General features: G+C 33.6%; 50 protein-coding genes and 1 tRNA gene (1 of these 51 running past the window's edge). 9 read left to right on the top strand and 42 right to left on the bottom strand.

Annotated elements, in window-relative coordinates:
- Positions 1 to 417 carry the 3' portion of a thiamine diphosphokinase gene (locus tag T537_RS0102165; protein ID WP_031556039.1) on the top strand. 243 nt of this gene lie to the left of the window's left edge, so the window shows 417 of its 660 coding nt (coding positions 244-660); the start codon falls outside the window, past its left edge; it ends in the stop codon at positions 415 to 417.
- A 157-nt stretch (positions 418 to 574) separates the two neighbouring features.
- Here T537_RS0102165 and gltA read toward each other — a convergent pair whose 3' ends face one another.
- The 7 genes from gltA to T537_RS0102200 all read right to left on the bottom strand — a co-directional run bounded on the left by gltA (position 575) and on the right by T537_RS0102200 (position 6,407).
- The gene (gene gltA / locus T537_RS0102170; protein WP_027438214.1) at positions 575 to 1,960 is read right to left on the bottom strand and encodes an NADPH-dependent glutamate synthase; all 1,386 of its coding nucleotides are present in this window, start codon (positions 1,958 to 1,960) and stop codon (positions 575 to 577) included.
- A 35-nt stretch (positions 1,961 to 1,995) separates the two neighbouring features.
- The gene (locus T537_RS0102175; protein ID WP_027438215.1) at positions 1,996 to 2,883 is read right to left on the bottom strand and encodes a sulfide/dihydroorotate dehydrogenase-like FAD/NAD-binding protein; all 888 of its coding nucleotides are present in this window, start codon (positions 2,881 to 2,883) and stop codon (positions 1,996 to 1,998) included.
- A gap of 348 nt (positions 2,884 to 3,231) precedes the next feature.
- Positions 3,232 to 3,606, bottom strand: coding sequence for a hypothetical protein (locus T537_RS0102180; protein ID WP_027438216.1), 375 nt, complete (start codon positions 3,604 to 3,606; stop codon positions 3,232 to 3,234).
- A gap of 117 nt (positions 3,607 to 3,723) precedes the next feature.
- On the bottom strand, positions 3,724 to 4,293 hold the full coding sequence (locus T537_RS0102185) for an HD domain-containing protein (protein ID WP_027438217.1): 570 nt from the start codon (positions 4,291 to 4,293) through the stop codon (positions 3,724 to 3,726).
- A gap of 12 nt (positions 4,294 to 4,305) precedes the next feature.
- Positions 4,306 to 5,022, bottom strand: a complete 717-nt coding sequence (locus tag T537_RS0102190) for a DUF4097 family beta strand repeat-containing protein (RefSeq protein WP_027438218.1) — start codon at positions 5,020 to 5,022, stop codon at positions 4,306 to 4,308.
- 3 nt (positions 5,023 to 5,025) lie between these two features.
- Positions 5,026 to 5,991: a permease prefix domain 1-containing protein gene (locus T537_RS0102195; RefSeq protein WP_027438219.1), complete on the bottom strand. Its 966-nt coding sequence runs from the start codon at positions 5,989 to 5,991 to the stop codon at positions 5,026 to 5,028.
- 74 nt (positions 5,992 to 6,065) lie between these two features.
- Positions 6,066 to 6,407, bottom strand: coding sequence for a PadR family transcriptional regulator (locus tag T537_RS0102200; protein ID WP_027438220.1), 342 nt, complete (start codon positions 6,405 to 6,407; stop codon positions 6,066 to 6,068).
- A 217-nt stretch (positions 6,408 to 6,624) separates the two neighbouring features.
- Here T537_RS0102200 and T537_RS12295 point away from each other — a divergent pair, with 217 nt between their 5' ends.
- Positions 6,625 to 7,602, top strand: a complete 978-nt coding sequence (locus tag T537_RS12295) for a glycosyltransferase family 2 protein (RefSeq protein WP_051554983.1) — start codon at positions 6,625 to 6,627, stop codon at positions 7,600 to 7,602.
- Positions 7,603 to 7,643: 41 nt separating this feature from the next.
- Here T537_RS12295 and T537_RS0102210 read toward each other — a convergent pair whose 3' ends face one another.
- From T537_RS0102210 to T537_RS0102230, 5 genes are all read right to left on the bottom strand, one after another.
- Complete coding sequence (locus tag T537_RS0102210; protein WP_027438221.1) at positions 7,644 to 7,895, bottom strand: hypothetical protein; 252 nt, start codon at positions 7,893 to 7,895, stop codon at positions 7,644 to 7,646.
- A complete protein-coding gene (locus T537_RS0102215; RefSeq protein WP_242839149.1) occupies positions 7,896 to 8,300 on the bottom strand; it encodes a winged helix-turn-helix transcriptional regulator in 405 nt (134 codons plus the stop codon).
- Between the two features lie 88 nt (positions 8,301 to 8,388).
- On the bottom strand, positions 8,389 to 8,856 hold the full coding sequence (locus T537_RS0102220; protein ID WP_027438223.1) for a GNAT family N-acetyltransferase: 468 nt from the start codon (positions 8,854 to 8,856) through the stop codon (positions 8,389 to 8,391).
- A 13-nt stretch (positions 8,857 to 8,869) separates the two neighbouring features.
- Positions 8,870 to 10,342, bottom strand: a complete 1,473-nt coding sequence (locus tag T537_RS0102225) for an amino acid adenylation domain-containing protein (protein WP_027438224.1) — start codon at positions 10,340 to 10,342, stop codon at positions 8,870 to 8,872.
- Between the two features lie 163 nt (positions 10,343 to 10,505).
- Positions 10,506 to 12,236: a DUF438 domain-containing protein gene (locus T537_RS0102230; RefSeq protein WP_027438225.1), complete on the bottom strand. Its 1,731-nt coding sequence runs from the start codon at positions 12,234 to 12,236 to the stop codon at positions 10,506 to 10,508.
- A gap of 147 nt (positions 12,237 to 12,383) precedes the next feature.
- Between T537_RS0102230 and T537_RS0102235 the strand changes: the two genes are divergently transcribed.
- Positions 12,384 to 13,058: a Crp/Fnr family transcriptional regulator gene (locus tag T537_RS0102235; protein WP_027438226.1), complete on the top strand. Its 675-nt coding sequence runs from the start codon at positions 12,384 to 12,386 to the stop codon at positions 13,056 to 13,058.
- A 148-nt stretch (positions 13,059 to 13,206) separates the two neighbouring features.
- Here the strand turns inward: T537_RS0102235 and T537_RS0102240 are convergent, their stop codons facing one another.
- The 14 genes from T537_RS0102240 to T537_RS0102310 all read right to left on the bottom strand — a co-directional run bounded on the left by T537_RS0102240 (position 13,207) and on the right by T537_RS0102310 (position 30,935).
- On the bottom strand, positions 13,207 to 13,968 hold the full coding sequence (locus T537_RS0102240; protein ID WP_027438227.1) for a formate/nitrite transporter family protein: 762 nt from the start codon (positions 13,966 to 13,968) through the stop codon (positions 13,207 to 13,209).
- Positions 13,969 to 14,041: 73 nt separating this feature from the next.
- Positions 14,042 to 15,034 carry a sulfite reductase subunit C gene (gene asrC / locus T537_RS0102245; protein ID WP_027438228.1) on the bottom strand — a complete coding sequence of 331 codons (993 nt, stop codon included), beginning with the start codon at positions 15,032 to 15,034 and terminating at the stop codon, positions 14,042 to 14,044.
- 10 nt (positions 15,035 to 15,044) lie between these two features.
- A complete protein-coding gene (asrB, locus tag T537_RS0102250; RefSeq protein ID WP_027438229.1) occupies positions 15,045 to 15,836 on the bottom strand; it encodes an anaerobic sulfite reductase subunit AsrB in 792 nt (263 codons plus the stop codon).
- A gap of 1 nt (position 15,837) precedes the next feature.
- Positions 15,838 to 16,830: an anaerobic sulfite reductase subunit AsrA gene (asrA, locus tag T537_RS0102255; RefSeq protein ID WP_027438230.1), complete on the bottom strand. Its 993-nt coding sequence runs from the start codon at positions 16,828 to 16,830 to the stop codon at positions 15,838 to 15,840.
- A 237-nt stretch (positions 16,831 to 17,067) separates the two neighbouring features.
- Positions 17,068 to 17,739 (bottom strand): Crp/Fnr family transcriptional regulator, encoded by a 672-nt coding sequence (locus T537_RS0102260; protein WP_031556046.1) that lies wholly within the window; start codon positions 17,737 to 17,739, stop codon positions 17,068 to 17,070.
- A gap of 59 nt (positions 17,740 to 17,798) precedes the next feature.
- Positions 17,799 to 18,557 carry an ABC transporter ATP-binding protein gene (locus tag T537_RS0102265; RefSeq protein WP_031556048.1) on the bottom strand — a complete coding sequence of 253 codons (759 nt, stop codon included), beginning with the start codon at positions 18,555 to 18,557 and terminating at the stop codon, positions 17,799 to 17,801.
- On the bottom strand, positions 18,550 to 19,554 hold the full coding sequence (locus T537_RS0102270; protein ID WP_031556052.1) for a FecCD family ABC transporter permease: 1,005 nt from the start codon (positions 19,552 to 19,554) through the stop codon (positions 18,550 to 18,552). Before T537_RS0102270 ends, T537_RS0102265 begins: the two co-directional genes overlap by 8 nt.
- Positions 19,551 to 20,123: a precorrin-2 dehydrogenase/sirohydrochlorin ferrochelatase family protein gene (locus T537_RS0102275; protein WP_051554984.1), complete on the bottom strand. Its 573-nt coding sequence runs from the start codon at positions 20,121 to 20,123 to the stop codon at positions 19,551 to 19,553. Before T537_RS0102275 ends, T537_RS0102270 begins: the two co-directional genes overlap by 4 nt.
- A gap of 18 nt (positions 20,124 to 20,141) precedes the next feature.
- Complete coding sequence (locus tag T537_RS0102280; RefSeq protein WP_031556058.1) at positions 20,142 to 21,095, bottom strand: ABC transporter substrate-binding protein; 954 nt, start codon at positions 21,093 to 21,095, stop codon at positions 20,142 to 20,144.
- 290 nt (positions 21,096 to 21,385) lie between these two features.
- Positions 21,386 to 22,987 (bottom strand): chitobiase/beta-hexosaminidase C-terminal domain-containing protein, encoded by a 1,602-nt coding sequence (locus tag T537_RS11915; RefSeq protein ID WP_027438235.1) that lies wholly within the window; start codon positions 22,985 to 22,987, stop codon positions 21,386 to 21,388.
- A 999-nt stretch (positions 22,988 to 23,986) separates the two neighbouring features.
- Positions 23,987 to 27,877 (bottom strand): Ig-like domain-containing protein, encoded by a 3,891-nt coding sequence (locus T537_RS12300; RefSeq protein ID WP_051637134.1) that lies wholly within the window; start codon positions 27,875 to 27,877, stop codon positions 23,987 to 23,989.
- Positions 27,878 to 28,407: 530 nt separating this feature from the next.
- On the bottom strand, positions 28,408 to 28,836 hold the full coding sequence (locus tag T537_RS0102295) for a hypothetical protein (RefSeq protein WP_031556063.1): 429 nt from the start codon (positions 28,834 to 28,836) through the stop codon (positions 28,408 to 28,410).
- A 12-nt stretch (positions 28,837 to 28,848) separates the two neighbouring features.
- Entirely contained in the window at positions 28,849 to 29,436 is a 588-nt protein-coding gene (locus tag T537_RS0102300; RefSeq protein WP_031556066.1) for a hypothetical protein, read from the bottom strand.
- Between the two features lie 401 nt (positions 29,437 to 29,837).
- On the bottom strand, positions 29,838 to 30,935 hold the full coding sequence (locus T537_RS0102310) for a sugar kinase (protein ID WP_027431800.1): 1,098 nt from the start codon (positions 30,933 to 30,935) through the stop codon (positions 29,838 to 29,840).
- 237 nt (positions 30,936 to 31,172) lie between these two features.
- Between T537_RS0102310 and T537_RS0102315 the strand changes: the two genes are divergently transcribed.
- Positions 31,173 to 32,132 (top strand): bifunctional 4-hydroxy-2-oxoglutarate aldolase/2-dehydro-3-deoxy-phosphogluconate aldolase, encoded by a 960-nt coding sequence (locus T537_RS0102315; RefSeq protein ID WP_027438236.1) that lies wholly within the window; start codon positions 31,173 to 31,175, stop codon positions 32,130 to 32,132.
- 212 nt (positions 32,133 to 32,344) lie between these two features.
- Here the strand turns inward: T537_RS0102315 and T537_RS0102320 are convergent, their stop codons facing one another.
- From T537_RS0102320 to T537_RS0102360, 9 genes are all read right to left on the bottom strand, one after another.
- Positions 32,345 to 34,060: a carbon starvation CstA family protein gene (locus T537_RS0102320; protein ID WP_031556072.1), complete on the bottom strand. Its 1,716-nt coding sequence runs from the start codon at positions 34,058 to 34,060 to the stop codon at positions 32,345 to 32,347.
- 324 nt (positions 34,061 to 34,384) lie between these two features.
- Positions 34,385 to 34,873 carry an acetolactate synthase small subunit gene (gene ilvN, locus T537_RS0102325; protein WP_027438132.1) on the bottom strand — a complete coding sequence of 163 codons (489 nt, stop codon included), beginning with the start codon at positions 34,871 to 34,873 and terminating at the stop codon, positions 34,385 to 34,387.
- 63 nt (positions 34,874 to 34,936) lie between these two features.
- Positions 34,937 to 36,775, bottom strand: a complete 1,839-nt coding sequence (locus T537_RS0102330; protein WP_031556075.1) for a GGDEF domain-containing protein — start codon at positions 36,773 to 36,775, stop codon at positions 34,937 to 34,939.
- A 72-nt stretch (positions 36,776 to 36,847) separates the two neighbouring features.
- The gene (locus tag T537_RS0102335) at positions 36,848 to 37,738 is read right to left on the bottom strand and encodes a hemolysin family protein (protein WP_034210471.1); all 891 of its coding nucleotides are present in this window, start codon (positions 37,736 to 37,738) and stop codon (positions 36,848 to 36,850) included.
- Between the two features lie 89 nt (positions 37,739 to 37,827).
- A complete protein-coding gene (locus tag T537_RS0102340; RefSeq protein ID WP_051637135.1) occupies positions 37,828 to 39,432 on the bottom strand; it encodes a bifunctional ADP-dependent NAD(P)H-hydrate dehydratase/NAD(P)H-hydrate epimerase in 1,605 nt (534 codons plus the stop codon).
- Positions 39,425 to 40,057: a hypothetical protein gene (locus T537_RS0102345; RefSeq protein ID WP_051637136.1), complete on the bottom strand. Its 633-nt coding sequence runs from the start codon at positions 40,055 to 40,057 to the stop codon at positions 39,425 to 39,427. The genes T537_RS0102340 and T537_RS0102345 overlap by 8 nt, the downstream gene beginning before the upstream one ends.
- 115 nt (positions 40,058 to 40,172) lie before the next feature.
- Positions 40,173 to 40,814: a redox-sensing transcriptional repressor Rex gene (locus tag T537_RS0102350; RefSeq protein ID WP_027438135.1), complete on the bottom strand. Its 642-nt coding sequence runs from the start codon at positions 40,812 to 40,814 to the stop codon at positions 40,173 to 40,175.
- Positions 40,815 to 40,955: 141 nt separating this feature from the next.
- The gene (locus T537_RS0102355) at positions 40,956 to 43,406 is read right to left on the bottom strand and encodes a homocysteine S-methyltransferase family protein (RefSeq protein WP_031556087.1); all 2,451 of its coding nucleotides are present in this window, start codon (positions 43,404 to 43,406) and stop codon (positions 40,956 to 40,958) included.
- A 45-nt stretch (positions 43,407 to 43,451) separates the two neighbouring features.
- Positions 43,452 to 44,129, bottom strand: a complete 678-nt coding sequence (locus T537_RS0102360) for a hypothetical protein (RefSeq protein WP_027438137.1) — start codon at positions 44,127 to 44,129, stop codon at positions 43,452 to 43,454.
- A gap of 181 nt (positions 44,130 to 44,310) precedes the next feature.
- Between T537_RS0102360 and T537_RS0102365 the strand changes: the two genes are divergently transcribed.
- From T537_RS0102365 to recJ, 5 genes are all read left to right on the top strand, one after another.
- Positions 44,311 to 46,272 (top strand): ABC-F family ATP-binding cassette domain-containing protein, encoded by a 1,962-nt coding sequence (locus T537_RS0102365; protein ID WP_031556090.1) that lies wholly within the window; start codon positions 44,311 to 44,313, stop codon positions 46,270 to 46,272.
- Positions 46,273 to 46,395: 123 nt separating this feature from the next.
- Positions 46,396 to 46,686: an HU family DNA-binding protein gene (locus T537_RS0102370; protein WP_027431204.1), complete on the top strand. Its 291-nt coding sequence runs from the start codon at positions 46,396 to 46,398 to the stop codon at positions 46,684 to 46,686.
- A gap of 670 nt (positions 46,687 to 47,356) precedes the next feature.
- Positions 47,357 to 47,851 carry a CYTH domain-containing protein gene (locus T537_RS0102375; RefSeq protein WP_027438139.1) on the top strand — a complete coding sequence of 165 codons (495 nt, stop codon included), beginning with the start codon at positions 47,357 to 47,359 and terminating at the stop codon, positions 47,849 to 47,851.
- Positions 47,852 to 47,880: 29 nt separating this feature from the next.
- A complete protein-coding gene (locus tag T537_RS0102380; protein WP_031556098.1) occupies positions 47,881 to 49,149 on the top strand; it encodes a chloride channel protein in 1,269 nt (422 codons plus the stop codon).
- A gap of 12 nt (positions 49,150 to 49,161) precedes the next feature.
- Positions 49,162 to 50,895 carry a single-stranded-DNA-specific exonuclease RecJ gene (gene recJ, locus T537_RS0102385; RefSeq protein ID WP_031556101.1) on the top strand — a complete coding sequence of 578 codons (1,734 nt, stop codon included), beginning with the start codon at positions 49,162 to 49,164 and terminating at the stop codon, positions 50,893 to 50,895.
- Between the two features lie 125 nt (positions 50,896 to 51,020).
- Here recJ and secD read toward each other — a convergent pair whose 3' ends face one another.
- The 7 genes from secD to T537_RS0102425 form a co-directional block, all read right to left on the bottom strand.
- Positions 51,021 to 53,273 (bottom strand): protein translocase subunit SecD, encoded by a 2,253-nt coding sequence (gene secD, locus T537_RS0102390; RefSeq protein WP_031556104.1) that lies wholly within the window; start codon positions 53,271 to 53,273, stop codon positions 51,021 to 51,023.
- Positions 53,274 to 53,375: 102 nt separating this feature from the next.
- Positions 53,376 to 54,737 (bottom strand): thioether cross-link-forming SCIFF peptide maturase, encoded by a 1,362-nt coding sequence (gene scfB / locus T537_RS0102395; RefSeq protein WP_027438143.1) that lies wholly within the window; start codon positions 54,735 to 54,737, stop codon positions 53,376 to 53,378.
- A gap of 201 nt (positions 54,738 to 54,938) precedes the next feature.
- The gene (gene scfA, locus T537_RS11940; protein WP_034210474.1) at positions 54,939 to 55,085 is read right to left on the bottom strand and encodes a six-cysteine ranthipeptide SCIFF; all 147 of its coding nucleotides are present in this window, start codon (positions 55,083 to 55,085) and stop codon (positions 54,939 to 54,941) included.
- A 106-nt stretch (positions 55,086 to 55,191) separates the two neighbouring features.
- On the bottom strand, positions 55,192 to 55,710 hold the full coding sequence (locus T537_RS0102405) for a shikimate kinase (RefSeq protein WP_027438144.1): 519 nt from the start codon (positions 55,708 to 55,710) through the stop codon (positions 55,192 to 55,194).
- A 44-nt stretch (positions 55,711 to 55,754) separates the two neighbouring features.
- Positions 55,755 to 56,513, bottom strand: coding sequence for a C39 family peptidase (locus T537_RS0102410; protein WP_027438145.1), 759 nt, complete (start codon positions 56,511 to 56,513; stop codon positions 55,755 to 55,757).
- A 140-nt stretch (positions 56,514 to 56,653) separates the two neighbouring features.
- Positions 56,654 to 56,938 (bottom strand): hypothetical protein, encoded by a 285-nt coding sequence (locus T537_RS0102415; protein ID WP_027438146.1) that lies wholly within the window; start codon positions 56,936 to 56,938, stop codon positions 56,654 to 56,656.
- A gap of 514 nt (positions 56,939 to 57,452) precedes the next feature.
- Positions 57,453 to 57,533 (bottom strand) — tRNA-Leu (locus tag T537_RS0102425).
- Positions 57,534 to 57,671 lie beyond the last annotated feature (138 nt).

Here is a 57,671-nt window from a genome sequence, read left to right on the forward strand (position 1 = left end):
GACTATACCGATACCCATCTTGCAATTATTACTGCTATTAAGCTTATGCCTAGAAAAATAACTATTCTTGGTGGAACCGGCACTAGACTTGACCATACATTAACTTCTATTGGTAATCTTGTTTCCTTACTTGATCTTGATATTGAAGGTGAAATAGTTGATCCACACAACAAAATCTATCTTCTAGGGGAAGGCATGACTAAGATTATAAAAAAGGAAGAACAATACGGAGATTATGTCTCTTTTATTCCATTAGAAAAAAGCTTTACCATAAGCCTTAAGGGTTTTTATTATCCACTAGATAATTACCTTGTAAACTCTGGTCTTAGCTTAACTCAAAGTAATGAAATTGTTGATGATGAGGCAGTAATTACTGTTCATGATGGTATTGCAATTGTTATTGAGGCTAGGGATTAAATCAGAACTTTCTCGAAAGTTTATATTTTTGTAGAAAAAATTTTATAGCAAAAAATTTGTGACAAAAAGCAACCAAAAGCTTTAAAAAAATGCGGTAATTTAGGAATTCCTAGATTAACCGCATCTTTTTATAAGCTTATATATCTTAATTTAGTTTTTAGTTATTTGATAGGAATTCGTGAATTCCCTTTGCACCTGCCTTACCAGCGCCCATTGCAAGAATTACTGTAGCTGCACCTGTTACTGCATCACCACCTGCATATACTGCCATCTTTGATGTCTTTCCTGTCTCTTCTTCAGCTACAATACATTTTCTCTTATTGATTTCAAGTCCCTTAGTTGTTGAAGAAATAAGTGGGTTTGGTGATGTACCAAGTGACATAATTACTGCGTCTACATCCATTTCATATTCTGAACCTGGGATTTCTACTGGTCTTCTTCTACCTGATTCATCTGGTTCACCAAGTTCCATCTTAATTACCTTAATTCCTGTTACATTACCCTTGTCATCTGTAAGGATTTCTGTTGGATTTTGTAATAAGTCAAAGATAATTCCTTCTTCCTTAGCATGATGTACTTCTTCTGCTCTTGCTGGAAGTTCTTCCATAGAACGTCTATAAATAACATGTACTTCTGCGCCAAGTCTTAGGGCTGTTCTTGCAGCATCCATAGCAACGTTACCGCCACCTACAACTGCAACCTTCTTAAATTTAGCAATTGGTGTATCATATTCATCATCAAAAGCCTTCATTAAGTTACTTCTTGTAAGATATTCGTTAGCTGAAAATACTTCATTAGCATTCTCTCCTGGGATTCCCATAAATCTTGGAAGACCTGCACCAGAACCAATATATACTGCATCAAAGCCTTCTTCGTTTAATAACTGATCAATTGTCATTGAACGACCAATTACTACATTAGTTTCGATCTTTACGCCAAGTTTCTTAACATTCTCAACTTCTGCTGCCACTACAGTCTTCTTTGGAAGACGGAATTCAGGAATACCATATACTAATACACCGCCTGCCTCATGTAATGCTTCAAAAATTGTTACTTCATAGCCTAATTTTGCTAAATCTCCTGCACATGTAAGACCTGAAGGACCAGAACCAATAACTGCTACTTTCTTACCATTTAACTTATCAGCACCCTTAGGTGTAATGCCATTTTCTCTTGCATAATCTGCTACAAATCTCTCTAACTTACCAATTGAAATTGATTCGCCCTTAATTCCTCTAATACAAACACCTTCACACTGTGATTCCTGAGGACAAACTCTACCACATACTGCTGGAAGTGCTGATGATTCGCTAATTACTTCATAAGCTTTTTCAATGTTACCTTCCTTAACTTCTGCGATAAATTTTGGTATGTTAATTGATACAGGACAACCCTGAATACATCTTGCATTCTTACAATTTAAACATCTACTTGCTTCTGCCTTAGCTTCTTCTAAATTATATCCAAGACATACTTCATCAAAATTTTTATTTCTAACGTTAGGATCTTGTTCTCTAACAGGAACTTTTTTCATTACGTCCATATTTAACCTCCATATTTGTTTCTAAGAATTTATGATTAATCGTTACAGTTTCCACATCCGCCGTGATGTGTATCACCTTCCTGTAACTTAAGCATTGCTCTTCCTTCTTCTGTCTTATATGTCTGCTGTCTCTTCATTGCCTGATCAAAATCTACCAAATGGCCATCAAATTCTGGTCCATCTACACAAGCAAATTTAATCTCATCGCCTACCTGAAGACGACATGCGCCACACATTCCAGTTCCATCAACCATAATTGGATTCATTGAAACAATTGTTGGAATATTTAATTCTTTAGTCAATAAGCATACAAACTTCATCATAATTAGTGGTCCAATAGCTATACATCTATCGTATTTCTTTCCCTGATTATTAACTAAATCCTTTAATACATCTGTACCCATGCCTTTTCTAACATAGCTACCATCATCTGTTGTAATATATAAATTGTCCCCTGCAATTTTTCTTAATTCGTCCTCTAAGATAATTAAGTCCTTATTCTTAGCACCAACGATTACATCGCACTCTATACCATGTTCATATAACCACTTTACCTGAGGATAAACTGGAGCAGTACCTACACCACCTGCTACAAATACAATTTTCTTCTTCTTTAATTCCTCAATATCTTCCTCAACCATTTCTGATGGACATCCAAGAGGGCCTACAAAATCCATAAATGCATCTCCAGCCTTTAATTTAGCCATCTTCTCTGTTGAAGCACCAACAGTTTGGAAAACTATTGTAATTGTTCCCTTCTCTCTATCATAATCACAAATTGTAAGAGGTATTCTCTCACCCTTTTCATCCATTTTGACAATTACGAACTGGCCAGGTTCACAATGAGCTGCAACTCTAGGAGCTTTAACATCCATAAGATAAATCTTATCTGCTATATTTTCAGCCTTAAGAATTTCGTACATACTTTGTACCCCTTTCTTTTATTTTTCTCATAATAAGCTTGGTAAAAGTTGATAAAACTTCTCATTTACTACCAACTTTAATTTTACAAAATTGTTAAGTTTATGTCAATTAAGAAACGATGATTCGCCATTCTTTTCGTTTATTTTTTCTACTTTTATTTACTATTAAAAGCAATTAAATGTCTTAGCATTTTATATTTAACTATTTCTATTCTATTAAAAATATATTATAACGTTAGTATTAGTTTTTTCGTAAAAAATTTAATAAAAGGAGCTAGGCCTCTAAGATAAAGAGTAATCTTTTCTTATTAGCCTAGCTTTTTTATTCTTTATTTCATCTACTAGAAACTATGTTTCTTTTGTTTTAGTTTCCTCTGCTGTTGTCTTTAATTCTGTAGCCTCGCTAGCATTCATATATTCTTCCTTTACCACTTCCTGCACTTCTTTCTTAATGTCTGCATTATCGATAATGGATTCTTCGGCTCCTGCAAATCGCTTCGCTAGAGCATAAGACAAACTAAATGCTGTATTAAAGATTAATGCAAATATTACGAAGGTATTAATCTGCGCAAATATTGGATTAATCTTAGCTACGATAGCTAACATTGGGATTTCTGAATTAGCAATAGTGTCTACATTTGCATATAAAACCGAATAAGCTGCTAAAACGATAACACCAACGTAGGCCAGTGCTATCTTCATACTTTTGCCTAATGTTTTCATACAAATCTCCTATCTTTAGTTGTAAATGTTCACATCTATATAAATTTTAACAATAGATAGGAGATTGGTCAAATTAAGCCCTGCAGGTAAATCAAAAGAAACTTTATATTAGTCAAATTATTCTTTTGTATCCTTTTCTATTTTATCTAAGCTATCCTTTAATACTTCCGCCCTTAATTCCTTTAGCCATTCTGAAAATGCTACAACGTCATGAGCATAAGTCTTTTGTAACTCATACTCATTCTCTGCCCAGGTGCTAATAGGAGCTTCGTTGTGCTGAATTAAGGCTTCTAATTTATCTAGCGCCTTATAAAGCTTAGCTTCCTTAGTTTCTTGAGCCTCCATTTCTAAAAATAATGCGCTAAAGTTTTTCTTTACTTCTAAAGGAAGACTATTTACCCAATCAGATAAAAGCTTGTCCTCCACTTCTCTATCCTTATCTGTCTTCTTAAAAACAGGAATGTCTCCTGTAAAGCACTCTCCTAAGTCATGGATAAGGCACATACATACGACCTTATCTATATCAAGTTCAGGAAATTCCTCTCTTAAAAGCATAGCCATAAGGGAAATTCTCCAACTATGCTCTGCCACACTTTCCACTCTACCTTTAGAAGTTGTGCAATGTCTTGTGGTATCCTTAAGTCTTTCTGCCACATGTAATATTTCTAGATATTCTCTTGCCTTCATTTTTACTTAACTTTATTCTCCATTAACTTTCACATTTCCAAGTTTAGAATCAGCCTTTAAATCGCCAATATCTCCACTTATCTTTACATTTCCAACCTGACAAGTACAACTACCTGTTTCAATATCACTATCTTTTACCTTGATATTACCTGTTTTTACATCTATTATACAGTCATTTACTGTGCAATCTGTAACTTTTACATTGCCCACTGAAGTATTAATATTAAGATTTTCTATAGAGACTTTATATAACTCAACATTTCCTGCAGAATTCTTAATACTTGTAGTAGCAGAAGCAATTTCATCTATATCTATATTTCCCGCCGATAAATCTATATCTATTTTATCTAAATTTGTATCATATGGCAAAGTAATTGTAATTACACCGGAATTATTACCAAAAAAAGAAACTCCAACTACTTTAGAACTATTATTCTCCTCTATAGTTAAATTACCATCTTCAAGATTAGCATTAATTTCACTTTTTGATGGTAGGTTATACTCCACCTTAAAGCTATCTCCGTAAAGGATCCTAACATTGGCTGCATCTATATTTGCATTAATTTGATTTACCTCTTTTCCTGAATAATCAATAGTAGAGCTTTTTGCCCCTGAAAAGTCAAAGTTAAAGCTATATCTAAATACGTTAATATAAAGGCCTAACAAAACAGCAATTAGAGTAATTGTATATAAAACAATCTTATATTTTTTCTTTGCTTTATTTGACATAAATTAATCCTCCTCATCAATAAAGTTTAACTTTAAAATCTTGTTAATTAGATATGCGATAGGGAAAATAATCCATGTTATCTCCCATCTAAAGGTTAAAAAACTAATAATCAAATAAATACAAATTACCGTAACCTTATAATTCTCTAATATAAGCTCTGCCTTCTTACTTGTATAAGTCACACTTGAAGCTCTTGCATGTTCCCCACTCATAGTCTTCTCATCATTGAGATTTAGGATTGTATCATAGCTGCCATTAATAATTGACACATAAACAATTAAGAATACGCCAATTGCCACAATTAGAAATAAAAGTGAAGGTGTAATAATATCATCATCAAAAATAATTGCTGGTACAACTGATAAAATAAAGCACATAACTCCTACTGAAGTACAAATTGTATTAGTAGTTTCAAAACTTCTCTTTCTTTCCTTAACATAATCTGTTGTTGTCATGTCGATTTTGCAGGTTTCATCTTTTATATAAGACCATTTAGAAGACTTCATTGCTGAAGTGATAAATAGCGCAACTGCTACGGCTATAAAAACAAACATAAAAGATACACCAGCATTTTCATATATACCTAATCTTGTTTCAGAAAGAATAGGACTAATTACACTTGTAATACATAAAAATACGCCAATTGCCACAAGCCAAGCTGACTTAGTTCTTGATGCTAAATATCCCATTACCTCTTCCTTAGTAAGTAATCTTGCCTTAGTCTTCTCTTCTCTTTCCTTAGTCTCCTCTACTTCCTTTTCAAGGCCAAGTTCACTTGCAAGTTCATCTAAATTGCCAAATTCAGCAATAACTGTAGCCACCGCTTCATTCTCTGACTTGCCTTCTGCCTTTAATTCGTTATATTTATCCTCCATCATTTCTAAAAGTTCGCTTTTAGCCTTCTTCACCTCAGCAGTGTTGGCTAAATTTGCAAACATAGCATTAAGATAACTTTTAATTGTTTCCATATTACTCCTTCCAATGCTTCACCAAGCAACATTCTAATATAGTATTATTTAAGTAACATTAAAGAATTCATATTCTAAATTTTTTTTGTAAATTTATTTACCACTTCTTTGATTAGATCCCACTCCTGACATTTCTCCTTATAGTATGAAAGACCTATGTCTGTAATTCTATAATAAGTTCTTTTCTTAGCTGTGCCTTCAGAATCCTTATTGGCTACAAAGGATTCAATATAACCATTCTTCTCTAATCGATTAAAAGCTGAATAAAGGGTTGTTTCTTTTATCGTATACTTCTCTTCTGAGATTTCCTTTATCTGCTTTGAAATCTCGTAACCATAAGATGGCTCTTTTAAGAGGATATACAAAATCATAGTGTCGTTGTAACCGCGGATCACGTCACTACTTATCTCAACCATCAGATCACCTCCTGTTTTTGAAAATGTATCTTCTACGACTATCGTACTATGTCTGTCGTAGTACGTCTGTCAAAGTAAATATACTACGACCGTCGTAGTATGTCAATACTAGTTTCCAAATTTAATTAACTTTTATGTCCTTTTTTTCCAATAATATAAAATAATAATATGTTAAAATTCTTAAAAGTAATCTAATTTACCATAAATAGGAGAGAATATGATTAGCATTATTATACCAATATACAATACATCTAAATATTTAAACGAATGCTTTAATAGTATTAAAGCTCAGACCTATACGGACTTCGAAGTACTTATGATTAATGATGGATCAACAGATGATTCTGAAACTATTTGTAAAAATTGGACAGAATATGATTCTAGATTCAAGTATTTCTATAAAGAAAACTCAGGTTTATCTTTAACAAGAAATTATGGTCTTTCAAAGGCAAATGGCGATTATATTTTCTATATGGATAGCGACGATATTATTTCACCACAAACTTTAGAGTTCTTATATAAAACTCTTAAGAAGGATAATTTAGACCTAGTTGCTTGCTATGAATATGATTTTAAAGATGGTAATACACCTGAAATCATAAAGTATGAGGATGTAGATTTTAGAAAATATCTTGATCCCATTGATTTTCTAAAAACCTTAGCCTATGAAGATCTTATCCTTGCAAGAGCATGGAATAAGCTATATAAACGCAGTTTATTAGAAAAGGTTGAATTTGAAGACTATGTACTTGAAGATAGAATTTTTGCCATTGAACTTTCATTAAAGCTTAACAAGGCAGCAATAATTAATAATAAGTTGATTTATCACAGATTCCATGAAAACAGTATTATGACAACACCTTCTAGTAAGATTTATACTGGTATGCTTGTTTCTTGCCAAAGACAGATATCTGCTAGCAAATTAATAATCCATGATTCTAAGGAGTTACGAGCAATCAATGAACAAATTTTATATGTCCTTAATAGATTTGCTGCTGGAGCTCATGCAGAACATTTTCTTAAAGAAGAAAAGGAACTTAGACAACTAGCTAAAAAGCTTTATAGGGAAATAGGAGTCAATAAGCTTAGTTTAAAGCTATTCCTTCAAATTTATTTCTTCCTTCTTTGGAGCTTCTTAAGCATTAAAAGAAATCACATTTGGATAGGTGGAAGAAATATGCGCTTAGCTAAATAATACTATAAAAGATAAAAGCCTTAAGCTATTTAGATAATAACTTAAGGCTTTTTCCCATTTTTATAGAGTTTCCTATCTTTATAAAAGCGTCTGCCTGTTCCACAAAATGTAAAACTTACATTAAATTCTTCACACTCATACTTAACATCTGGTCTTTGCTCTATGATATGCCAGGCCTTAAGGCGCCAATCATCAGCTTCTTTTAAGAAGAAATCATAGGTCATGCACACTCTTAGTATTTCCCCTGATTTTACTTTATAGCAACCATGCCAAGGATTCCATATATCGTGCATTTACTTGTCTTCCTTTACATCATATATTTCCTCTTCATATTTGAAGCCCCAGTTCATGATGGCATAAAAGACAGGGAATAAGTCCTTTCCCATATCTGATAGAGAATACTCTACGTGAGGTGGCACCTCATTATACTGAATTCTATTAACTAATCCATCATCTTCTAGTTCTCTTAAACTCTTAGTAAGCATTGTATTAGTAATACCCTCTAAATCTCTTTTTAGCTGGCCAAATCTTACTGAATCATATATACAAAGCTCATATATAATCTGAGACTTCCATCTTCCCTGCATCATTACTAAAAGTGGTGTTACAGGACAATTTCCATCTTTTGTTACAATTCCTTCTTTAAGCTTAATAAGAAATTCCTCATAAGACATATAGTCTTCATTTTTTATTGACATAAAACCTCCATATATAACAACATTTTCTTTTTACATTTTTCACGTATTCTTAGGCTTATATAATTATTCTAACATATTTTTATAATTTTTACAGTTTCATATATCCGCACATATCCTTAAATCCTAAAGACTTATAAAGAGGCTTTCCCATATCTGAACTTTCAAGATATACTTTCTCTACATGTCTATTTTTTGCAATTTCTATTAGTTTAGTGCAAAGCTTTCTAGCTATTCCCTTTCGCCTAAATTCCTCTCTTACATAAACATTCATAAGATATGCGCATCTTCCCTTTAAATTATCAGGAGAGGGCATTTCATTATATAAGCAAATGTTAGCACAAGCTGCTATTTTACCATCTTCCATAGCAACTAATGCCACATGTTTATTAGCCATAAATTGTTCTTGGTAAAAGCTTTTATTTTCCTGTTTTATGGCCTCCCATTCCTCACTAGATAAGGTCTTCTTTTTCTCACTAAAAACATGGGATAATACTTCCATTCGCAATTCTAATAAAAGTTCTATGTCTTCTTTATTCAAAAACTTAATTTCTAACATATCTATCCTTCCTTTATGCTACCTTTTTAGCCACGTTAGGTAAGGCCTTCTTATCTACCTTTCCATTAGAATTAAGAGGTAAATCCCTTAATTCAACAAAAAAGTCAGGTATCATAAAGTCAGTTAAATAATCCTTAAGATAAGCTATTATATCTGTTAATTTAGTCTCCTTATCCTCCTTAACAATATAAGCTACCATATATGATAAGTTATTAGCATCTGTTTTAGCTGCCACGTAAGCCTGTCTTACCATGTCTGATTTTAACAAAACATTTTCAACTTCACTAACTTCAACTCGCTTACCTAAAATCATAATCTGAGTATCCTTTCTATGAAGGAAGGCAATATTGCCATCAGGAAGAATATAACCTAAATCGCCGCTCTTATACATTCTTCCATCAGCCGTATTAACAAAGCTTTCATTTTCCTTAGCTCTATCTCCCATATAACCTATAGAAACTCCGTCACCAAAGATGCATATTTCGCCGATTTCGCCCTTTGGCACTTCTCTTCCCATTTCATCCATAATCTTAATCCTTGTACCAAGAACCGGCTTACCCACAGGGAAAGTTCCGTCTTCTAATACATTTTCCATACTACATCTGCAGTAACTTGCGCAAACTGTAGTTTCTGATGGTCCATAAGTATTATAAATTTCCACTTTTCCTAGTAAATTAGTAACATAAGTTGCCCTAATTACATCTCCACCGCTAATAAGAAGGCGAAGGCTTTCTGGCAATTCTCTATCATTTAATTCCTGCAAAAGGTATGGGAAGGAACTTAACATGGTAACCTTATTCTTATCAATAAAGTTTATAAGCTTAGTTATATCCTCCTTAGTTTCCTTAGTTGGAATAGCAAGTGTAGCTCCAGACATAATTGATGTAAAGACTTCTTCTACAAAAATATCAAAAGAACATACTGAATGCTGAAGCATAATATCTCCCTTAGACGGATTAAACTCATTTCTAAAAGCTCGAATATAATGTCTTAAATTATCATGAGTTACAGACACACCCTTTGGCTTACCTGTTGTTCCTGAGGTGTAAAGAATATAGGCAAGTTTAATATCAACTTCTTCCTCTTCATTAAAATCTAATTCTAAGTAATCTGGTCTTATTTCTTCTCCAGCATCTATAATTAATTTTTTAAATTCAGGAAGAAGCTCCTTGTAGGCACTATTAGTAATAATAATCTCTACCCCTGCCTCTTCCATCATGTATCTTATTCGTTCCTTTGGAAATGTTGGCTCTGCTGGAATATATGCTGCTCCTAAATCAAGACTAGCAAATATAGCCCCAATCATTTCAACACTGTGATCCATAATTATGCCAACTCTTTTTAAATTCTTATCTAACTTAGCCTCAATTGTTTTAGTTAAGGCAAATAACTCTTTTCTTGTTAAACTTCTTTCTTCATCAAATACTGCTACTGCTCTTTCATCTCTTCTAACTTCTTCTTTAAAAATTTCCATAACGTTTTTCATAATTAATACTCCTAAAATTTAACTCTTAGTTCCTGTTACATGTTAATATTAAGGAGTTTCTTTTATTCCCACAAGTACGCAGTTTTTTGAAACATAGTATCATCCATGATACTTTTGAGCTATTACTGACCTCAAACAATAGCTAAATTACTTTAACCTAAACTTAAATCCTCTTAAAGTGTTTTTTTGCAAAACCCATTGGCTGCACACATTCAAGGGTACCTATATAGTTTTTATCCTTATCACGAACTGCCATATACTTAATAAGTACTGGCTCATCATCTCTACTTGTCCATACGTCAACGCAGTCTCTTCTGCCTTCCTTAAAGTCCTCAAGTATCATGCGAACCATTGGCTCAATTTTAGGTGGATGGCAGGAAAATACTTCTCTTCCAAGGGCTGAAAGTGGTCTTTTAAATAACTTCACATCATCCCCATCATTAAAATATCTATTAACATTATCTGCATCAACAAAAGTTAATTCCATTGGAATTGTATTTAGCATGGCATCTAGCTGCTCAATAGTTAAGCGGCCTGATGGAAGATTAACTGATCCTGCTTCTTGACTATAGTTTTTAACATTTCCCTTTGGAGTAGCCTTTTCCCATAATGGACGATTTCCAATAAGGCATGGCTTGTAATCTGCAAAATCTCTTGCAATATCGCACCAATCCTCTTCACTAAAGTTTTTAGCACAAAGTGGAAAAAGAATATTTTCCTCCTTATAAATCATCTCTTCCGCTCTTGTAACCACAGCGTCAAGACGTTCATTCCACAATTCATTATCTATAAACTCTGGGTTTTCTATGGCACTATTATAAATTGACTTCATTTCGTCACGAATTTCATCATCAACGCCCCACATTACATTAGAAGGACCCGAAAATCCATACTTAACATTAAGAATTGGATATAATAAATCCCCTTTTTCGGCATAGTGAATTGAAGCTTCTCTTGCTTTCTTTAAGGCTGACATAATATTTTCCTTAGTATCCATGGCTCTTCTTAATTCCTTTAAAGCATCTGATATAGCCTCGTTTTCAAGAGCAAATGTATTAAGTGGGTGATTCTCAATCTTTCTTAATTCCATATAAATACTATCAGCCCCATCCTGTCTTTTTATAGGAGCTGCCTTATACTTTGAACCAATTCCCATACCAAAGGATTCACTCATAGCTTCCTTAACATCTACCTTTCCAATTGATCCATAGGAAATTGAATTGCCATTTTGGCGCTTAAGAGATTCACTCACTGCCTTTTCTGCATTGGCAATTTTTTCCTCTCTTGTTGCACCATGGAAAAGAGCTGAGTGAACATCACATAATTTCTGAACCTCTGCTACTGGTGTACCTCCCGCAATTAAGGACTGCTCTGCCTTGGCAATTTCTGCCGCATCTACATCCGTAAAATTTTCAACGAAGTCCTTTCTAACGGATTCAATATCTTCACCCTTAGACAGTCTTTCAACATAGGACTTAATCTTTAGGGTTCTCTCATCAAGCTCTAATTCCTTTATTTCATTGCCATTGGCATCCTTTCTTTTAGGAAGCTGTGAAGCAAGCATCTTTTTAGCAGTTTCTGCATCCACTTTTTCTACTGTTTTTTCTTCTGCTGCCATTCTTTCTAGTATCTTATTATCCATACGCTTTTGTACGAAACTTGGCATCTTACCTTCAAGCTCAAAGCCATTATTTTTAAGAGCTAAAACCACATCCACCATATCGATTTTTTTCATAATTGCGCCCTTAGGAATTGTCATAACCTTGCCCATTGTATTTAAAATACCGGGCTTAGTAACCTCAGTAAAGCCTAATTCTAGCAATATATCTATAAGTTCTGGATACTCGTTACAAAGTTCATACACACTTTTCTTTAAATTAATTTTCTTTCCCATAGTAAATCCTTTCTTTAAATCTATCTTTTTATTAACTTTTGTGTACATTATATACAAGTTAGTTATATGAAATCTGTATCCTAGGATACACTTTAGAAGAGAATTTTGTAGTATAATGTAAACATCTTATTAATAAAGGAGAAGCCTATGGATTATTCAGTTTTAGAAAATAGTACTTTATTTCACGGAATTAAAGCTAGCGAGTTAAGAAAAATTCTAGAATCCGTACCCCATCACATTCAAGTCTTTGATAAGGGGGAATGCATCTTTCATCTTATGGAAAATGCAGACAAAATCGGTGTTATATTAGAAGGTCGTGTAGAAGCTCAAAAACTTTTTCCTAATGGAAGTCAGATAAATGTTACTACCAAGGGAGCTGGTGAGCTAACAGGCCCTGCTGCCGTATTTTCAAAAAGCCATAAATATCCTTGCGATATTATTGCTACAGAGGCAAGCACTCTTATGATGTTTAAAAAAGAAGACCTACTATATCTTATGCAACAAGATGTACGTATTCTTGAAAATTTTACAACAGCCATGGCTTCTATAACATATATGTTACAGCAACGAATCGAACTATTCTCCTATAAGGGAATTGCTCAAAAAGTTGCTTTTTACCTCCTAGTTCAAAAAAGGAAAACAGGAAAAAATATAATTCCTATTCCAAACTCCATGACTCAGTGGTCTATGCTTATGAATGTATCTAGAACATCACTTCATAGAGAGTTAAAACGTCTTGAAGAGGAAGGCATCTTAGAATACGCCTCTAAAGAGATTCGTATAGTTGATGACAATAAACTTCAAGACTTACTTAGCAATTAAGTTTTTGTATAAATAAGACATCAATCAAACTTTCAAAAGAAAAAACAACCAAGTCTTATTAGACAAGGTTGTTTCTTCCATTTATACAAACACACTTTACAAATATGAGAATCTAGCTAATTTCTTCAAAGTGTAGTTATAAGTTATTTTATTTTTCCTTAGCGCCAACATAGTAAGGAACGGCAATAAATAAAATACCGCCTACCATATTACCAAGTGTTACCCATAAGAGGTTATGGAAATAACCTGCTGTTGTAACTGCTACACCACATGGGTTTAAAAGAGCTTCTGTAAGGAGAGTCATGTTAGCAATACTATGCTCAAATCCTGATGTAATAAAGGCAAATAAGCACCAGAATACCATGATTAACTTAGCAGAATCAGACTTAGCTCTAAAACCTGACCAAACAGCAAGGCAAACTAACATGTTACAAAGAATAGCTCTTGTGAAAAGTTCAGGAGCTGTTGCTGACATTTTTCCAAGTGCTCCATTAGCCATAAATGTACCTACAGCACCCTTAGCAAGTCCTGTGTAGTTGTAAATTAATGCAAGTACAACTGCACCAGCCCAGTTACCAAGGTAACAAACGATCCATACCTTAATAGCATCAAAAATTGATGTCTTCTTCTTTAAAACACCTGCTGTCATCACTAGGTTATTACCTGTAAAAAGTTCTGCACCACAGATTACAACAAGTGAAAGTGCGATACCAAATGAAGCACCCATAACTGTCTTAGTTGCAGGAGCTCCACCTAGCTGACCGCCAATAGTAAAAATAAGTAAAATACCAAAACCGATAAAAGCACCGGCAAGCATTGATAACAAGAAATATCCAATAGGATTCTTTTTAAGTAAGTTTGCTTTACTTGCTGCACCATTCGCAGCCATTTCAAATTCATCTTTAAACATAAATTTGCTCCTTTAATCTTTGCTTTTTTTAAGGCCTAATTAGCTTTTTAGCATACCCCAAGCCTTTAAAAAATTAATGTTTATTATCGAAATGAATGCCTTCCCAATACACGTTATTATTCATAATAGTCTCTGGCATTAATTCTACATCTTTAAGTGCGAATTCTTTGAACTTTTCAAAGCCTACGCGATCAATAATGTAACCAATGTGCTCTTTTCTAGCTGGAGCGTTTGGTGAAATATATTCTTCAACGAACTTATATGTATTCTTGATAATCTTAACAATATTTTCTTCATCAGCCCATACAAGGAAGTCCTTACCAAGTCTAGGATTCTTCTTACCTGTACGTCCCATGATTGTAAGCTTATAGTACTTCTTTTCAGATCTTGTCCAAGCTCTTGTAGGACACTTTGTAACACAAACACCACAACCAATACATTTTTCAGTATCTCTTACAATCTTGTAGTTTTCCATACGAAGTGCTGAAACTGATAAAGATGTACAACCCTTAACACAAGCGTTACAGCTAATACATCTATCAGGATCATATTGTGGCATTGTCATACCAATAATACCGAAATCGTGCATACGAACCTTAGCGCAGTCGTTAGCACATCCTGTACATGCAACCTTAAAGTGAAGGTCGTTAGGGAAGATTTCCTTATCGATTCTTCTTGCAAGCTCTGATGTATTATAGTTAGCAAATGGACATACATTATTACCGATACATGCAGATACATTTCTTGTACCTGATGCTGAATATCCATTAGCATTGTCCTTATCTTCTGGATTCTGATTAATTCCTACCTTCTCAATAATTGGCTGAAGTAATTCATTAACCTTGTCCATATCTTCAAGATGAATACCTTCAATTTCAAAACCCTGACGAGTTGTTAAATGAACATATCCATTACCATATTCTCTAGCAATTTTTTGTACCATACCAAGTACTTCGGCATCTAGATAACCACCTGGAACTCTAATTCTAGAAGCTCCTATACCACGCTCTTTACTAATACGCCATGCATGTTTTTTGGCTTTTTTTGTATTTATATCAAGACTCATAGAAACCTCCTTAATCAAATAATTCCTTAGCTTCAGTGTAATTAAATACTGGTCCATCTAAGCAGACATACTTGTCATCCATCTTACAGTGACCACATTTGCCAACACCACAGCACATCTTTCTTTCATATGAAGTCCAAATCTGCTCATCTTCTATACCAAGCTTTTTAATTTCCTGGATTGTAAACTTAATCATAATTGGAGGGCCAACACAGATAAATACTGCATTCTTAGGATCTTTAAACTTAAGGTCTGGAATATATTTAGTAACCATTCCCACAGGACCTTCATAACCCTCTGGCGCTGCATCTACAGTCTTAATTACATTAATTGTTTTAGACCATCTTTCAAAATCTGCCTTAAATAAAACATCTTCAGGGCTCTTAAAGCCTGCAATAAGTGTTGTTGAAATCGCATCTTTAGGATTAGCTGCAAAATACTGAATAACACCTCTCATTGGAGATACACCAGTACCACCACCAATAATTACGACTTCCTTACCCTTAAAGTTATCAATATCAAAACCGTTACCATATGGTCCACGAATAAGTAACTTATCACCAACATAGTTTTCAAAAACTTCATCAGTAACCTTACCAACTCTTCGAATTGTAAAATCTACTAAGCCATCAGCAATACCACTTACTGAAATTGGAGCTTCACCATACTTTGGAATTGAAATTTCAAAGAACTGTCCTGGCTTAACATCACCATCAAATTCCATACGGAAAGTATATTCTAAATTAGTATGTTTAATTACTTCTTTTATCTCAGAAGGAAATGGAACGTATTCGTTTTTCATATTAACCTTCCTCCTTTGCTAATCTATTAAGAATTGCTGCATGTGAAATGTATTCAGGACAGACGTCATCACATCTACCACAACCTACACACATTGAGTAGCCAAATCTCTTTTCAAAATCGTAATGCTTATGCATAACCTTAAATCTTATACGGTCAGCCTGGCTCTTTCTAAATTCGAAACCACCAGCAATCTGTGAATAGCCATCAATCTGACATGATGCCCAAACTCTTCTTCTTTCACCAACCTTAGGATTATCCTTATAGAAGATATCCTGCATTGTAAAGCATGTACATGTTGGACAGACGAAATTACATCTTCCACAGCCAATACATCTAGAACCATATTCTTCCCAAATAGGATTATCCTTAGTAGCCTTTGAAAGATTCTTAGGAATTGAAACCTTCTGCTTATTTTCTGTTACATAATCAGGTGTAACATCTAACTTGCTCTCTTCATTAAAGATGGCAACAAAATCTTCATTCTTAGCATCTACTAATGCCTTGTCTCCATCTAGCTTTAAATATAAGTCGTAATCGTCAGCCTTATTAGTTCCCATAGCAACACAGTAACCTGAATCGCAAGAGTGCTCACAACCCATTAAACAAAACTTAGCTCTTGCTCTTACTCTCTGGTAATAAAAATCGCCAAATTTATTATCAAGGTAAATCTGATCTAGTCTTTTAAGTGCATGCATATCACATGCTCTAAGGAAAATTAATAGGTCCTTAGTTGGTCCCTTTGGAACAGTAGTTTCATCTTCTGTAAAGTAGAAAAGAGTTTCGTTAATTGATAATAAAGCCTCTTTAAATGAATAATCGGATTTCTTATTCCATTCGATTTCATCAAGACTTGTAACCTTATCATAGCGAACAACGTCTACTTCTGAAAATGTACCGTCTCCTTTTTTTACTACAGGTGCATAAATATCATGTGTTTCCTGTAATGTCTTAAATATGGATTCCATCTTTTCTTTAGATAATTGATAACCCATAACACATCTCCTTTCCTTTACAAAAAGTGAATTTTATTTACAGATTGTTTTTTATTTAACAATCTTAATGACAAAGTTTTCCCAGTCCCTTTTTCTTAAAAAAATAAAAAACAAATTAAAAACCGGTCATACTTGATAATAATTATCAATTATAGCCGGTTTAAAATCTGTGATATATGTCACACTTTATTCATTTTTGTTAAAAAATAATCAAAATTCGTCATATTTTTGGTAAATTTATACTATGCTTTTTAAATTATTCATATCTACAACAGTAAGAACACCCTTTTCGTGCTTTATTATTTTTTCTTTTTTTAATCTAGAAATTATTCTCGATACAGTTTCCCTTTTAGCCCCTACCATATTAGCTAAAAGTGTTACTGTCACTTCAAATTTTATTCTTCTTCCACATTCCACATCTTTACCATAGTCTCTTGCAAGTTTCCACAACCTTGCTGCAAGTCTTTTCTCAATTGGGAAAGTTCCGTTAGAATTACCTGTTTGTCTATATAATCTTCTTAGTTTATGAGCTAGAGAATTATATACAATTCTAAAGGCTTCATAGTCCTTAGTAAAATACTTATCTAAGTCCTTAACATAAATTTTAAGTAAGCTTACTTCACTTAGTGTTTTAGCTGCAATTGATGTTTTATCATCTTGCATGCATACCTCGTTAATAATTTCTCCTTCAGTGCATATAAATATAACTCTTTCATCCCCATATCTAGAATTTCTGTATAGGGACACATAACCCTCAACGATTATGTACATATACTCTATTTTATCTCTTTCAATAAAGAGCACTTCGCCCTTGTCCATATTTATAAGCTTTCCCAATTTAAAAAGATTATCTCTACTTTCTTTAGATAGCTTATTTAGGACATTTCTTGATTTTACCTTACTGTTCATAGACTAAATATCTAATCCTTTCGACTATTAGCTTTTATACAATTTAATTTTTCCATTAACTATATTACTAAGTATTCTGTTTCTCCATCAACTTCTACACTTTTTATCTTACAATCAAAGACTTCTTCTATAACGCCTGAATCTATGCAGGCTTTAGGGCTATTGCAGGCCACAACTTTTCTATCTTTCATAACAACAATTTCATCTGCAAGTTTAAGAGCATGACCTATATCATGCATTACAATAACCACTGTCTTTCCTTTTTTTGCAAGATCTCTAATAAGCCTATAGATATCTCTTTTACTAGCAAAATCCAGGAAATTCATAGGTTCGTCCATAACCATATAAGGGCTATTTTGAGCTAGCTGCATACTTAAAAAGACACGCTGCTGTAAACCTCCTGATAATTCATTTAGCATTTTGTCTTTATAATCTAAAAGATTAGTGTATTCTAGAGCTCCCATAATGGCCGACTTATCCTCTTTACTCATTTTTCTTGTAAAACCCATATAAGAAAATCTACCATGCTCCACTAATTTCTTTACTGAAATATTCAAGTTATTATCCCTAAACTGAGGCATAAATGAGAGCCTTTTCGCTCTTTGTCTAAAGCCTAATAACAAGAAATCTTCATCATTAAGAAGTATTTTTCCTGAAGTCACCTTACTCATACCATTAAGAGTCTGTAAAAGAGTAGTTTTACCACAACCATTAGGTCCAATAATAGCTGTAATCTTTCCCTCTTTAAAAGAAACAGAAATATCCTTTAAGATTGGAGTTTTTGAGACTTCCACACTAACATTACAAAACTTAAGCATTAAGTCTTCTACCTCCTTTTCTCATGAGTAAATATAGAAAAAATGGGCCTCCTGCAAGGGACAATAAAATTCCTACTGCTAATTCATATGGTGCAAATATAACTCGTCCCAAAAGATCAGCGACTACTACAAGTAAAGATGCAATAAGCATTGATGATGGAACTAAAATTTTGGCATCATTTCCAAAAATGCTTCTAGCTATATGAGGCACAATTAAGCCCACAAAGCCTATTAAGCCTGCAAAACTTACAACTAGGCCTGCTAAAAAACTGGCAATAATTACAAAAATCATTCTAAATAAGTTTACTCTAAGGCCAACCGAGTAAGCTACACCATCTCCTAAAGCTAAGATATTTAGAGCCTTAGAAAGAATGATTGTAATTATAATTGCTATGGAAATTCCTATAGCAGGTAAAAAAAGAGCATCCATTGTAACTCCAGCTAGAGAGCCTACTAGAAAATTAGTTGCATTTACATTAACATCTGAATCTAAAACTTTAATTACGCTCATACCCGCTGATAAAAAGCTAGAAATTGTAATACCCGCCAAAACAATAGTGATTCTTGACTTTTCTGTAATATAAGCCAAGGTTAGTATTACAAGAGATGTTACAAATGCACCAATAAAAGCCATCATTGGTTTTAAAAATAGGTTATTAGGTGCAATTATCATAGAAAGCATTACAAAAAAGCCTGCACCTGAATTAACACCTATGGTATTAGGACTTGCTAGGGCATTGTTCATTACACTTTGCAGAATGACCCCTGCTATTCCTAAACCAGCGCCTGCAAGAATTCCTCCAAGCACTCTTGGTAAACGCACCGACCAAATTATTACAGCCATCTTAGAACTTGTATCCCTAAAAGACAAAACATTTAAAAGATCCTTTAAGGGAATGTTTACACTACCATAAACTAATCCAAGTATGGAAAAGATAACTAGTAAAATAAATACAAAAATAAGAATACTTTTTTTACAAAAATTATTTTTTATCATAGTCCAGTCCTATCTAATAATTCGTTGGCTAGATCAATTAAATACTTACGTCTTTTGCCTGAATCTGGCATTGTTTCTTTAGCAACTATTCTAGCCTCTGCTAATTGATCTAGGATTTCTTCAATATCACTAGGAATTGATTCTTCTATTTTCTTTCTAAGTCTTATGGCTACCTGAGGTCCTGCTCCACTTGTAGATACCCCCACAACAAGCTTTCCCTTTTTCATAACCGATGGGAAAATAAAATCACACATATCCGGCACATCTACCACATTTACAAGAAGATTTAGCTTCCTAGCATCACTATATACTATCTCATTAAGCTTAGTATTGTCCGTGGCAGCTACCACGTAATCCGCCTTTTCTAGAATTTCTTTATAATACTTTCCTTCAATAAGCTCCATTCTATCTGCATATTTTTTAATTTCATCAGATATTCTATCTGCTATTAAAGTGATTTTTGCGTCAAATGCTAACAACCTTTCCACTTTTTCTAAAGCAATGTTTCCACCGCCAATTATAAGTCCATGTAGATTTGTTACATCCACAAAAAACGGAAAATAAGCCATAGTCAATTCCTTTCCCTTTTAGTTTTTAGGATAAATAATATCTGCTAGTTTCTTGTATGCCTCACCCCATTTTGCATTTGGTTTAGAGTTATATAACATCTTATCTAAAACATAATAGTTATTATTCTTAACAGCTGTAAGTAAATTCCATGCTGGATTACTAATTAAAAGCTTGTTTACATTTTCTAGGGCCTTATCTACATCGCTACCCTGGACTGTAACAAAGATATAATCTGGATCTTCAAGTAAAATAGCCTCCATACTTAAGTCTTCTAAACTCTTATTAGAATCTGCAATATTAACTGTATCTAAATCCTTTAAAATCTCGCCACCAACTGTACCAGTACTTGTTTTAACCTTAACTGAAGAAGCTGCTGCTCGTATAAATAAAACCTTTGGCTTTCTGCCATCAATCTGACTTTTAGCTGCTTCAATCTGATTACTAACATCTGTTACATTTTGCTTATATAAGTCATCTCTTTTTGTAATAGTTGTAAAAATCTCCATTGTTTTTGAGTAATCATCAAAATTATCTACATTAAAATAGGCAACTATTATACCTGCATTCTCTAATGTTTCCTTAATTTCAACCTGACCATCTAACTTGCTTGATGCAATTACTAAATCTGGCTCTAAATTAATAATAGTTTCCACATCTGGATGTAAATTACTACCTGTATTAGCCACAGATTCATCAAAGACAAAGTCATAACTTGTAAATGTATCGCTAGCTGTACCAACAACGCTTCCGCCTGCTGCCATCCACTCATCGCAAAAACTTCCAAGTAGGGTAACAACTCTATCAGCCTTTGAAACTGTAAGCTCACGACCTAGGGAGTCAGTAAATGTCACACCTTCCTGATTTTGTGTTAAATTAATATCCTGCTTATTATTCTTTTTTTCTGTCTTTGAACAGGCAGCAAAAGTCACTGCTAGACATAAAATTAGAGATAAAACTATCTTTCTCTTCATAATACTCCTTTTCAATTCTCTCTGATATTTTATATAATTTTAACACTTTAAATAGCTTATGTAAATATTAGCACCGTCTGGTGAGTTTCCCATAAACACTAGCTTTAAGGCCTATATTCCAATAAAATTTATAATAAACAAGTGTGATTTAAGTCATAGAGTCTTAACACTTTAGTTTGGTAAAGTTTATATTTATTTTAGAATTTAATAGAAGTCAATAAAAAAAGCCATGTAAACATTTGTTACATGGCTAAAATAAGTCTTCTTACTACACTTCGTAGTTCTAATTTTTATAAAGCGTTACTTATATATGTCCCATTGCTTTCAGTTAGAATATAGCATGTTCCAGAATTTATTCCCACGCCATATGTTCCTACTACTTTATTGCTTGTCTTATCCTTTAATTGGAACACATACATTGACATTTGATCTATCATTGATGTTGATACATAGCTTATTTCCGCTTTATTATTATTTGCTAAAGTTGTATTATTCAACATTACTCCATTAGTTTTTAATTTTTCTTGTAATAATGTCTGACTCTCTTGTCGTGTATATGTTACTGTAGCTGTAATTATGTAATTTCTTTTGGTTACCTGACTTATTTGATCATGATCCCCTACTATAATTGCAGATACTATTATATTTCCAACTGGTAACACCACTTCATCTACATATTCTTGACTTTGTGATGTTGGTGTTGTTCCGTCTAGCGTATAATATGCCTTTGCACCTTCTGGTATATTGGTTATTGCAAATACCTGCCCCTGTGTATATGTTCCTGACGCTGGACTTATATTAGGTGCTGACGGTTTAGTATAAACCAACACATACTCACCTTCAAATTCATCACTATAAACCCCAACATTATTAACTGCTATTGCACGTATTTTTGTTGTTCCATTGTTTAGTTTTATTGGGTCTTCATAAACTGTACTTTGTGTTGTTGGTTTAGTTCCATCAAGTGTATAATATATCACTATATTATCTTCTTCTGTAAATGTAACTTCTATATCTTCATTATAACTTCCGGCACTCTTATTTGGCACTGGTGCATTAACCATATATTCTTCGATATACTTCTCGCTTGATGTGTCTTTATAGGTATTTATTAACTGTGTTAATTCCTCTCCCATATTTTCATCATAATACAACTTTGCCAAAGCTTTTATAGCATCCTTATAATCACTATCATATGTTAAAATATCCTTTAATATCTCAATAGCACTATCGTAATCTTTTGTCTTATAATAGCACTGATACAATGTCATTTTTAATTCAAGATCTTTTTTACCTTGACTTGTAAGGCTTGCTTTTTTTAGATAGTCTATTGCATCTACATACTTACCTTGGTCATATAAATTCATACCTGTTTTCTCATTATATGAATAACCAGATTTCACACTTTTATTACTTGTAACTGCTACAACTATCATAACTACTATTAAAGCAACAACCGCTACTGAAATTGCTATAATCGTATAAAGTGTTTTTTTGTCCATTTTTTTCTTAGCATTTTTGCCGCTAGTTACATAAATATCTTCTTTTGTAGCTTCATCTTTATCCTTTATATCATCATCTATTACATCATTAATATTAGGGCTTACAATTTTCTCGTCTCCATCTATATAAGCTCTAGCAACTAAGGTTTCCCTAGCAACCATTTTTTTAATTGATTTCTCTATTTCATCTTCTATGTTTATATCCTGATTTTTTGTTGTGTTCTCATCATTAACTTTATTATTTCTTTCATTAATCAGTTTATTTATCTCATTAGTATCTACTGTCTTTGTTTCTTGGGCAATATCTACTTCTTCTCTTACTCTTTTATTGTCTATAACTAATGTCTTAGCATTATCAATATTTCCATCCCTATTTATGCCTCTTGTCATACGCATTCCTCCAATGTATTTAACTTTTTAAGTTTAGCATAAAACCTGACTTTGCGCAACCATATGCCTTTGAAACATTGAATGAAATGTAGGATGAAACATGGGATATTGGATAATTGTTTATATTAATGGCAGGAGATTAATTTGCAGCCGGTGATTTATTATAACCGGCGATTTTCATCTAGATTTAACAACTTTACAGAAATTTGTTTACTTAGGATTGTTTTTCTGTAATGTCTTTCTTCACTTTTTTATCTAGATCGTAGCATTTACAGAAAATTCGCTCATTTTGAATTATTTTCTGTAACGCTTTCTTTTTCTTTTGAATTTGAAATTTGATAATTACAGAAATTTAGAGTTTTTACATCTATTTTACCGTAGCACTTCCTTCTCTAAAATTTCTTTGATTTTTTAATTTACGGTAATTTCATCTCTTATCCTATGTTTTACCGTAACGCCCTCTCTCCAATAATTTCTTTAACTTTTTACCTTACGGGAATTTCTTCTCTTATCTTACTATTTTACCGTAACACCTACTCTCCAATAATTTCTTTAACTTTTTACCTTACGGGAATTTCTTCTCTTATCCCACGTTTTACCGTAATCCCCTCTTCCCAAGAATAAATTTCCAAGAATCACTCCCAGAATCACTCCCAGAATTATTCCCAAGAATCACTCCATAAATTACTTCCATGCCTTAACCAAAGTTTATGAGGCAATTAATCCCTTATAAGTCTTATTTGCTGGTATCGCAGCAAATAAAAAAAAGGAGATGCGTGTGCAGGCATCTCCTAAAAAATAAAAATATGAGGGGGAGATAGAAAGAATTAACTTTGCTATCTGTAATTATATTAGATTTAAAATGTGTTCAAATTGTGACCATTAAATAAAGTAACAATGAACTATATAAAATTTATGACCGCAAACACTGTAATAATCACCTAATGACCGCAAACACTGTAATAATCACCTAATGACCACAAACACTGTAATAATCAGCTATCTAAAGTTTGTAACTCGTACTACGCAAGACATTGTCTTATTGTCTACAATTGCTTTAATTGTACATGTTCCTGCCATTCTAGCTACTATGGTTCCATCTTCTTTAACTGTAGCTACTCTTGGATTTGTACTTCTAAATACTACTGGATTGTTCTCATCATTTCCAATTACCGTTAAATAGTAGCTATCATACTGTTCTAGGGTTATTCCTGTTGAGCTTAATGCAAGGGAATGTACCTTACATGTAGCTTCAACTGAACTATTATTACTTAAAACATAAACATCTGCTGTTCCTGGTCCTACTGTTGTTATTACACCTTGTTGGTTAACAGTTACAATGCCTGTATCTGAAGAATACCAAGTATAAGAATCTGTGTTAGTTACAGGACGTACTATAACTGATAACTGTCTTGATTTACCATTAAGCATATAAATGCTTGATGAATTAATTCTTAGGGATGATATATTAATTGGTGACGTTACATATACCCACGCTACACCCTTTACGTTATTTCCATCTGTGGATGTTGCCGTTATTTTAACCTTGCCTGCGGCAATGCCCACAACTTCGCCTTGTTCATCTACTGTAGCAATATTAGGGTCTGATGATGTCCAGGTAACATTTCTTACTGTAGCGTTATCAGGTGTAATATTAGCTGTTAACATTACAGAATCTCCAATAAGTATTCTTGATGAGCTAGGTGTTACACTAATTCCTGATACTGGATTTACAACATGAACAACACAAGTTGCATAAACAGAGCTTCCATCCACTGCTGTTGCTGTTATAACAACATTTCCTGGACTAATTCCTGTTAAGTTTCCTTTATTATCTACGCTACAAACCCCGCCATCCGAACTTTCAAAGCTGACATTTTTGTTAGTTGCCGTTTCCTTACCAACTGTGGCATTTAGCTTAGCTTTGCCACCAACATTTAAAAACATCTCCTGTTGATCTAGGGATACACTTGATACATATTCAAAAACCACAATATTACATGCTGCAGTTAACTGGCATTCTTCTGTTGTTACCTCAATTACACAGTTACCACCTGAAACTGCTGTTACAACACCTCTTTCATCAACTGTTGCAACAGATTCATCGCTTGAAATATATGTTACATTTTTATTTTCTGCATCTAATGGCTCAATTGTAGGTATAATTGCATATTTTGAGCCCACCCACAATTCTTGGTATGTGGAATTTAAGCTAATTCCTGTTACAGGCTGGGTTACAGTAACTTTACATGTTGCATATAGACCTGTGTCATCATTTGTACATGTAATGGTTATTGCTGCCCCATCTGAACTTTCAACAGCTGTTACCATGCCATTAGCATCTACAGTTACTATATTAGAATTACTACTTGTCCATGTAAGAGTCTTATTATCAGCGTTTTCTGGTTGCACAGTTGCATATAGCCAAAAAACTTGTCCTTTTCTTACCGTAATTTCAGTTGTTGTAAGAGATAGGGATGTAATAGGTTGTTTTACATAAATCGCGCAAGTTTCAACTATAGCTGTACCATCAGTTGTCTGACAAAGAATTGTAGTTGTTCCACTAGAAACTGCTGTTACAACGCCTTTTTCATCAACTGTTGCAACCTTTGGATTAGTTGACTGCCATGCCACTTCCCTATTTGTTGCAGTTGCTGGTAAAACTGTTGCTGAAATAGTTAATGTCTGACCTATAGACATAATTTCATCTGTATGATTAAGAGTTACTGAATCAACCGGTACTGCAATTGTAAAATTACACATAGCAAGATATCCGCCTTCATCCGTCTTACATACAATTGTTACATTTCCTGATGACACAAAGCTTACTAAACCGTTCTCGTCAACAGTTGCAACACTTGGATTTGATGATGTCCAAGTTACTGTTCTTTTTACACCATCTGTAGAATCTGGTGTAACTGTTGCAACTAACTGATACTGACCTACAGAAAGGTTTGTTGAAACGTTACTTGCATTAAGGGTAACACCTGTTACAGCCACGGTTACATTTACAGTACAGCTGGCCATATAAAGGCCATCCTGGGATATTACAGAAATAGTTGCTGTTCCTCCCTTAACACCGGTAATGTCTGCTGTATAGCTTGTTCCATTTACTGTAGCAACGCTACTATCTGAAGTAAACCAAAAAACTGTATTGTTAGTAGGACTTTGTGGTGTAAATGATAATTGTACAGTTTTTGTTGTTCCTATTGGTATATCTATTACTCCTGGAGTAATGCTAATTCCTTCTACTGGTGTTGTTACAAAAACAATACAAGTATCAGATTTAATTACTCCATTTATATTCTGAGTTACTTTAATGTGGGCCGTACCTGCTGCCACACCTGTTACTGTTAAGGTCACCCCATCATCTGCCTGAACAACGCTTACTATATCCCCTGTAGGCACAATTCCTGCATCATTTGGCTGATTTGTTATGGTAAAAGTTATATCATCCTTTGAAACAGCGTTAGTAACTAAGGCCTTTAATTCAAAAGAATCACCCACATTTATTGTATTTGATGTGGTACTAAGGCCAAAATCATCTATTACTGTAATTGTGTACATTAACTGATATGTCTGATTATAAGTTGTATATAATTCGTCTTGTGTTCTTGTTGCATAAACTATTGCTGTTCCTGCACCTGTTGCAGTTACTAATCCTGTTTGTGCATCTACTTGTAAAACTTCCGTATTTGATGTTGACCATGTTACTTCACTTTCCAAGCCTGAAGTCTCTAATTGAAGTTGATCATCAACATTTAATGTGGTAATATTTTTTCCTAACTTTTTAAAAGGAACTACAATATTTACCGTGTCATATGTAAGCCACGTAGCATTTCCATTTACATCATAAACAGTTACCCCAGCAGAAAGCTTTGTAACACCAGCCTTATTTCCCTTTACAGAACCTGCCGTAGTAGTTGCTATATTGCTGTCCTCAACTTTATAATCCACTCCAGAATTTGATGGATACATTACATTTGAAGGAATTGTCTCATATGTAAAATCACTAAATTCCGAATCATCTAAAACCAAATATTTTTGTCCTGATGCAAGGCTTTCTATATAATGTCCCTGCTCATTCGCATAGGCTGCCCCTTCATTAAATTTAACTTCGCCTACAATGTTAAATTTTTTAGATAGGCTATCCACTCCATCCCCATCTGTGGTTCTTGCTGTAAGTTCTGTTTTTCCACCACCTGTTACCTTTAGGGTGGCAGAGTTATATGTTGATGAAACCATTTCCAAAATTCCATCACTTGTTACATTACCTGATGTGTCATTTGTTGTTGATAAAAATAAAGGATTATCTATTGATGTATTTGCTCTAATTGTTACGATATCACCTATTTTGTAAAAATCCTCATTTGTAACATCTTCTCCATTTCTTGTTACAAGCATGGTTACATCTATAGGCACATAAAGATTAGCTGAGGCTGACTTTATAATATCGTCAGTCGCAACTCCACCTACTTCGTTATATGTTTTTGAATGATAAGAAACTGTTATTCTGCATGCTCCTGCATTGCGACCATAAAGTGTTGGACGTATTGTTCCTGTTACTCCCTCTGTGTAATTTCCTGTATCATCTATAAAACAGACTGTACTTGCATTTGTTGTTGTCCACTCTAGCCTTTTTATGCTTGCCTGTCCATTAAGTGACGGGTCATCCACATCTATGTAATTATCATCTGTTCCACTAAAGGATGATGTATAAACTGCCGATGTTTGTGTACCCATAGCAAGGGATAATTCCTTAACATTTAATTCTAGGGTTACACTTGTATCACCAATTGCAACAAAAATAATACCTGCCACTATAAGTACAGATAGCATTGCACCAAGCATAACCTTCCATTTCATTTTTAATCTCATAAATTTCTTCATATGCCCCTCCTAATAAGATTTATAAATCCTCATCTATAAAAAACCAAAATTAGGCTTATATTTTCACTTCAAAAATGTTATCGGCATATGCATATGAAAAGTTTAGTTAAAAATAATCGAGTAGGAGGAATTTCTCACAAGTGAGAAATTCCTCCTACTCGATTAGTGTGATTGCAATAATCAGCTGGCTTTGAAGTTGATTTTAAAGGCTGATTCTTTTGAAAATTCAAAGTGTTAGTTAAAGTGAACCCCATGTCAAGGACACAGGTAAATGACTAAAAAAAGAGGATTACCTGTAACAGTCCTGAAAATCCCGGAGAAAAACAAAAAATAAGGCCGAAACAAGCCCGAACTCCCCGGGGGAGAAACAGAAAAAAGGCCGTAACAAGCCGGGCAAGAAGAAAAGCCACAAACACACCCCCCGTTGATGCTATATCAACGGGGGTATATATCTTTAAAAAGCATGCTTAAAAGCGAAGTCTTCTCATTAAGTCAGGGACAACTATTAAAATCAAAATGTTTTGTTAAATCTATGATTCGCTTGTAATGTCTTCAAAAAATATTTTAGATGGATAGAGTATTATGATTCCTATAATTCCATATAAAATAGGGTTTAAAGACATTGCTATATTATCTATTAAAACACCATCTACATGCATGATATCAATAAGTGAAAGTAAAGAATATAGTATGCCTGATAATAACCATATGGTCATTGTGTGTTTTATTGATTTTAGTTTTAAATTTCTATTATCCTTTGTATTTACAAGACTATTAAAGAAATAATTTAAATCGCCGGTTAATAATTGTAGACAGAGTGTAGTTACTAACATAAATGCAATGGCGACGATATTAATGTATTGTAAAAAGGTAGTTTGAGAATCCATAAAAATGATATTGGTAATAATTATTAGTATTAAAAATACAACTGGGTAAATGAATCTATTTATTGATTTCATAGCTGTTACCTCCTAATCTGTAATTTTTGTACAAACTCTTAATACAAAATTTGATTTTCCAACTGGACGTGCAGTAATTTGTAAAACAAATGAATTGGCTGTACGGCCAGCGTTTCTTGCATCGTAAAAGGAGGTTCCAAAATTTGCAGCAGAGTGCCATGTTGTATTTAAAAAGCGTGGACCAGTTCCATATGCGTAACTATTATATTCAACATTTCCAGTACATGTTCCAGATACAGATTTAAGAATATTATTTGTTCCTACTACATCTATCCAATTAATAGTACCAGTTAATGTTACACCATTGTTTTGTTTTTTATCAGATGATGATTTTGTTGTGGAAGCTTTAATTTTAATTGATGAAATATTATCATCTTTCATGGAATAATCGACATCAATAAGTCCGTCTATAGGTCGTTCATTTCCATATTTATCAATTTCATATAAAGTAGAAATTATTTGATAATTATCAATATTTTCAATTTCAATGTAATTTGTATTATCTGTATCTTCTTGACTTAATGCTTCTTGTGCATATATTGTGTTAGTTAATGATAAAACAATAAAAAAAGAAATAATGCAAAGACTTATTTTCTTCATAAAATACCTCCTTATAATCCTCATAAACTATTCATTGGTTCAAATGTAGTTATGATTTATTAATTATGAAATTTTAAATCATCCCCTTTGCAATGTTAATAAATTAACAATGTCCTTATACTAATATTATATCATTTTGCAATATTAATACAACACTTTATATATTTAAGCTCAATAAAATACATAGAATAGAATACTTTATATATTTAACAGGGAAGCGATGACCTTCATCTCTTCCCTGTTTTTTTCGCGCCATGGGCGCACAAAAAAGGAGGTAAATGAAAACCATTTACCTCCTGAAATTGCAATAATACGTGATTTCAACAACTCTAGAACCTCTCGCATTATAGTGCCTCCGGCAAGCTCGAGGCTACATTGAAATCACTATGTGATTTCAACAATTATCTCTGTACTCTTGCGCCAGCGCCACCCATGATAGCTTCAACTTCCTTCTTAGAAGCCATTGTTGTATCACCAGGTGTTGTCATAGCTAATGCACCGTGAGCTGCACCGTAGTTAACAGCTGTTTCTGCATCGCCTGTTGTCATAAGACCATAGATAAGACCTGAAGCGAATGAATCACCGCCACCAACTCTATCCATGATTTCAAGACCGTCATACTGCTTAGCCTTGTAGATTTCTCCACCAGCCCAGCAAAGTGCTGACCAATCGTTAACTGTAGCTGTCTTAACTGTTCTAAGTGTTGTAGCTACTGCCTTGAAGTTAGGATATGTCTTAACTGCTTCGTTGATCATCTTCTTGTAACCTTCGATGTTAAGAGACTTAAGGTTAGCATCGTTACCTTCGATTTCGAAACCTAAGCAAGCTGTGAAGTCTTCTTCGTTACCGATCATAACATCAACATACTTAGCGATTTCCTTATTAACTTCCTGAGCCTTCTCTAAGCCACCGATAGCTGACCACATAGATGGACGGTAGTTAAGATCGTAAGATACGATTGTACCATACTTCTTAGCTGTCTTGATTGCAGCAAGAACAGTTTCACATGACTGCTCTGATAATGCAGCATAGATACCGCCTGTATGTAACCAACGAACACCAAGTGTACCAAAGATATAATCAAAATCAAAATCTTCTGGCTTAGCCTGTGAAATAGCTGTGTTAGCTCTATCTGAACAACCTACAGCACCACGGATACCAAATCCTCTTTCTGTAAAGTTGATACCATTACGGCAAAGACGACCGATACCATCAGTCTTCTTCCAGCAAATAAGTGATGTATCAACGCCACCCTGAAGGATGAAGTCTTCCATTAACTTACCTACTTCATTATCTGCAAATGCTGTTAATACAGCAGTCTTAAGGCCAAAACATCTACGAAGACCACGAACTACGTTGTATTCTCCGCCGCCTTCCCATGCTCTAAAGTTTCTTGCTGTACGGATACGGCCTTCACCTGGATCAAGACGAAGCATTACTTCACCTAATGAAACAGCGTCAAAAGCACATTCCTCAGCTGGTCTTAAATTAAGTTCCATTTTAAGTTACCTCCCAAAGATTTATAAATACTATAAAATTCTACCACAAACTAATTTAATAATCTATAGCTTTTTTGCAATTTATGAACAGTGTATTAAGAATATAAATACAAAATGTTAATTTTTTAGCTTTATTATCCTATCTTTGTTTGACAAAAGACCGCATGAAACCTATAATTTATAAGGTTATAAAAAAATCATATTAGATAATTTTTTATTTATTTAAAGGAGGATTTTATGAATAAAGTTATTGAAGAACTTGGTCTTATTGGTATCGTTCCTGTTATTGCACTTGACGATGCTAAGGACGCAAAGCCACTTGCTAAGGCTTTAATCGATGGTGGACTTCCATGTGCAGAAGTTACATTTAGAACTGCTGCTGCAGAAGAATCTATTAGAATTATGGCTAGTGAATTCCCAGAAATGATCGTTGGTGCTGGTACAGTACTTACACCAGAACAGGCTGATAGAGCTATGAACGCTGGTGCTAAATTTATCGTTTCTCCAGGTCTTAACCCTAAGGTTGTTAAGCATTGTATAGATAAGGGATATCCTATTATCCCAGGTACAAGTAACCCTTCAGATGTTGAGGTTGCTATTGAACTTGGACTTGACGTTGTTAAGTTCTTCCCTGCTGAAGCTGCAGGCGGTCTTTCAATGATTAAGGCTATGTCAGCTCCATATACACAGGTTAAATTTATGCCTACAGGCGGAATTAATGCTTCTAACTTAAAGTCTTACTTAGACTTTAATAAGATTGTATGTTGTGGTGGTTCTTGGATGGTTAAGAAGGACTTAGTTGCTGCTGGTAACTTTGAAGAAATCACAAGACTTACACGTGAAGCTGTTGATACAATGCTTGATTTAAAAATTAAGCACGTTGGTGTTAATATGCAAAATGAAGAAGAAGCTTTTGCTCTTGCTGATACATTTAAGAAGTTATTTAACTTCGAGCCAAAGAACGGCAATAGCTCAATCTTCTCTGATACAGCATTTGAAATCATGAAAAAACCAGGACGTGGTACACATGGTCATATCGCTATCTCAACAAATTACATGGATAGAGCTGTTTACCACTTAGAAAAGAGAGGCTTCAAGTTTGAAGAAGCTAGCAAAGTTGTTAAGGATGGCGTATTTAAGGCTATCTATCTTGAAGGAGAATTTGCAGGTTACGCAATTCATTTAGCAACAAAGTAATTGCAATGTACCCGTAAGCCTAGCAAAGGCACTCTCATATAAGAGCTTTACTTCTTGTAGTTACTATTCGTAGTAAATAGCAAAATAAAAAGACTTGTGTTAAATGATATGTCCCTTTACTGAAACTTACATTGTCCAGTAAAAGAGGTACATATCAAAACACAAGTCTTTTTTTATTACAATTAAGTCACAAGCCTCAATGTCTTTCTTTTTTAAGCTGCCTTCTTAACACTTTCTTCATCTTCTGACTTTGTTTGAATCAATTTTTTAACACATGTTACTAATACTAATACGCCAAGTACAATAAGGAAAGCTGCTACAATAAGCTGTAAACCATTTACAAGGAAAGTTCCCTTTCCATTAACAAAGCTTTCAATATTTCCCTTTACATTTAAAATGATTGCGCTAAATGTTACTGCAAACATAATAAACATTGGTGGAAGTAACATCTTATGTTTTCTTCCTGTTGCCTTTAAGAATACTGCAATACCAATAAGTACTAGGGCAGCTAACATCTGATTTGCTGAACCAAATAAAGCCCATACATTTTCATAACCACCAAGGCAAAGTAAATAACCAAGTACAAGTGTAATAGCTGTTGCAAAATACTGGTTAGTGCAAATCTTTTCAAGCACTGACTTATTCTCATTCTCTGTCTGGAATAATTCCTGGAATGCCATACGTCCAATTCTTGCAACGGAATCAAGACTTGTAAGGGCTAGAGCTGAAACGCACATTGTCATAAATACATTAGCTACCGTATTAGGAATTCCAAATTTTTCAAGGAAGCCTGCAACACCAGCTGAGAAAATCTGGAATGGTGTAAGGCCTGCTGGAGCGCCACCGTTTACTGCTACTGCACCTACGATAATAAGTGAAATAACACCAAGTAATGTTTCAAGAATCATAGAACCATAACCTACAAATAACATATCCTTTTCATTAGATACTGTCTTTGAAGAAGTTCCTGATGATACAAGGCTATGGAAACCTGATACAGCGCCACAGGCAATAGTTACAAAAAGTGTAGGGAATAAATAGCTCATTGAACCTGTTGATGACTTAATAGCAAAGCCATTAAAGCTATTAAGATTCATACTAGGATGTGCAATAATTACGCCAACGAATGCTGATAGAACCATTGCTACTAACATAAATGTTGTAAGATAATCTCTTGGCTGCATAAGTAACCACATTGGCATAACTGCTGCCGCAAAAAGATATACCATAATTACTAAATTCCACTGACTTGCATTAAGGTAAATTGGTAACTGCATACCTACTGCAAACATTGCAACTACAAGTACAATTGCAATAACTGACTTTACTGCTTCTTGTCTTATTTTTACAAATTTATTAAAGATACCAAAGGCAATAGCTACAAAGATAAATAGCATTGAAATTGTAGCTGCAGAAGCACCGTTGAAGTTTTTAACAGTTCCTTCTGTAGTTGTCTTAAAACCATTAAATGTAGATGATACCATTGATGTAAATGCTGCAATTACAAGTAATGTAAAGAGCCATTCAAACAATGAGAAAAAGCGTCTGCCTAACTTACCAATGTATTTTTCAATAATAAGTCCAATTGACTTTCCTTCGTTTTTAACTGATGCATATAGGGCACCGAAATCTTGTACTGCACCAAAGAAAATTCCACCTACTAGTAGCCATATAAGTACTGGAACCCATCCAAACATAGCTGCAAGAATTGGGCCTTGCACAGGGCCTGCTCCTGCAATTGATGAAAATTGATGTGCAAAAACTGTTAATTTTGAAGATGGTACATAATCTTTTCCATCTTCATACTCATATGCAGGTGTTTTTTTCTTAGGGTCAATTCCCCACTTCTTTGCAAGGAATCTACCATAAAGAGTATAACCAAGCAAGAGAGCAACAACTGCAATAGCTAAAATTACTAGACTGTTCATATATATTTTCCTCCCTTATATTCTCCACTTCTATCTTTATGCAAGACACGTATTAAACGTAGTAAAAGTGTTTCGTTGTAAGACAACTCCCTAATATTGTCATACAAGTTATTAATAAGGGTACTACTTCATCGCTTTAAAGTCAAGAACTTTTTATTTTTTTAAAGCAAATATTTAATTAAGATAGTCAAGACTCGCTCGCGAGTCTTGCGCGCCGGATTCGGGTCTGCTACTGCAGACAAATTCCTGTCCGAATCCGTGCGCATCCTCGCGGAGCGTTTAACTCAGTCGGAGCTTGTACTCCGACTGAGTTAAACATACAAATTATAAGCCTTTTGGGCCTCTCTCTAAACCTGTTATACCAGTTCTTGCAATTTCAACAATTGTAAAGCCATCTAACAATTCTATGAATGCATTAATCTTACTTTGGCTACCTGTAAGTGAAACAATTACAGATTCCTTAGATACATCAACAATATTAGCTCTATAGATATCAGCTATTGTTGCAATTTCCTGTCTTTTTTCAGGGGATACTAAAACCTTAATTAAAACAAGTTCTCTACATACTGAATCATCTAGTGGTAAAACTGTGATTTTCTTTACATCTACTATCTTAGTCAACTGCTTTTCAATCTGCTCAAGCACATCATCATCACCAGTTGCAACAATAGTCATTCTTGATATATCAGGATTTAGTGTTTCACCAACAGTTAAGCTGTCAATATTATAGCCTCTGCGACTAAAAAGACCTGCAACGCGACTTAAAACACCTGCTGAGTTACCAACTAGAATAGAAATTACTGCTTTCCTCATAACGCACATCTCCTATTTTTTTAATTTATAAATAATTGTAACAATATCAGAAATTGTTGTCAATTATATATCTAAATCCGTAAACTGTGACTTAGTCGCACTACTAAGCCCAATAACAAGCATTCTTAAGGTGCATATATCAACACTACTCCATTTTCTTCTTATCTCGCCAAATATATCAAATTCCATCATAGCAACACATTTATTAGCCTTATTTCTTACTCTAATCTGAATAAATGAACAAATATTATCATCTGTAAATTTATAAGCTAATTCAGGATGTGTCATTTCAACTGAAACAATATTATTCACTATATACATTTCATGTTCATCAAAATGTCCGCTGTATTCAGGATTATTAATATAACTAGCATCTTCTAAATCCTTATTATAATAGCCTGTTGAGAAAACTCTTCTTAAGCCCTCTCCTGCAAATACTCTTATTCCATGTAAATTTAACTTATCTCCTAGTTCTTTTAGAATCTCAGAAAATTCATCAAATCCTGCTGCATTATTAGCCCTTAAAATTAGATTAGTAACCAATTCATATTTATCTATTGGCTTTAAAAAATCATTGCCAATTGCTACTCTAACAGATTCTTTAGATAATAGATCTCCATGTTTTTCAACATCATAAATAATAAAACGATCCTTGCCCTTATCCTTTGCAATATAAAGACAGGCATCTGCTATCTTAAATAATGTTTCAAACTCAGTTCCATCAACACCAAACCTTGATACGCCAATTGATGAAGAGAATAAATAATCATGCTTTACTTCCTTTAACTCTAATTTTAGATTAAGGCGCATACTCTTTAATTTAATTCTTAATTCCTCTTCATCCTTAATATTATCAAGAAGTACCATAAATTCATCGCCACCAATTCGACCAACCATGCCATTATCTGCTGCCATATGGCTTAGTCCCTTGGCAAATCTATTAATTACTTCATCTCCAAAATAGTGTCCATATGTATCATTAACCTGTTTAAAATTATCAATATCAAGTACTAATAAATATGTTCTGCCATTTTGCTTTATCTTATTTAATTTTAAGAAGTTTAGATGTTCCGTGATTTTATCTGTAATTGTCTTTTTATTATAAAGTCCTGTGGCAGAATCTCTGCCAATTTCTCCATTATCAGCCTGATTTGGAACATAATTTCCATTATATTTTTCCTGTGTTATAACACCAAGAACAAGCTTTTTATCAACGCTATCAATTAAGCTTGCACCCTTTATTGATAATCTTTCCATTCTTGCTCCCTGTGTTAGAATTGAAGCAGTTATTGTTATGCTAAAATTCTCCATTTGATTTTCAATACATTCACATAACATGTCGAAATTTTTCATACTCTTTTCATCGACCATGTCATTAGTTATTACCTCTTCCTTCCAATCATCAAATTTCTTCTTAACAATTGGCTGAGCTTTATGATTATTATAGAAAAAAATTGTGAATTCCTTAGTCTCAATATCATAATCAAAAAGCTTATTAGGAATTAGACCTAATAGTGATCTATATTTTTTAATCTTATCATAATTTTTTCTGAATTTTAGACATGCATTCTCCATGTCCTGAATTCGAAAATATTGAAGAGTTTCATCTCCTATAAGTCTATCGCCCATTTTTATTAAACGCATATAGCGATATTCCTTATTCTTATTCTGAACTCGGAGTATAATAGTCTCCTTTTTATTCTCCTTATTCACAAAGTTTAAAAACTCTTCTCTATCCTCTTTAAATACTATCTTGTCAAAACTAAAAAGAGAAAATTCACCTATTAACCTATAGAATCTCTCATCTCCATTAATTATATAGTTTAACTCATCTAGCACAAATTCAGCTTCAACATTATTTTTATCATATCCCTCTTTAAAACTTTTATTTTCTAGCATCATAAAAAACTCCCAACTAAACGAACTATCCTGTTGATATTAAACTTTCATCAATTTAAAAACTAGTTATTTAGTTTAATTATCATCAGTGCAATTTACCTCTTCCTCTTTGGAAACAAGAACCTTATCCACCATCTTATTGTTGACTGTGTAAATTGTAAATTTATAGTTACCACACTTAGCACTAAATCCCTCATCTTTCTTATCTGGAATCTTACCTAATTCGCAAATAAGAAATCCATTAAGTGTATCCACCTCTTCACAACTAAATTCAATTTCCAGCTTATCCTCTACATCCTCAAGAGTTATCTGACCATCCATAATAAATGTACCATCATCTCTTTGGATTATTTGTTCCTCTTCATCATCATATTCATCAAAGATATTACCAACTATTTCCTCTAAAATATCCTCCATAGTAATAATACCTGTTGTCTGCCCATATTCATCCACCACAACGGCCATATGTGTCTTCTTTATCTTCATCTCTTTAAAAAGAGCACTTATATTTCGTGTTTCAGGTATGCAATATGCCTCAAACATTAAGTTATTACCTAACTCCTTTAGTGTCTTATTTTTACAATCATCAGACACGTATGCTTTTAATAAATCTCTAATATGCAGAATACCAATTACATTATCTATATCTTCATCAAAAACTGGATATCTCGAATAATTCTCTTCCATCACATAATCAAAAGCTTCACTAACTGTCTGTGTTGCATCAATGGCAACTATATTCTTTCGATGAACCATAACATCTTGGGCTTGTTTCTCTCCAAACTCAAAAATGTTACCTATCATTTCAGCTTCGCTTTCCTTAATGACACCTTGTTCATGACTTTCATTAACCATATCCATTATTTCTTCAGATATATCTTCTTCTTGCTTGTCTTTACCTGTAATTTTTCTTAATAAACCCATCAAAAAACCATTTGTTACATCCGAGGGGTGTACTTCGTTCATATTCTCATATTCCTTTCATTTAGCAAAAAATTATTAGCTACCTTGCAAATTGCCGTAAGCTTTAAAATAAAATATACCACATATTATAACTAAATTTCAACAAGTCCAACAGTTTCAGCAATTACTTGGGCTACGCTTCTTGAAATATCTCCTGCAATAATTCCCATAGCTGTTAAATTAGCGGCTGCTAAATCTCCTGCATTAGCATGAACATTAACTGCCACAACTGCACTTGTAAACTCACAAAGCCCTAAATTAAGTAGTCCTGCCACAACACCAGTTAATACATCTCCTGAACCTGCCGTTGCCATTCCATCATTGCCAGCCTGGTTAATAACTGCATAATCTCCATCTGCTATAACAGTCTTAGCATCCTTTAAAACTGTAATAACTCCATATTTTTTAGAAAAATTAAGGGCTATATTTACCATATCTTTTTTTATATCCTCTAGCTTAATGCCAGTTAATCTTTCCATTTCCTTTAAATGTGGTGTGATAATTATTTTCTTATCACCATTATTAATGTCTCTTTTTAACAATTCCTGCAAAGAATTTTCAGCAATTATATTTAGGGCATCAGCATCAATAACTAGCTTAGTCTTTACATGTTCTAATACATATTTTGTAAGTTTAAGGGCTGTATTGTCCCTAGATAGGCCTGGTCCTATTACCAAGCTATCGCCAAAGTCAATTGTTTGCTGGATTAAATCTTCACTTATATCGTCATCATATACATCAATTAAACACTCAGGAAAAACTGATAATACAGCTTCTTTATTATTCTTATGAGTCAATAGCTTAACCATACCAACCCCCATTCTAAGGGCTGTTAATGCACTAAGGATGGCAGCACCACCCATATTTTTAGAGCCGGCAATAATTGTAACCTTTCCATAGCTTCCCTTATTCCCGCCTCTTTTTCTTTTTTTTAGGACTTCATTTACTTCTTTAGAATAATCATTATTATCCTTTAGAATGTTTCCTGTTATTGCTTTTACATGTCCAATTTTTTCAAAGACTTTTAATTTACTATCTAAACTAGCCTTCCTGCCAATTTCAATTAGTGTTTCCTTGTCATTAAAGCACACTGGTGTTGAAATTACTTTTCCTGACACATAAGCTCCATCTCCACAAAAAAGTCCAATTTTTTCATATCCAAATGTAATAGTCTTATTAGCTTTAACACAAACACCAAGAATTGCTCCTGTGCTTGCATTAATTCCTGATGGAACATCTAGAGAATAGACCATTGCCTGTGAGTTGTTAATAAATTCAATAATTTCTTTATATTTTCCTTCTACTTGTCTATTTAATCCCACTCCAAATATGGCATCAACTATTAAATCATAATCCTTACTTGGCTTATTAAATTCAGTTATTAGGGTAATTCCCATGGACTCTAAAATTCTTTGTTGTTCTAGATTTTGCTCTGAATAATGGCTTCCAAGAATCAAAGCTTCTGTATTTCTATAACCTGCTAATATAAGCATTCTAAGAAGTGCAAGTCCATCGCCTCCATTATTTCCTGAACCGCATACAATTAAGATTTTGCTTTGCTTACCATAATCTTGTCTTATTTGTTCAAAGCTAAATTTAGCTGCCTCCTCCATTAATAAAAGAGAGGGCACTCCTAAAGTATTTATTGTATATTCGTCTATGGCGCCTGCACATTTACTATCTATTAAATCAATCATTACTAGTTTCCTCTTTATTTATTTTAAAATCCTCATTTAGTTTATCTAATTCATTACTAAAATCTGGTCCAAAAATGTCATGCATATAAGTATACATTCTCTCATTGGCCTCTTCTTTATCCTGCCTAATTACTATATTTTTCTTTAGTTTAATTCTTGTTTGATCAATCCACTTACTAAGTACTTCTATATCCTCTGCATTCGTATTTAATCTTTCATACACTACTTTTAGTGTCTCTGAAATCAAGTGTTTATTGGCATCTGCTAACTCCTTTGGATAATCAAGGGCCTCATCTTCAAGACTAGCTATTTTATCCTTAGCTTCTTGAATTAGTCTTTGATTTTGCTCCATTTTTTTCTTCTTGGCATTACTATTATCATCATCTTCCATAGCATCTACCACTTCTTGGATTAGCTGATTTTTTATTTTTTTTACTTCTTTTATATCATTATTTGCCTGTCCCTGCTTTTTTAAAAGCTCATTAACTCTTTTTTCCCAATAATTAATCTCGTCTGTCTTGTATTTAGTTGGAATAAGTTTATACCATCTTTCATCTAGGGTTAGAACAGGAACTCTAGCTATCCCCTCTAAGTCCTTTATCTTCTCATAAGAAAAATCTGCCATATTCCCCACCTTTTAAATTTAATTTAATTACTACACTTGGAATTAACTATATTATATCTTTAATTTTGTAAAAAAAAAAGAACTTATACATTTCTGTATAAGTTCCTATAAATAATTATTCTTTATTATTAGCTATTGCGTATGATAATCTCATTAAGCTTTCTGATAAATGAACATTCTCAACAATAACATCTGGTGGAAGATTTAAGTCAACTGGAGCAAAATTCCAAATAGCCTTAATTCCTGCTTCCACTACAACACTTGCAACTTCCTTAGCTGCTGCCTTTGGTAATGTTAAAGCTACAATTTCAATATGATTCTGGGCAATGAAATCCTTAATCTTGTCTGTACTATAGATGCCAACTCCAGCAATTTCCTTACCTTCTAATTCCTTGTTATTATCAAAAAGGCCTTTAATAACAAATCCTCTCTTAGAAAAATCTGAATAATTACATATTGCTCTACCAATATTACCTGCACCAACTACTATCATGTTATGAGGTTCATTAACGCCTAAAATCTTACCAATCTTGTCATATAAATACTTAACATTATATCCATATCCCTGCTGACCAAAGCCGCCAAAATTATTAAGATCCTGACGAATCTGAGAAGCTGTTACCTTCATCTTCTCACTTAATTCTTTAGAAGAAATTCTTTGTACATCATTTTCAACAAGCTCTCCAAGATATCTATAATATCTTGGCAATCTTCTAATTACAACTGCCGATATCTTCTTTTCTTCTTTATCTTCCATTTTATAACTCCATCCTTAACTATAAATATCTTTATGTATTTACTCGTTGACGTAAATTCGCCTTACAAGTATATACTAATGTTAAAAAAATGTCAAAATAGATTTATAACAATTTATATTTTGTTAATACACATTTTTCCTTTATCCAAGAACTCTTCTAGCTATATCCACTGACTCCTTAGCATCTGCTGCATAAAAATCAGCATCTATTTCCTTGGCATATTCTGGAGTGAGCACTGCTCCACCTACCATTACCTTACAGTCCAAATTGTTTTTTCTTATTAACTCTATGGTTTCTTTCATGGAAACAAGAGTTGTTGTCATAAGGGCTGATAGGCCACATAAATGCACATCATTATCCCTAATTGCATTTACAACATCCTCATATGGCACATCTTTTCCTAGATCTATTACTTCAAAGCCATAGTTTTCAAGTAAGACTTTCACAATATTTTTGCCTATATCATGTACATCTCCCTTAACTGTTGCAATTACAATTTTTCCCTTACTTACCTTTTGGCTGCCATTTTGCTGCATATTTTCTTTAATTACTTCAAAAGCTGCTGATGCCACCGATGCACCCATTATTAGCTGTGGTAAGAATAATGTTCCTTTTTCAAATTCTGCACCAATATCATCTAGGGCTGGAATTAGAGCCTTATTTACTATATCCATGGAGTCAAATTTAGATAGAAGTTCCCTAGTTATATCTGCTCCTTCTTTTTTTAGTCCTTTTTTTACAGCATAGGAAAGGTCTGAAATCTCATAATTTCCTTTTTTATCATTTAAATTAATGCTTGTAGTTACTACATTATTTCCTGAATTTCCTGTGTTATCTACTGCCACTGTTTTTAACTTTGGCATATTAGCGTATTTAGCCACATAATTTACAGAATTTAAATCATGACAAGCCAATACCTTATATGCCATTACAGCTCCCATCATTTCAGGAATATTAGGGTTTATAATGCATAAATCCAAACCACTTTGTAATGCCATTGTTAAGAAAATATGATTTACTAAGACCCTATTAGGTAATCCAAAGGATATATTAGATACACCAAGAATTGTCTTAAGTCCAAGCTCATTTTTAACCTTGCTTAAAGCCTTAAGGGTTTCCCTACAGCCTTCCTGTTCTGCTGAAACTGTAAGAGTTAAACAATCTATATAAATGTCCTTTTTATCAATACCTATGCTTACGCATCTATCCATGATTTTTTTGGCAATTTTAACTCTATCATCTCCCTTTTTAGGGATTCCATTCTCATCTAGTGCTAAGCCTATTATGGCGCCACCATATTTTTTTACAATCGGAAGAATATTTTTAAGGGACTCCTCCTCACCATTTACGGAATTTACCAATGGTCGTCCATTATAAACTCTAAGGGCTGCCTCTATTACCTTAGGGTCTGTAGAATCAATCTGAAGAGGTACATCCACCACTGATTGCAGTGATTTTACTGTATCTACCATCATTTCCACTTCGTTTATTCCTGGCACACCTACGTTGACATCTAGAATATCTGCCCCTGCATTAGTTTGTTCTAATGCCTGTCCTAGGATATATTCCATATTTTTATTTTTTAATGCTTCCTGGAAAATCTTCTTTCCTGTAGGATTTATTCTCTCTCCCACAACTCTTGGTTCATCAATTACCACGGTTTTTGTTGGAGAGCAAACTGCCGCTTTAATTTCCACATATTCTCTTTGGATATTGCCATTTTCCTTAAGCATATTAGTTACTTCTTTAATAAACTCTGGAGTAGTACCACAACAACCACCATATATCTTTATTCCGTATTTTCTAAGATCCTTCATATATCCTGCAAATCCTAATGCTGTTACGTTATAAAGATTGGTCTTTGGATCTGGTAGGCCTGCATTAGGCTTTAAACATAATGGTTTATTAGTCCACTTACTTAATTCACTAATTACAGGTTCTAATTCCTTTGGGCCAAGGGAACAATTAATTCCTATTGCATCAACATCAAGTCCTGAAACCGTTAGTCCAAAAGCTGATATACTACATCCTGTAAAAGTTCTTAAATTCTGTTCAAAGGTCATAGTTGCTAGTATTGGCAAATCTGAATTTTCCTTTGCTGCAAGAATTGCTGCCTTTATATCTAGTAAATCTGTCATTGTTTCAAATACTACTAAATCTGCGCCAGCGCTTGCTCCTGCTTTTACACATCTAGCATACATATCATATGCTGCCTCAAAAGATAAAACCCCTGTTGGTTCTAATAATATTCCTATAGGGCCTAAATCTAGAGCTACTAAGCCATTTTTATTCACCTTATCTCTGGCTTTTTTGGCAATTTCTATACCTGCAGTTATTAACTCTTCTACTGAATGGCCGCATTCTTCAAGCTTATACTCATTAGCTCCAAATGTATTGGCATAGACAATATCAGATCCTGCCTCATAATATTTTTCATGTATTGACTGGATTAATTCCGGATTTGTTATATTTAACATCTCTGGAGTTTCTCCAACCTTCATTCCTGATGCTTGCAACATAGTACCCATACCACCATCAAGAACCACATAGTCTTTTTTTAACAAGTCATAGAATTTCTCTTTTTTTGTCATTTTCCTTCACTCCCTATTAGATAAATCAAGCCTTAACTTGTGGCTTTACATACATCTATTTCCACTTTTTTGGATATTGCAATTCCCATTTAAGTTGCAATCCCTACAGTTTCTATTCATCCTTGGTATTTCTTTACTAGTTAATCCTATAATTGCTGTTACTGATTTTGTTGGTATCATCATATCTGTTGTTCCTACATTTATACCAATTTTTCTTGTAGCATCCAATACTTTTATGAAATTTTTCTGATAAGACAAGGATAAATCTCCATATCCTATACCAAATCTAAAGGTCATATTTAAGCCCTTAAATTCCTTTCTTAGTATATCTTCTACTTTCTCACATACCTGTTCCACACATGCACTAGCAAAAGCGTCAAAAACTACGGATTTTGCTAGATTTGTATGGGATAGTACTCGTATTTCCCTATCTATTCCTTCTCCTATTGTTACTGCAATTCCAATAGCTTTTTCGCAGTTTTTTAAATGATTAGTTATTGAATTGCCCTTCATATATAGGTTTGTATCTTCTAATATAATTCCGTCTTCTTTTTCCTCAAAATCAAAGACTTTATATACGTATCTTGGAGTTGCTATTTGTCTTACTCGCTCTTCGCATTCATCAATTAATGATAGAATATTATCATCTAACTTAGTGTTTCTATAACCAAGGTAACGAAGCGCTTCTTTTTTATCAATTGGGTCTAATATTATTTTTTCCATAGTCTTACCTTTAACCTTAATTAATTGCGACAGATTTAGTTTACCACAATCTATATAAAAACTGTATCTCCTTTAGTGATAGTTAGTAAGTTTACACAACTTGTTTTTTTACCGTGATTTATTTATAATCGTCAAGTAATAATACTTGCTTATCATAGAGTTTTATTAAATCGGAGGTTATATGATTCTTTCAGTTAATAATATAAATAAATCCTTTGGTACTGATGTTATCATTAAGGATGCTACTTTTAATATTGAAGACCATGAAAAGGCTGCAATTGTCGGTATTAATGGAGCTGGTAAATCAACTCTTTTAAAGATGATTGTAGGAGAAGAGCCTGTTGATAGTGGTCTTGTTACCTTTACCCGTGGCAAAACTGTTGGTTATCTTGCCCAGCAACAAAATCTTAGTTCTGGTAAGAACATTTATGATGAATTGCTTGAAGTTAAACAATTTGTAATTGATATGGAAAAAGAGCTAAGAGAACTTGAATCCTTAATGGGCAGCACTAAGGGTGAGGAGCTTGATGCCCTCCTTAACAAATACAACAGTTTAAACCAAAAATTTGAAATGGCTAATGGTTATGCCTATAAGTCTGAAATTGTGGGTGTTTTAAAGGGCTTAGGATTTAGCGAAGAAGATTTTAGTCTTAATGTAAACACATTGTCTGGTGGACAAAAAACCCGTGTGGCCCTAGGTAAAATCCTTCTTTCAAATCCTGATATTATCTTACTTGATGAGCCTACTAACCACTTAGATATGGAATCTATTGCATGGCTAGAAAACTATTTACTTAACTACACAGGTGCTGTAGTTTTAGTTTCCCATGATAGATATTTCCTTGATAAAATCGTTTCTAAGGTTATTGAAATTGACCAGGGTGTAGTTACTGTCTTTAGCGGAAACTATACTGATTACGCAAGCAAAAAGGCCATTCTTCGTAATATGAAATTAAAAGAATACTTAAATCAGCAGCGTGAAATTAAGCATCAGGAAGCAGTTATAACTAAGCTTAAGCAGTTTAACCGCGAGAAATCTATTAAGAGAGCGGAATCTCGTGAAAAAATGCTTGATAAAATTGATGTTATTGAAAAGCCAACTGAACTTGATGATAAGATGAAGATAAAGCTAGAACCTGAGGTTGTTAGTGGTAATGACGTTCTTTCTGTAGAAGGACTTACTAAATCCTTTGACGATGTTACTCTTTTTAAAAACATAAACCTTGATATTAAGCGTGGGGAAAGAGTTGCCCTAATTGGTAATAATGGTACTGGAAAGACTACTATTCTACGTCTCCTTAACGGCCTTATTCCGGCAGATAGCGGAACTATTACCCTTGGATCAAAAGTTGAAATTGGTTACTACGATCAGGAACACCATGTACTTGACCCAGATAAGACACTTTTTGAAGAAATTAGTGATGCTTATCCAGACCTTAACAATACCAAGATTCGTAATACATTAGCCGCTTTCCTTTTTACAGGAGATGATGTATTTAAGTATATTAGAGACTTATCTGGTGGTGAAAGAGGTAGAGTTTCCCTTGCAAAGCTTATGCTTTCTAACGCCAACTTCCTCATCCTTGATGAGCCTACTAACCACCTAGATATTGTATCTAAGGAAATTCTAGAGAACGCCCTAAATAGCTACACAGGAACAGTTCTCTATGTAAGTCATGATAGATATTTTATTAATACAACTGCCACAAGAATTGTTGAACTTACTAATAAAACCACAGTTAATTACATTGGTAATTATGACTATTACATTGAAAAAAAGGACATTTTAACAAAGGCTGCAGTGGATGAAGCCCTTAAAAATGACCCAACGCTTCTTAATAAAGCTACTGTTACAGTTAATACTACATCTTCTAATAACAATAATTCTAATTCAAAAGAAGAGTGGAAACAGTCAAGGGAAGAGCAAAACAGACTTAAAAAAGCCAAAAATGAGCTTAAAAAAGTCGAGGCTAAAATCGAAGAATTAGAGGAAAAAGTCAAAAAAATCGACGAAGAATATGCAAATCCTGAAATTGCAAGCAACACTGGAAAACTTATGGAGCTACATAAGGAGAAAACCAGTATTGAAGCGGATTTGAGCAATTTATATGATAGGTGGGAAATTCTTTCTGAGAGTATATAAATTCAAAAAAATCGCATAAAATCGGCATTTTTTAAGTTAAAATTGTTGACAATCTAAAATATTCGTAGTATAAATGACTTATAATTATTAAAACTTAATAATCTTAAGGAGGAAATAGTTTTTATGAACAAGACAGAATTAGTTGCTGCTATCGCAGAAAAGGCTGAACTTTCTAAGAAGGATTCAGAGAAGGCTCTTAAGGCTTTTGTTGAAACAGTATCTGAAGAATTAAAGAAGGGCGAAAAGATCCAGTTAGTTGGCTTTGGTACTTTCGAAGTTGTTGAAAGAGCTGCTAGAACAGGTAAGAATCCTCAGACAGGTAAGTCTATTAAGATTCCTGCTTCTAAGGCTCCTAAGTTCAAGGCTGGTAAGGGCTTAAAAGAAACAGTTAACGCTGGCAAGAAGAAGAAGTAATTCAACCGATAGTTAAGATACTAATTGTTTTAAGACAAAAAAATGGCGCATATCTTTGATATGCGTCTTTTTTTGATTTTACAATCTCTATCTTTTAAAGAAATAAAAAGCTTTAGTTTCCATTTTATCTCTTATTATCCCTAGTTTATTATATTTTTTGAGTTTTAGTTTATAATCAGTTTATACTTTTTTCTAATTTGTTTCTATATTCGACAAATCTAGTTCACATTTATCCCTTATTATATTCACATGTTCAACGAGAAAGCTATTTTCTCTCCCTTTTTAAAGTAGCTACAGTTGAACAGGCAAATCTTTTTCATAAATAACATGGCAAGCTAGACTTGTCGCTAACCTCTATTTAGTACAGAGGTCTAGAAACTAAGAGCATCCATTTAATAATGGTTGCGAGTAATCTCAAAAGTAGATCGTGAATTTGAGATTACGAAATGACTGGCATCCTCCCCCCCCAAACAGTGCCAGTCATGGATTACATTTCCCTAAATATGTAATCCCCTCCCTCATTAAATTTTTATATAAAAAAGGCCCCCTACGGGGGCTTTTTTTATGTCCAAAACTTTTCTATATTCAGTCAAACCCTTGAAAATAAGACATACATATGCTAAATTTATTAGGCTAAAGTTCTTAAATTTAACATGAAAAGAGGGAATTTATGGGAGTAGAAATTGAACGTAAATTTTTGGTATCACATATACCTGATAATCTAGATAATTATAAATGCAGACTTATTGAACAGGGTTATTTAAACACTAATCCTGTTGTTAGAGTTAGAAAAGACGACGAAGATTATTATCTAACATATAAGGGCAAGGGCAAGATGAATAGAGAAGAATACAATCTTCCTCTTAACGCCGAAGCTTATGCCCACCTTATTAAAAAAGCTGATGGCAATATAATAACAAAGAAAAGATACGAAATCCCGGACGGTAAGGGTTATACAATTGAATTAGATTTATTTTTAGGAGATTTTAGTGGTGTTGTTCTTGCTGAAGTTGAATTCCCTAATATAGAGGAATGCAATTCTTATACATTACCAGACTGGTTTATTAAAGATGTAACCAATGAGAAAGCTTATCATAACAGTAGAATGAGCGTTATGACTAAAGAAGATATAGAGGCGCTTATAAAAGATAGCCATGTTAATTAATACATATTTTTATAAAAAGGGAGATACTCATGAATTTATCAAGTGATGAAATAATGGAAACCATACAACGTTTTAAAAATGCTACATTGACACTCATTAAGTGGCTATTATGTGCCACTCTTAGCGGTTGCTTAATTGGATTTGTGGGGTCATGTTTCCATTTGCTATTAGGTTTAGTTACAGATTTCAGATTTGAAAATCCTAATATACTTTTCCTACTTCCACTTGGTGGTTTAGTTATCATTTTTTTATATAGAATAATGGGTGAGGCGGATAATAAGGGTACTAACCTTGTTATTACCGCTATCCAGTCTAACGAGGAAGTTCCAATTAAGATGGCTCCTCTTATTATTATTTCAACAGCTATTACTCATCTTTTTGGTGGTTCTGCAGGTAGAGAAGGTGCTGCCCTTCAGGTTGGTGGTTCCCTTGGTAACTTCCTTGCTAAGGCCTTTAAATTTGATGATAAAGACACTAGAATCATGATTATGTGCGGTATGAGTGCTTGCTTCTCCGCTCTTTTTGGTACACCTATTGCAGCTGCAATTTTTTCCATGGAAGTTATAAGCGTTGGTATTATGTATTATGCAGCCCTTGTTCCTTGCGTTATTTCAGCACTTATTGCTCAAAAAATCGCATCTTATCTTGGAATTGCACCTACTGCATTTACTGTAGATAAACTTTGCAAACTTGATATGCTAAATGGCACTAAATTTGTAATTATGGCAATATGTTTTGCACTAGCTAGTATTTTGCTTTGCCTTTGCTTACATAATGCCGCAAATCTATACAAAAAATTCTTAAAAAATCAATACCTTAGAGTTTTTGTAGCTGGTTTATTAGTTATCGCCCTAAGATATATTGTTGGCTCAACTGATTATCTTGGTGCTGGTTCTAATATAATTTCGGCTAGTTTTGTTAATTCCTGCGCATGGTATGTATTTATTCTAAAGATTATATTCACTGCCATAACTCTTGGTGGTGGATTTAAGGGTGGTGAAATTGTTCCTACACTTTTTGTTGGAGCTACTCTTGGAAGCTTCCTAGCTTCTGTTTTTGGCCTTCCTGTGGGATTATGTGCAGCATGTGGTATGGTTGCTGTTTTTTGTGGTGTTACTAATTGTCCAATCACTTCAATTTTACTTTCAATTGAGATGTTTGGAGCATCATCAATTAAATACTGTGTTCTCTGTATAGCCCTTAGCTATTTACTTTCTGGCTACTACAGTCTTTATAGCACACAGAAAATCATGTATTCAAAATACAGAACTGAATTTATTAATAAAGCAACTCACTAAAAAGGACGAATTATGAGTAAATGGATGGTTTATGGCAAGAAAGCTGATTTTAAGGGCATTGCCAAAGAATATAATATAGATATGGTCACAGCTAGAATTATTAGAAATCGTGACATTATAACAAAAAATGATTTTGATATGTACCTTAATGGAGACCTAAACAGTCTTCATAATCCTGAATTACTAAAGGATGTTAAGCTAGCCAGCAATATTCTTATTGATAAAATAAAATCCGGTAAAAAAATCCGCATTATTGGTGACTACGATATTGATGGAATATGCTCCATTACTATTCTTTATAAGGGTTTAACTAGATGTGGTGCCAATGTAGATTACGTTGTTCCCCATAGAATTCATGACGGTTACGGTATAAATGAACGATTAATTGATGAAGCTTATGAAGATGGTATTGATACTATTCTTACTTGCGATAACGGTATAGCAGCTATAAATCAGATAAAACATGCTAAGGATAAGGCTATGACTGTTATTGTTACAGATCATCACGACATCCCTTTTGAAATGATAAATGATGAAAAAAACTACAGTCTTCCAAATGCCGATGCAATTGTAAATCCAAAGCAATTAGATTGTAATTATCCATTTGATGGTATATGCGGCGCTGTAGTGGCATATAAGCTCATACAGGTACTTTATAAGCTTATGGGAGTTTCTTCTAGTGATTCTAAACTTACAGCCGATACAAAGGATTTAGAGGATTTCCTAGAGTTTGCAGCAATCGCTACCGTAGGCGATGTTATGAATCTTATTAACGAAAATCGTGTAATTGTAAAATATGGGCTTAAACATATAGCACAAACTAGTAATATTGGACTACGCTGCCTTATTAATGCATGTGAACTTGATATTAATAATATTAATTCCTACCACATAGGTTTTGTTGTTGGTCCTTGTCTTAATGCTTCTGGCCGACTAGAAAGTGCCAACATAGCTATAAAAATGCTTTTAAGTAGTAATTACGACGAAGCTAATAAGCTTGCAATAAAGCTTAAAGAACTTAATGATGAACGTAAGGAACTTACTGAAAACGAAGCTAAAAAAGCCTTTGAATTAATTGACTCAACATCCCTTAAAGATGACAAGGTCTTAGTTGTTTATCTGCCTGATTGTCATGAATCCATTGCTGGGATTATTGCAGGTAGAATACGAGAAAAATACTACAAACCTACTATTTGCCTAACTAATGGAGAGGACTGTATTAAAGGTTCTGGTCGTTCAATTGAAGGCTATAATATGTTTGAAGAAATATCTAAGGTAAAGGGCTTACTTACTAAATTTGGTGGTCATCCTATGGCTGCTGGCCTATCCCTAAGTCCTGATAATATTGATGCTTTTAGAACTGCTCTTAATTCTTATCAGTCCTTAAGTTCAGAAGATTTAACGCCTAAGACTTGGATTGATGTTCCAATGCCACTTGATTATGTATCTTTTGACTTAATCAATGAATTTTCAGTTCTAGAACCCTTTGGTAAGGGCAATGAAAAACCTATTTTTGCTGATAGAAATTTAAAAGTTGTATCCGCAAGAATTATTGGAAAAAATAGGAATGTCTTAAAATTACAATTACAGACTATAAATGGACATATTGTAGATGCCATTAAATTTAAGGCAGAAGAAAATGATATTCCAGAACTTAACTCTAATATTAATATTATCTATTATCCTGATATTAACGAATATATGGGCAATAGAAAAATCCAATTTATTATTAACGAAATTGGTTAAATAAACTAATTTAAGCTATAAGCTTTAGCTTTATATAAAAAAATACCACTTATCCTTATGATAAGTGGTATTTTTTAGCTTTCGCTTATTTTAATCTTAATTATTATTAATCCATATTCTAGATATTAAACCTGAGCACCGTCTTCATAAACAGCTTTCTTAGGTGCTGTCTTTTTAACTTCGTTAACTATTCCACGTTTTTTACCGCCCATTAAATACCATAAAGCACTTGTAATAAGTACTGATGAATATGTACCTGCTATGATACCTGCAATAAGTGGAAGTGAGAACTGCTTAACTGAAGCAACACCAAAAATTGCAAGGCAAACTAACATAATAAGTGTTGTTACTGTTGTATTTACTGTTCTTGTAAATGTATATGTAATTGATGAATTTACAAGTTCTGTAATATCTGTCTTAGAATTAGCTGTCTTTAACTGCTCTCTAATTCTATCAAATATAATAATTGTACCGTTAATTGAATAACCAATAATTGTTAACATACAAGCAATAAATGTTGTACCAACTGTTATTCTTGAGAATGCATAGAATGCTAATACAACTAATACATCATGAACTAAAGCAAGTACTGCTGCTGCTGCGAATTTGAAATCCTTGAATCTAATAAAGATATAAACAAGCATAAATACAGTAGCGAGAAGTACTGAAAGTAATGCATTCTTTCTCATTGTAGAACTTACTGATCCAGTAATAGATGTTGATTCTACTGTCGAACCATCCTTAATAGGATATTTAGCCACTACAGCATCTTCCATTGCTTCTCTTTGTTCCTGTGTAAGTGCAGGTGTCTTAAATGCTACAGCTGATGAATCCTGTGTCTTTTGCTGCTGAACTTCCATAACTCCAGCTGATTCCTTAATTAAAGGAATAATATCTGATTCAATCTGCTCTGTGCTATATTCCTGTGCAAATTCAAATGTAGTTGTTGTACCACCTACGAATTCAAGTGAATAATTAAATGCACCATCACCCATACCTGAACGAACGCCCATGCATACAAAACCTGCAACAATTACTACTGCTGCAATAATAAATGCCTTAATTCTAAATCCTAAGAAGTTAATTGTCTTCTTATGAACTGTCTTACCATATAAAACTGGACTCTTACAACCAAAGTTGTAAAGTAATTTCATAATAATTCTTGTAATTACAAGTGATGTAAATACAGAAACAATATTAGAAATAATAAGTGTTGTAGCAAAGCCCTTTACAGAACCTGTACCAAAGATATAAAGAACAACACCAGCAATAAGAGTTGTTACATTACCATCGATGATAGCTGAAGCTGCTTTACTATAACCTGAAAGTATAGAATTTTCTACACTCTTTCCTGCCGCAATTTCTTCTCTAATACGAGTATAAATAATTACATTACCATCAACAGCCATACCAATACCAAGGATAATACCTGCAATACCTGGCAATGTAAGTGTTAAGTCATAAACACTTAGTAAGAATAAAACTAATGTTGTATAGATTGAAAGTGTTAATGCTGCCACAACACCTGGTAATCTATAGATTACGATCATGAATACGCAAAGTAATACAAGACCTACAATAGCTGCAAATAAACTTGTCTTAATTGCACTTGCTCCTAACTGAGGACTAACAATTGAAGATGATACTTCTGAAAGTGTTACAGGAACTGAACCAACTCTAATATAAGTTGCTAATGTTTCTGCTGATTCATAACTTTCAATACCATTAATTACAGCTGTTCCTCCTGAGATTGCTGAGCTTACACTTGGTGCTGAAACAATCTTACCATCAAATAAGATATAGATTATATTACCAATGTTATTAGATGTTGCTGTGTAGAACTTTTCTGCACCTTCATCAGTAAATGTTAACTGAACACCATAAGGTGTCTTAGCAGTTGTGTCTGATGAATCTGTGTATGCCTGAGCCTGTTCTACATCATTACCTGTAAGTAATGTCTCATATTCACTACCCTGTGACCAAAGTGAGTAATTTGTTGAATCCAAGAATTCAAGAGAACCTGGTGTACCAAGTGCTTCTAGGATTTCATTAGCATCATCCTGTGAATTCTCACCAGTTGGAATTTCAACTGTGATTCTGTTATCGCCTTCACGATAAACATTTGATTCTGTAGAGTAGCCTTCAGCTCTCTGCTGTAACTTATAAATAGTATCTTCTACATCCTGAGATGAAAACTGTTCATCCTGAATTTCATATGTGATACTAACACCACCAGCAAGATCCAATCCTAAGCTGATGTCTTCTACGCTACCGTAGCCTTTGCCATTCATACCAAATATAGCTGTTAAGATTAGTCCAACAAGCAATACTAGTACGATGACGCTGTAACATATCTTCTTACCTATTCCGTACTTCATGTTACATTCTCTCCCTTCAACATAAAAAATTTCTTATTACAAAAAATGTTTCCAAAATTGCGGCGAAACATTTATAAGAAATAAAGTGAAATACGCTAAAGATTATTCTTCTTCAGCCATTGCTGCACGAACCATAATCGCACATTCAATTCTCTTTCTCTGTAATTCACATCCAATATCATATGCATCATTGATATTGCCATGGAAATTATAAGAGTTAGCTGCACATCCACCACTACAATAGAATTTAGCAAAGCATGACTTACATTTTTCTTTAGCATATACGTTACATGCCTTAAAGCTATCTCTAATGTCTGGACGTGTAATTCCTTCATCCACATTACCCATAAGGAAATCTTCATTACCAACAAACTGGTGGCATGGATATAAATCACCCCATGGTGTAACAGCTAAATATTCACAACCTGAACCACAGCCCTGTAATCTCTTAGCTACACATGGTCCGCCTGATAAATCAATCATAAAGTGGAAGAAGTTAAATCCCTTACCAGCTTTCTTTCTCTTAACTAATTCCTTAGCTAAGATATCGTACTGTTCCTTAAGGATCTCAAGATCCTCTTCTCTAATTGCATAATCATCTGTAGGCTGAGCAACTACTGGCTCAACTGAAATCTGTTCAAAACCTTCATCTGCTAAATGTAATACATCATTAGAGAAATCAAGGTTATGATGTGTAAATGTACCACGAACATAATAGTTCATCTGGTTACGGCTCTCTGCAACCTTTTTAAATTTAGGCATGATAATGTCATATGAGCTCTTACCACTTGAACGAACTGGTCTCATTCGATCATTAACTTCCTTACGTCCATCAATACTTAATACGATGTTACCCATTTCCTTATTAGCAAATTCAAGGATTTCATCATTAAGTAAGATACCATTAGTTGTTAATGTAAATCTAAACTTCTTGTTGTTAGGCTCTTCAAGAGATCTACCGTAAGCTACAAGTTGCTTAACTACTTCAAAGTTCATAGTTGGCTCGCCACCAAAGAAGTCAACTTCAAGATTACGTCTATTGCCTGAATTAGCAACTAAGAAATCAAGTGCCTTCTTACCAACTTCATAGCTCATTAAAGCTCTTCTACCATGGTATTCGCCTTCTTCAGCGAAGCAATATTTACAACCTAAGTTACAGTCATGTGCAATATGTAAACATAAAGCCTTAACTACTGTAGGTCTATCTTTAAATGAGTCAATATATGGCTCATATATATCCTCTGTAAATAGCTGTCCAGCTTCCTTAAGTTCAGTAATTTCAGCATAGCATTCCTCTACATCTTCCTTAGAATACTTGCCTTCAAACTGACAGACAACCTCATCAACTGTATGGCCTTCATATGCAGATATGATATCATAAACCATATCATCTACTACATGTACAGAACCACTGTTTACGTCTAAAACAATATTATATCCGTTATTTTTAAACTGATGTATCATTATAATTACCTCTTAATATCTATACTATTTATAAAAATAGTAACGCACTTATTACTTATTGTGCTTTGTCTTTTCTTCATTTTTTAACTTCGTACACGCATCTAAATCAAGTCACTAATATTTTAATTATTTTATCTTTTGTGGAAAGCCGCAAAAATAAGAGAGTGTCGAAATGCTTTAACACTCTCTTTAAAAATAAAATTAATTATTCTTGTTCTCGCAGCTCTGATTACCAACTGTACAAGATGTCTTGCAAGCTGACTGACATGATGTCTGGCATTCGCCACATCCACCGTTCTTCATTGTGTCCTTTAATACACGGTTAGTGAGTGTCTTAATATGTTTCATGACAAAACCTCCTTTATATAAACTGACTAATAGATTATACCATTAACAGCTTAAATTTACAATAATTTTGGCTTTAAACAAAATTATTAATAAAAGGGATTTTTAGCTAGAGACATTCATTATATTTTTTAATAGATTCTACAAGGCTTTCAACGGTCTCCTCCATTGTAAGCCCCTTTTCTTCTACTGTTAAATCTGCGTATTTTGCATAAAGAATGGCCCTGTTATTAAACATATCATCTAGTGTTTCACCCTTATGTAGCACAACACCGCGCTCTTTAGCATTGGATAATCTATTAAACAGCTCTTCCTTTTCAAGTTTAAGATAAACAATCACAGAATCTTTAGCTAGATGCTTCATAGCTTCATCACTATATACAGCACTTCCACCTGTGGCTATAACTGTATTCTTAGCCTCTATTGACATAATAGCATTGCCTTCACAGCTAACAAAACCATCAATACCTCTCTTATCTATAATTTCACTTAGTTTCATGCCTTCTCTGCTTTGAATAACTAAATCCGCATCCACAAAATCCATTCCTAAAATCTTAGCTACAATTACGCCAACAGTACTTTTCCCAGAAGTTGGCATACCAATTAATGTAATATTAGTCTTTTTCACATCATTCTCCTTCTTTATTAACTTCCTCAAAATTTGTCTTATTACTAATTAATTATTACTGCTTGATTGCCTCTTTTGTTAAATGCCTGTCTAGATGCTTCATATGAGTATCTTTGAATTCCACTCTTTAATGGATCTGCAAAATAGCATATTCCTTCTAAACGATCATAACCAATTAACACCAATGTATGATCTCCGCTTCTCATATTCTCCAAAGCCCAAAATATTACTGGATGTCCTTCTTCTACTAGTTTAAGTATCTCTTCAAAACTTGTTCCTGTAATATCATCTGCGCGATATCCATATCCTAAATCCTTTATAGCCTTGTTCATAGATTCTGCAATAGGTCCTGCAGCTACCCACTGAAGCTGGCTTCCATCTGGCTCATCATAGGGTGTTCCTCCACAAAACCCTAAATAAGGATCATTTGAATATGTTAAATATGAATCTACAAAATCCGTCTTACTAATATTAATTCCATAATAATTTAAAACTATAGTTGCAGATACTGCTTCACAGCCAGTTGGTAACTCTGGATTTTGTACTATGTTATTTACATTAAGATAAACTCTATTATTGGCATCTGATGTAATATCTTCTTTAGTTTCACTATCACTTATCTCTGATGTAATATCCTCATAGGATTCGCCTTCATCCTGTCTTATTTCATCATCTGATTGTTTAACTAGCTCTGACTTATTATGCTGGCTTCGGCTTCTTTTATGTCCTATTTTTACAATTAGAATTATAAATAAAACAAATATAACCATACTAGGAATTATTATGAAAGCTTTCTTCTTCATATAGTTTCCTCCTTTAGGCTTTCGTTTATTATATATGTCATTCGAGCAATTTGGAAGAAGAAGTTATTACATTTCATAAGCAAAGATTTGTTAAAGGATAGTCTTAAATATATTAGCTACAACAAGTCTGGCCTAAAAAGCTAAATATTGGTAACAAACCAGGACTCATAGGATGGCTTTCTATATAAATTAACAATTCTTATCTGGTCATTAATTAAGACTTTACATCTAAAGGCAAGGTCTCTATTAGATATATACACCCCATCAGCAAAGGTCCTTGCACCTTGATGGGACAAATCCATATATGCCATTATTCTATACTGCTTCTTCTCCCCATCTTCTCCTTCTAGCCTCAATCTAAGCGGTATAATTGTTCCATCCGTATTATTTTGTAATATTACATCTACAGGCTTTCTATCATACATAGCTAATCACCGTCCACATTAATTCCACATATGTACTAGAACTGTTGTTCTGTATGAAGATTATACCACACAAATGTTCTGCTTGCAATATTATATATGTAATTGCTAGAAACTTATATTGAAATTATGGGGCGGGATAAAACTTATAGTTAGAATTGCCTTGTTTAAGGCACTGGGGTTAGATTCATATATGCAAGCCTCTTGTTTTGAGAATTCTTATCCAAAAAAAGAAATTTTTGCTCATAAAGGCAAGTTTTTTCAAATTTTGACTTGTGGTTTTAATCTTTTTGGAAAATTATTCATCCAAACAGATTAATTCTCGAAAAAACAAAGCCCAAATCAGCCAATTTTGTTACCCATATAAGAAGATTTTTTTGAAAAAAGGCAATAGACAAATTTTCGCATTTTTTCTAAGCAAGAAAAATAATCCGCATCACGGATTTTTCCCGGATACGGATTATTAAAGTAGGCATTCCAAATCCACTTTGCAAGCGCCATAACTCCCTTTTATTAATGCGGAAGACGAGACTTGAACTCGCACGTGTTACCACACAAGAATCTGAATCTTGCTTGTCTGCCATTCCAACACTTCCGCTCACATCTAAATATTTTAATTCACTAAAAATGCACTGTCAACTTAGAATTATAAAGCTTTTAGTAATTAGGGAGTTATATCAATACTAAATATGTCGTCTTTTTTAGTATTTTAGCGAATTTTTTTCAAAAAAGATGT

Origin of the sequence: Lachnospira multipara LB2003 (assembly GCF_000702205.1) — a bacterium.
Taxonomy (GTDB): domain Bacteria; phylum Bacillota; class Clostridia; order Lachnospirales; family Lachnospiraceae; genus Lachnospira; species Lachnospira multipara_A.

Excerpts from the sequence above, each read along its gene's own strand:
- T537_RS0102190 (WP_027438218.1), bottom strand. The coding sequence starts at position 5,022 with ATGTCAAATAAAGCAAAGAAAAAATATAAGATTGTTTTATATACAATT.
- scfB (WP_027438143.1), bottom strand. The coding sequence starts at position 54,737 with ATGATACATCAGTTTAAAAATAACGGATATAATATTGTTTTAGACGTA.
- T537_RS0102200 (WP_027438220.1), bottom strand. The coding sequence starts at position 6,407 with ATGGTTGAGATAAGTAGTGACGTGATCCGCGGTTACAACGACACTATG.
- T537_RS0102240 (WP_027438227.1), bottom strand. The coding sequence starts at position 13,968 with ATGTTTAAAGATGAATTTGAAATGGCTGCGAATGGTGCAGCAAGTAAA.
- T537_RS0102300 (WP_031556066.1), bottom strand. The coding sequence starts at position 29,436 with ATGAAGAAAATAAGTCTTTGCATTATTTCTTTTTTTATTGTTTTATCA.
- T537_RS0102270 (WP_031556052.1), bottom strand. The coding sequence starts at position 19,554 with ATGATAAAAAATAATTTTTGTAAAAAAAGTATTCTTATTTTTGTATTT.
- T537_RS0102260 (WP_031556046.1), bottom strand. The coding sequence starts at position 17,739 with ATGAACAGTAAGGTAAAATCAAGAAATGTCCTAAATAAGCTATCTAAA.
- T537_RS0102275 (WP_051554984.1), bottom strand. The coding sequence starts at position 20,123 with ATGGCTTATTTTCCGTTTTTTGTGGATGTAACAAATCTACATGGACTT.
- T537_RS12295 (WP_051554983.1), top strand. The coding sequence starts at position 6,625 with ATGATTAGCATTATTATACCAATATACAATACATCTAAATATTTAAAC.
- asrB (WP_027438229.1), bottom strand. The coding sequence starts at position 15,836 with ATGAAAAACGAATACGTTCCATTTCCTTCTGAGATAAAAGAAGTAATT.
- T537_RS0102315 (WP_027438236.1), top strand. The coding sequence starts at position 31,173 with ATGAATAAAGTTATTGAAGAACTTGGTCTTATTGGTATCGTTCCTGTT.
- T537_RS0102415 (WP_027438146.1), bottom strand. The coding sequence starts at position 56,938 with ATGTATGATAGAAAGCCTGTAGATGTAATATTACAAAATAATACGGAT.
- T537_RS0102210 (WP_027438221.1), bottom strand. The coding sequence starts at position 7,895 with ATGCACGATATATGGAATCCTTGGCATGGTTGCTATAAAGTAAAATCA.
- ilvN (WP_027438132.1), bottom strand. The coding sequence starts at position 34,873 with ATGAGGAAAGCAGTAATTTCTATTCTAGTTGGTAACTCAGCAGGTGTT.
- T537_RS0102375 (WP_027438139.1), top strand. The coding sequence starts at position 47,357 with ATGGGAGTAGAAATTGAACGTAAATTTTTGGTATCACATATACCTGAT.
- T537_RS0102180 (WP_027438216.1), bottom strand. The coding sequence starts at position 3,606 with ATGAAAACATTAGGCAAAAGTATGAAGATAGCACTGGCCTACGTTGGT.
- T537_RS12300 (WP_051637134.1), bottom strand. The coding sequence starts at position 27,877 with ATGAAGAAATTTATGAGATTAAAAATGAAATGGAAGGTTATGCTTGGT.
- T537_RS0102265 (WP_031556048.1), bottom strand. The coding sequence starts at position 18,557 with ATGCTTAAGTTTTGTAATGTTAGTGTGGAAGTCTCAAAAACTCCAATC.
- T537_RS0102215 (WP_242839149.1), bottom strand. The coding sequence starts at position 8,300 with ATGTCAATAAAAAATGAAGACTATATGTCTTATGAGGAATTTCTTATT.
- T537_RS0102355 (WP_031556087.1), bottom strand. The coding sequence starts at position 43,406 with ATGACAAAAAAAGAGAAATTCTATGACTTGTTAAAAAAAGACTATGTG.
- T537_RS0102335 (WP_034210471.1), bottom strand. The coding sequence starts at position 37,738 with ATGAACGAAGTACACCCCTCGGATGTAACAAATGGTTTTTTGATGGGT.
- T537_RS0102345 (WP_051637136.1), bottom strand. The coding sequence starts at position 40,057 with ATGGCAGATTTTTCTTATGAGAAGATAAAGGACTTAGAGGGGATAGCT.
- T537_RS0102220 (WP_027438223.1), bottom strand. The coding sequence starts at position 8,856 with ATGTTAGAAATTAAGTTTTTGAATAAAGAAGACATAGAACTTTTATTA.
- T537_RS0102410 (WP_027438145.1), bottom strand. The coding sequence starts at position 56,513 with ATGAAGAAGAAAGCTTTCATAATAATTCCTAGTATGGTTATATTTGTT.
- asrC (WP_027438228.1), bottom strand. The coding sequence starts at position 15,034 with ATGAGTCTTGATATAAATACAAAAAAAGCCAAAAAACATGCATGGCGT.
- T537_RS0102295 (WP_031556063.1), bottom strand. The coding sequence starts at position 28,836 with ATGAAATCAATAAATAGATTCATTTACCCAGTTGTATTTTTAATACTA.
- T537_RS0102360 (WP_027438137.1), bottom strand. The coding sequence starts at position 44,129 with ATGGAAAAAATAATATTAGACCCAATTGATAAAAAAGAAGCGCTTCGT.
- T537_RS0102380 (WP_031556098.1), top strand. The coding sequence starts at position 47,881 with ATGAATTTATCAAGTGATGAAATAATGGAAACCATACAACGTTTTAAA.
- T537_RS0102350 (WP_027438135.1), bottom strand. The coding sequence starts at position 40,814 with ATGGAAGATAAAGAAGAAAAGAAGATATCGGCAGTTGTAATTAGAAGA.
- T537_RS0102280 (WP_031556058.1), bottom strand. The coding sequence starts at position 21,095 with ATGAAGAGAAAGATAGTTTTATCTCTAATTTTATGTCTAGCAGTGACT.
- T537_RS11915 (WP_027438235.1), bottom strand. The coding sequence starts at position 22,987 with ATGACAAGAGGCATAAATAGGGATGGAAATATTGATAATGCTAAGACA.
- T537_RS0102225 (WP_027438224.1), bottom strand. The coding sequence starts at position 10,342 with ATGAAAAACGTTATGGAAATTTTTAAAGAAGAAGTTAGAAGAGATGAA.
- T537_RS0102370 (WP_027431204.1), top strand. The coding sequence starts at position 46,396 with ATGAACAAGACAGAATTAGTTGCTGCTATCGCAGAAAAGGCTGAACTT.
- T537_RS0102320 (WP_031556072.1), bottom strand. The coding sequence starts at position 34,060 with ATGAACAGTCTAGTAATTTTAGCTATTGCAGTTGTTGCTCTCTTGCTT.
- scfA (WP_034210474.1), bottom strand. The coding sequence starts at position 55,085 with ATGAAACATATTAAGACACTCACTAACCGTGTATTAAAGGACACAATG.
- secD (WP_031556104.1), bottom strand. The coding sequence starts at position 53,273 with ATGAAGTACGGAATAGGTAAGAAGATATGTTACAGCGTCATCGTACTA.
- T537_RS0102340 (WP_051637135.1), bottom strand. The coding sequence starts at position 39,432 with ATGATTGATTTAATAGATAGTAAATGTGCAGGCGCCATAGACGAATAT.
- T537_RS0102365 (WP_031556090.1), top strand. The coding sequence starts at position 44,311 with ATGATTCTTTCAGTTAATAATATAAATAAATCCTTTGGTACTGATGTT.
- T537_RS0102330 (WP_031556075.1), bottom strand. The coding sequence starts at position 36,775 with ATGATGCTAGAAAATAAAAGTTTTAAAGAGGGATATGATAAAAATAAT.
- gltA (WP_027438214.1), bottom strand. The coding sequence starts at position 1,960 with ATGGACGTAATGAAAAAAGTTCCTGTTAGAGAACAAGATCCTAACGTT.
- asrA (WP_027438230.1), bottom strand. The coding sequence starts at position 16,830 with ATGGGTTATCAATTATCTAAAGAAAAGATGGAATCCATATTTAAGACA.
- T537_RS0102195 (WP_027438219.1), bottom strand. The coding sequence starts at position 5,991 with ATGGAAACAATTAAAAGTTATCTTAATGCTATGTTTGCAAATTTAGCC.
- T537_RS0102175 (WP_027438215.1), bottom strand. The coding sequence starts at position 2,883 with ATGTACGAAATTCTTAAGGCTGAAAATATAGCAGATAAGATTTATCTT.
- T537_RS0102235 (WP_027438226.1), top strand. The coding sequence starts at position 12,384 with ATGGATTATTCAGTTTTAGAAAATAGTACTTTATTTCACGGAATTAAA.
- T537_RS0102310 (WP_027431800.1), bottom strand. The coding sequence starts at position 30,935 with ATGGAACTTAATTTAAGACCAGCTGAGGAATGTGCTTTTGACGCTGTT.
- T537_RS0102185 (WP_027438217.1), bottom strand. The coding sequence starts at position 4,293 with ATGAAGGCAAGAGAATATCTAGAAATATTACATGTGGCAGAAAGACTT.
- T537_RS0102230 (WP_027438225.1), bottom strand. The coding sequence starts at position 12,236 with ATGGGAAAGAAAATTAATTTAAAGAAAAGTGTGTATGAACTTTGTAAC.
- recJ (WP_031556101.1), top strand. The coding sequence starts at position 49,162 with ATGAGTAAATGGATGGTTTATGGCAAGAAAGCTGATTTTAAGGGCATT.